Genomic DNA, 57,671 nt, shown 5'->3' on the forward strand with positions numbered 1-57,671 from the left:
GAGCCGGTCGAGGACGTGCGCGAGCTGCCGCCCATCGGGATCTACAGCATTCCGGAGATCAGCTTCGTCGGGAAGTCGGAGGAAGGGACGAGGACATCAGGACGTTCGTACGTCCTTCGCGACCACGCCGTGCTGCAGCACGAGCACGACGTTGTCCGGCTCGGCGAACAGGGCGGGGTTCTCCAGGGGGTTCTCCGCGAACGCGACGATGTCCGCCTGCTTCCCGACCTCAAGGGTGCCGATCTCGCCGTCCAGCCCGAGGAGGCCGGCGTTGACGCGCGTGGCCGCGATCAGGGCCTCCATGGGTGACTCGACCGCTGCCCGCAGGGTCAGCTCCGCACCCCGGCGGCTCTGGTCGGGCCCGATGAGGTCCGACCCGAGTCCGACGCGGACGCCGGCGGCCTTGGCGGCGCGCAATCCGTCGATCATCGCGTCGCGCACCCGCGCCGCCCGCTCGGCGAAATGACGGGGCAGGCCGAGCCCGTCGACGTTCGAGATCACCGCCTCGACGGCGGCGAGTGTGGGCACGAGGGAGACGTGGCGGTCGGCCATGAGCGCGGCCGTCTCGTCGTCGATGCCGGTGCCGTGTTCCACGCAGCGCACGCCGGCCCGGACGGCGTTGCGGATGCCTTCGACGTTGTGGGCGTGGACGGTCACGTAGGTGCCCCGGGCCGCGGCCTCGGCGACGGCCACGGCGATCTCCTCGACGCTGAACTGGGTGTCGGTCAGCTTGTCGTGATGGGAGATGACGCCACCGGTGACGCACAGCTTGAGGAACTCGGCACCGCCCCGGAAGGATTCGCGCACGTTCTTTCGCATCTCATCGGGCCCGTCCGAAAGCGTGGCCAATGTCCGCAGGCCGGGAACCACCCGGCCGCGCCACATCTCGGAGGGCTCCCACTCGGAGGCGTATTGGCCGTGTCCTCCGGTCTGGCAATGGATGGGGCCGCACTGCACGATCCGGGGCCCGGCGACCTTGCCAGACGCGACGACGCGGGCGAGGCCGGCGTCGATGCCCCCGCAGTCTCGCACCGTGGTGAAACCCGTGCGCAGGGTCTGGGCGCAATTGGCGAACATGTCGGCGGCGATCTCCGCGACGGACATGCCGAACCCGACGCTCGCCTCGAGCCGGCTGGCCAGACCCATGTGAACGTGCGCGTCGATCAGGCCGGGCGTCACGGTGAGGCCGGTGCAGTCGACGACTTCGGCGCCGGGCGGGGCGGAGCCGCCGATCTGCGCGATTCTCCCGGATTCGATGAGGAGCCCGGCAGCTTCGGGGTCGCGCCCGGTCGCGGTGATGAGAGTGGCGCCGTGAAGCCAGAGGCTGGCGGTCATGGGCAGAGTGCTCCTTCAGCATGCGTGTCGAGGAGGTCTGGAGGGAAATCACTCGTCCGGTGTCAGGGAATCGCGGACGCGCTCACCCGGTCTCGACGGATGATGGAGACTTTTCCCGTCCGAACCATTAGTCTGGGTATGGACATACACTATGCTCGTACGCAAAGCTGCACAAGAGCGCTGCCCCGCCGGCCGAACAGGAGGACATACGCCTTGACGTCAGAACCGAAGGTGCGGAAGTCGGAGCGGTTGCCGCGCGGCGCACTCGACCGAGAGACGGTGGTCGCCGCCGCGCTCGCGATCGCGGATCGCGACGGTCTCAGCGGCGTCACGATGGCCCGCGTGGCCGACGCGCTGGGTGGCAGCCCGATGTCGCTCTACCGGCACCTGAACGACAAGCAGGAACTGCTGGACGCCGTGGTCGACCTCGCACTGTCGGAGTCCCCGCGCATCGCTCAGGACGGACGGCCCTGGCGGGTGCGTCTCGAGGAGTTCGGGCTGGAGTCCCGGCGCAACACGTTGCGGCACCCGGCCCTGGTCGAGATCCACCTGGAGAACTCCGTCCGCGGGCCGGGCGCGGCCGCCGTCGGGCTCGACATCATCGATCTGCTGCACAAGGCCGGCTTCGACGACGACTCGTCGATCCGCGGGTACATGTCGCTCCGCAACTACCTCCTCGGCGCCATGGCCTGGGAGATCTCGAGGTTCCGCGGCGGCGGCGAGGAATTCGCCCACCAGGTGGTCAACACGTTCGTGCACGAGGACACACCGGCGGACTCGCCGCTACGCCGCCTCGGCGACGTGCTCGCCGTGGACCCGGAGGCGCAGTTCATGTTCGGTTTCCGCTGCCTGCTCGACGGGTTCGAGGCCGAGCTGCGCCGCATCAAGAGACGGGCAAGACAGGAGCAGTGACAGCTCATATGACAGACGTCTATCGTCGGCCGACCTTCGTCGACATGGTCTCGCGCTCACTCCAGAACCATCCGGACCGCGTCGCGTTCATCACCCCGGCCGGTGACCTGTCCTACGAACAGCTGCGCCGGCTGATCGCACGGATCGCGTTCGCCATGCGGGACGCCGGGGTACAGCCGGGGGACGGTGTGGCCATGCTCGCCCCCAACCGGCCCGAGGCGTTCGCCACGCTGATCGCCGCGATGTCGCTGGGCGCGCGGTACACCCCGTTGCATCCGATGGGCTCCTTGGCGGACCACGTCACCGTCTGCGCCGACGCCGAGATCACGACGATCGTCGCCGACGGGTCGCAGTACGCCGAACACGGCGCGGCTCTCGCGGCCGAGCTGGCAGCGGGTCCGCAGGTGCTGCACATCGGCGGCGGATCGGCGTCCGACGTCCTGGCGGGCCCGGACACCGACCGGCCCATCCCCGCGCTGGCGCGCGAGTCCGACATCGCGTTGCTCGGATACACCGGCGGGACCACCGGCCGGCCCAAGGGCGTGATGCTCCCCCATCGTTCGCTGGTCACGCACCTCTACCTCAGCGTGGCGCACTGGCAGTTCCCCGCCGAGCTCCGGTTCCTGGGCTCGACGCCGTTGACCCATGCGCTCGCGGGCATCGTGCCGCCGGTGTTCCATCAGGGCGGAAGTGTGGTGCTCACCAAGGGCTTCGATCCCGCGGAGTTCTGCGAGATCGTCCAGAGACACCGGATCACGGCGACGTTCCTCGTGCCGAGCATGATCTACGTGCTGCTCGACCACCTCGCCGAGCACCCCGCGGATCTGTCGAGCCTGCGGACGATCCTCTACGGCGCGGCGCCGATGTCACCCGACCGGCTCGAGCAGGCTCTCGATGTGTTCGGACCCGTGTTCGTGCAGTTCTTCGGGCAGAGCGAGGCGCCGAACACCGTCACGTGCCTCAGCAAGGAGGACCATGACCTGCGGCGGCCCCAGCTGCTCGCCTCCTGCGGAAAGCCGCACCCGACGCTGGACGTCGCCGTTCTCGACGACGACGACCAGCCCTGCGGAGTCGGCGAGCGGGGAGAGGTCTGCGTCCGCGGCCCGCTGGTCATGGACGGTTACTGGAAGCAGCCCGAGCTGACCGCGGAGACGCTGCGGAACGGATGGCTGCACACCGGCGACGTCGGTTACCTGGACGAGGAGAACTTCCTCTACCTCACCGATCGCAAGAAGGACATGGTGATCACCGGCGGGTTCAACGTCTATCCGCGCGAAGTCGAGGACGCCGTGGTGACGCATCCGGAGGTCGCGGCGGCGGCGGTCATCGGAGTGCCGGACCCGAAGTGGGGCGAAGCGGTGACGGCCTTCGTCGTCAGAACCCGGGGTGCGACCGTGACGCCCGAGGAGCTCATCGCCCTCGTCCGCGAACTCAAGGGCCCTGTGCACGCCCCGAAGCGTCTGGAGTTCCTGGACGCCCTGCCGCTCACGCCCCTGGGCAAGGTCGACAAGAAGCACCTGCGAGCACGCTTCTGGGACGAGCACGACCGAGCCGTGAACTGACCGCATTCGGCAGGAGAAGAATCGATGAGCACCGCAACCGTCACACGGCCGCGCTGGGTCGATGACGAGGGGGTCGCGCTGGGCGCACTCGCCCGCGACTTCTTCCAGACCGAGATCGTCCCGCACTTGGAACGCTTTGACCGGCAGAAGTACGTGGACCGGGAGGTATGGCGCAAGGCAGGGGCGCTCGGACTGCTCTGCTGCGAGGTGCCCGAGGAGTACGGAGGAGGAGGCGGCACGTTCGCGCACGACGCCGTCGTGTTCAGCGAGCAGGCACGTTCCGGGGACACCGGGCTCGGCAACTCGGTGCACAGCGGGGTGGTCGCCCCTTACCTCGTCGCCTACGGCTCCGAGGAGCAGAAGGCGCGCTGGCTGCCTGGGATGGCGACCGGTGACATCATCGGCGCCGTCGGCATGAGCGAACCCGGTGCCGGCACCGACCTCAAGAACGTCAGGACCCGTGCCACCCGCAGTGGTGACCACTACCTGCTCAACGGGTCCAAGACGTTCATCAGCAACGGTGCGCAATGCGATCTCATCATCGTCGTCGCCAAGACGGATCCGGCGGCGGGCCGCAACGGGATCTCCTTGCTGGTCCTGGAAACGGCGGACGCGCCGGGATTCCGGCGTGGGCGGGTGCTCGACAAGCTGGGCATGCACGGCCAGGACACCTCGGAGCTGTTCTTCGACGACGTGCCGGTGCCGGCGGCGAACCTGCTGGGCGAGGAGGGCGCGGGCTTCGGGATGATGATGCGCGACCTTCCCCGGGAGCGCCTGGTCATCGCCCTCAACGCGGTGGCGGCCATGGAACGCGCGCTGGAGGAGGCCATCGCGTACACGAAGACCCGCGAAGTCTTCGGCGCGCCGCTGTTCGCCATGCAACACGTCAAGTTCGAGCTCGCGGAGCTGGCGACGGTCGTACGGACGTCCCGGGTCTTCCTGGACGACTGCGTCGAGAAGTTCATCGCCGGCACCCTCGATCCCGCGACCGCGTCGATGGCGAAGTGGTGGCTGACCCAGAACCAGTGCGATGTCACCGATCGATGTCTGCAGCTTTTCGGCGGGTACGGCTACATGCGGGAATACCTCATCTCCCGCCTGTACGCCGACGCGCGCGCCCAGAAGATCTACGGCGGAACCAACGAGGTCATGAAGGACCTCATCGCCCGATCGTTGTGAAGGAACGCGTCGTCGTGATCGTGTGCGGCGGCGACAACGACCCGGCGGCCCTGTCCTGACCCTCCCCCGGCTCCAAGACGTCCACCTGGCGAACCTGCACGCGAGGAGCTAGCACGATGACCGATCCCCATCGACTGCACGGCGACGCTGTCGTGGTCGACACGCACAACGACCTGATCCTGCTGGTGGACCACTTCGACCGGCGGGAACAACCTGACCATTTCGCCCGATTCTGGCTGCCGGAGCTACGTGCCGGGGGCGTCGACGTGCAGGTGCTGCCCATCTGCATCGAAGATCGGTTCCAGTCCGAGGGGGCTCTGCGCCGGACGCTGCTGCTGGTCGAGCGGATCCATGAACTCGCCGCCGAACACAGCGACGACGTGGCGGTGTGCCTGACCGGCGCCGACGTCGACGCCGCCACCGCGTCCGGGCGCATCGCCCTGATCATCGCCCTGGAGGGCGCCCATGCCGTCGGGCAGGACCCCGCGCTGGTGCGCACCATGGCACGGGTGGGGGTCCGGGTGATCTCCGTGGCGCACTTCGGCCGCACCTTCCTGGCCGACGGCAGCGGCCTGGACACGACCTCGCGCGGCCGCCTGACTCCGGCGGGCATCACCGCGCTGCGCGAGATGGAGGAGCTGGGCATCGTCTTCGACATCAGCCATCTCGGGATCGCCGGCGTCGAGGATGTGCTCTCCCTGGCGACGCGGCCGTTCCTGGCCACGCACTCGGCATGCCTGGGCATCGCCGACAGCCACCGCAACCTCGGCGATGCGCAGATCAAGGCGATCGCCGAGCTCGGCGGGGTCATCGGCGTCGCGGCCGCCATTCCGTTCTTCATCGACCCGGCCAGCCCGTCGGCCGATCGCGTCGTCGACCACATCGAGCGCGTCATCGACGTGGCCGGCATCGACCACGTGGGGCTGGGACCGGATTTCATCGACGACTACTACCAGAACGTGCTCGGTGGCTGGCTCGGCACCTGGGCTCCCCCGACCGACGGCCATGCGTACGTGCCGGCCGAGATCTCCCGCCCCTCAGACCTGCCGAAGATCACCGAGGTGATGGTGCGCCGCGGGTTCGAGGAGTCGGACATTCGCAAGGTGCTCGGCGAGAACGTGTTACGCGTCCTCCGTGAAGTGATGGGAAGGCCGACCAAGTGACCGTGTCAGATGACCTCCAATACCTGCTGATGAGCAGGGAGCCGCGCACGCCGACCGCCTTCGCCGCGGCCGACATCACGATCGAGACGGTGTTCGTGACGATGCGGGACGGCGTCCGGCTCGCCACCGATCTGTACCTGCCCCCGGAGCTGCCCGCCCCCGTGGTCGCGGTGCGCACGCCCTACGGTCGCGACTCCGACCGGCTGGTGTCGGTCTTCATCGCGTTCGCCCGCCGGGGCTATCTCGTGGCGGTGCAGGACCTGCGCGGCACGGGTGACAGTGATGCCGAGGACCACGACTTCTACATGTTCGAGCCCCAGGACGGCTACGACTTCGTCGAGTGGGTCAGCGCCCAGGACTGGTGCGACGGGTTCATCGGCTCCGTCGGCGGCTCGTACGTCGGTCAGGTGCAGTGGCCGATGGCGACACACCCGAAGATGACCACGATCCTTCCGGAGGTCAGCGGCATCGGGGTGGGCGTCAAGACGGCGTCGCACCACATGATGGTCAACGCCCTCGCGCGCTCGATCGGCCACGGTACGGACAAGTCGGACGTCCCGTTCTGGCAGCTCGAGTCGATGATGCTGGACGAGACCCTGTCGACGGGCTTGTTCAACGAGCCGTTCGTCAGTCCGTCGCTGGCGGAGCTGGCGGAGTCGTTCCCCGCGCTCAAGGGCCTGCCCCCGGTCGAGGCGCGGGCCTGGTTGTGGGCGCACTACTGCTCGTTGACGTGCGCGGAACGGGCCGACTTCATCCGGGGTGTCACAGGGTCACCCCACATCACCTTCCTCGACGTCGAGCAGATGGGGCCCCTCTTCGGCCAAGGCATCTCGATCGACCGGCACACGTTGCCCGCCGTCGACCCCGCGCGGCAGGTCGCCGAATTCCAGGCGATCCCGCTGTTGCGCACCGGCTGGTACGACTGGTACATCAACGACGCGCTGGCCACCTGGGAGCTCCTGCGCGAACACGCGCCCGAACCGCTGCGTTCCCAGGCCCGGATCGTCATCACCCCGTCCGCGCACAACCTCCCCGGCTACAAGGAAGGCATGGGGGAGCACCCGGAGCTGCAGCACAACCACTGGTCCAACGTCGACTTCACGCTGCGCTGGTACCAGACCGTGCGGGAGGGGTCGATCGACGACTGGCCGCGCGTCATCTACTACCTCATGGGCGCCAACGAATGGCGCGGCGCGGACGACTGGCCGCTTCCCGAGGCCGAGGACACGCCGTTCTACCTGGGCGCCGGCGGGACGCTGAGCACCGCGGCCCCGCAGGAGCGGCAGGCCGCTGACCACTACGTCTACGACCCGCTCGACCCGACCCCGACCGTGGGCGGCAGCATCGTCTCCTGGGTCTATCCGCCGGGAAGCGTGGACGTCAGCGCGGTCCAGCAGCGCGGCGACGTCCTCACCTACACGACGGAGCCGTTGGCGCACGACGTCGACGTCGTGGGCAAACTGCGCATGGTGCTCTACGCGAGCTCGACCGCGGTGGACACCGACTTCGCCGCGCGGCTGAGCGATGTCTCCCCGGACGGGCGGGCCGTCCAGTTGCAGAACGGCCTGCTGCGCACGAGGTATCGCGACCTCGACCGCGGCGCCGAACCTCTCGTGCCCGGGGAGATCTACCCCCTGGAGATCGACATGTGGGTCACCGCGAACAGGTTCAAGGCCGGCCATCGCATCCGCGTCGACGTCAGCTCCGCCGACTTCCCGCGGTTCGACCGGAACACCAACCTGGGTGGCGCGCCAGGAGATCCGATCGCGGCGACACAGACCGTCCACCGGGACGCGCCGCACCCCTCGCACGTGGTGCTGCCCATCTGCCCGGCCACCTGATCGGGAGGATCGAATGTCCTACCAGTACCTGTCCCTCCGGGAACACGGCGCGACCACCGTCGTGACGATGAACAAACCACCGGTCAACGCGGTCAACCTGAGCATGTACGAGGAGATCCGCGACCTTTTCGGGCGGTTCGACGAAGTACTGCCGGGGGTGAAGGCGGTCGTGCTCACCAGCGCCGTCAAGCACTTCTGCGCGGGGAACGAGCTGGCGGAGTTCCTCACGCTGACCGAGGCCAACGCCGCAGGACGCATGCGGCTGGTCCGGGACGCCTTCGCGTCGATCTACGACTGCCCGGTCCCGGTGGTCGGCGCGGTCCGGGGGGCCGCGCTCGGCACCGGTCTGGCGATCGCCGCGAGTTGCGACGTGGTCGTGGCCGGTGAGAGCGCTCGTTTCGGGACGCCCGAGGTGAGCGTCGGCGTGATGGGCGGAGCCGCTCACCTCGCCCGCCTGATTCCGCAACCGATCATGCGGGCGATGTACTTCACGGCCGACCCGTGGCCCGCCGCCGATCTCGTCCGGTTCGGGTCCGTGCTGCAGGTCGTCCCGGACGACGACGTGCTCGAAACGGCGCTCGGCCTGACCGGGAAGATGACGCGGCACAGCCTGGCCGCGCTGCGCCATGCCAAGGAGGCGTTGAACACCATCGAGTTCATGGACCTGAAGTCCGGCTACGAGTTCGAGCAGCGGATGACCGGGCGTCTCGCCGCCGAGCCCGACGCCAAGGAGGCCGTCGCCGCGCTCCGCGAGCACCGGGTGCCCGTCTATCGCGACCAGCTCGGCCGGCCTTGATCCCATGACCACACAGAGCTCCCGGGCCCGCGTGTCCGCCGAAGCACCGGCCGGAGTCGTCGACTCGTTGTGGGTGTACCCGGTCAAGGGCGCCGTGGGCGTGCCGGCCGGTGAGGTCGGCGTCCTGCCGGGCACCGGCGTGCCGCACGACCGTTCACTCGCGATCGCGCGCGGCGACCAGCCCGTGCCGCCCCGGACGGCGTGGCGGCCGCGATCGGCCTTCATGCAGGTGGCGCGCGATCCGGACATGACGCAGGTCACGGTGACGATGCTCGGGGCCGGCGTGGTCGAGCTCCGCCACCGCGCCCACCCGGACGGGCCGCCGGTGCGTTCGGACCAGCCTCAGGAAGACCAGGAGGCCGTCCTGCGCCAGTGGTTCGGCGACCCTGGGCTGCGCCTCGTCCACGCCGACGCGTCGGGCCTGTGGGACCTCCCGGACACCGAACTGTCCCTGCTCAATCTGGCCTCGGTGCGCGCGCTCGAACGACTCACCGGCTGCGCGCTCGACACCCGGCGGTTCCGCGCCAACGTCCACCTCGACGGCCTGCCCGCGTTCGCCGAGTTGTCCTGGGTGGGCCGGCGGATCCGGCTCGGCGACTGCGAGGTCGAGGTGATCCGCCCCATCCAGCGCTGCCGCGCGACGTCGGCGAACCCGGGCACCGGGGAGCGGGACCTCGAGCTCCCCTCCATGCTCGCCCGAGCCGTCGGCCACCCGCACCTGGGTGTCTACGCGCGCGTGGCCGAGCCCACCCGGCTTCGGGCCGGCGCTACGGTGGTCGTGGGTGACCGGCCCGACCCGACCCGGCTCCTCGACGGGCTGCGGGAACGCCATGAGGCGACGCGGACCTGGCCGCGGGAGAACGAAGTCGTCGAGACGGTCCGCGAGGACGCCCGGACGGTCAGCTTGTGGCTCCGCGACCCCTACCTGCTGCCGGTGCCGGCCGGCCAGCATGTCCGGGTGCACCTGCCCACCGCGGACGGCGGGCTGACCTGGCGTGCCTACAGCGTCTCCGGCCTGCGGGACGACCGGCTCCGGATCACGGTGCGTCTGCGCGGAGAGGTGTCGCGGCGCCTCGCGGCGCTGGCCGCCGGCGACCGCCTGCTCGTCTCGGGTCCGTACGGGGCTCCGGCGCTCTCCCGGGAGCAGCGGCCGTTGTACCTGGTCAGCGCCGGCATCGGCATCACCCCCGTGGCCGCGGTGTTGCGGCAGCTGGTGGCGACCGCCGACCGCCGCCCGGTCTCCGTGCTGCACGTCGACGCCGACAAGGAGAGTGCGGCGCTGTGGCCCGAGGTCGCCGAGCACGCCCGGCGATCCGGCGGGACGGCCACGCTCTTCGAGACCCGCCCGGCGGGCGCGGCCGCGCGACGTCCCACCCCGCGCGACCTCCTCGACGTCCTGCCCGGCGACCGCCACGCCGACGCGCAGGCGCTGGTGTGCGGCTCGACCGGCTTCGTGGACACGGTGTCCCGAGCCCTCCGGGCGGCCGGGGTCGACGCGGATCGTCTCCATGCCGACCCGTTCCTCTCCCCGGCGACCGACCCGCCCGTCCGGCGGCCCGCGCCGAGTCCGGGCCCGCACCCGGTGACCTACCTTCCCGACGGCACGACGGCGACCTGGACGAACGCCGATGGCACGCTCCTTGAGCTGGCCGAGCAGCATGGGGTACCGGTGCCCTACTCCTGCCGGTCCGGCGCCTGCGGCACCTGCGTGCTCGACGTGGTGCGGGGAGAGGTCTCGTATCTCGTCGATCCGGCACTGCCGCCGCATGCGCGGGCGGTGCTGGCCTGCTCCGCGGTGCCGGCCGGGCCGGTCACCCTACGACGGCCATCGGTTTGACCTTTGTCCTAGTCCGCGACCACGGAGCCGCCCGTGTACGGCCGGGTCAAGCGGGTCAGGACATCGTGGTAGGCGTCCATGAACGCGGTACGGACGTTGTTGCGCTCAAGGGCGGCGACGCCTCGCACGGTCGACTCCCCCGGTGTGCCCACCTCCCGGCGGACGGCGAGGGTGTCGCCGTTCCGTTTGATCAGGAGTTCGGCCGTGCCGGCCATCGTCTCCAGGAACATGGTCGTCGCGTTCCCGAGGTCGAGACCGTGGCAGACCGCGGCGTCGATCGCGGCCTCGGCCAGGACGGCGATGTAGGCGGGCATGACCCCGGCCGTCGCGGTGGCCAGGTCCATCTGGTGCTCGGGAAGCACCACCACCTTGCCGAGTCTGGACAGGAGGCCGACCGCGCACTCGCCGCCCGCGGCCACGGCGATCACGCCTCTGCGGACCTCGACCGGGGTGTTGGGCATGATCCGCACGACCGTGGCGCCGGGGTACGCGCTCCGGAGCGACGCGACGGTGGTGGGGCCCATCATCGAGATCACCGTCTTCCCCGTCGCGTCGATGCCCTCGGCGACAGCCGCCAGCTGGTCGGGACGATGGCCGAGGAAGATCGTCGCGGAGTGCCGGAAGAGGTCGGCGTTGGTGGGCATGACCCCTCCGCCCAGCTCGGCCACGAGAGCCGTCGCCCGCCCGGATCCCGCGTCCGTGGCGTAGATCGGCTCACCGAACCCACGGGCGATCGCAGCGGCCATGTTGCCTGCGCCAACGAAACCGATCATCAAGATCCTTTGTCAGACGGAACGACTGGTCACCTGAACGTAGAGCGGCTGCATCGCCTTGACTTGCGTCGTGGGTCGAGGAGACGCACCGAAGTTTCCGACGCTCGTCGTTAGAGCCGCGGCCCCGGTTCAGGAAGCATCTAAGCCATGACTGAACGAAGGCCGAAGACCCAGAAACCCGCCCCGGTCAGCGAGCGGGTCAAGATCCGGCGACGTCCCGCGCGCGGCTCGTATGACCTGGACCTTGTTCGCTCGATCTTCGACGACGCGCTGCTGTGCCACGTGGCCTTCGTGGACGACGGGGATCCGGTCGTCCTGCCGACCTTGCACGTCAGGATCGGTGACGAGCTGCTGATCCATGGTGCGCGGCAGAACCGCATGATGAACAAGGTCGCGGCAGGGATCCCCGTGTGCATCGAGGCCACGATGATCGACTCGGTCGTCCTGGGACGCAGCGTTCTCCAGAACTCGGTCAACTATCGATCCGCCGTCGTCATGGGTGAGGGACGAGCCGTCGAAGATCCGGACGAGGTGCTGCCGCGGATGCACGCGCTCATCGACAAGTGGGCTCCGGGCCGGCTCCCGTTCCTTCGTCCGCTCACCGACGCCGAGCTGCGGTCCGTGCTCCTCGTCTCGGTCCCGATCACCGAGGCGTCGGCCAAGGTGCGCACCGGCGATGCCAATGACGCCGACGCCGACCGCTCCTGGCCGGTCTGGGCAGGTCAGATCCCGCTCAGGGTCGTCGCCGGCTCCCCGGTGCCGGACGACCACGTGCCGGCGGACATGCCCGTTCCCGGCCACCTCGTGGGATGGGGCGAGAACCGGTCCGGGGTCTGAGCATGGCTCGCGGGGCCGCCGGAGGGGAGCTTGATCGTCAGCTTTGACGCCGAGCGGCACGGATAACATGCTGACCATGGCGTCCGAACTCCAGCATCTGACTGACGCTCTCGGCCACAGCCTGAAGCGCAACGTGTCCGTCGACGACCCGACGATGCACCAGATCGCGTTCTCCTCGCACGTCTACGAACCGATCGACCTGCTCCGGCAGCAGACGATCCTGCGAAAGGATTTGCCTCCCGAGGTGGCCGCGTGGCTCCGCTCCGCCGGTGCCTTCAACGCTCGAGGGCCCTTGCGTCCTCCGCTCAACGAGGGCATCGGCGGGACCGAGCAGCGCTTGTGCCTTCCTATCCGGCGCAACGGGCTGCTGGTCGGGTTCCTGTGGATCCTGGAAGGTGAGACCGAGCTCTCCGACGACGAATTCGCCACCGCACTCGGCGCGGCCGACAGTCTCGCGGTGGTCATGCAGCGCGAGCGGCTGGCCGGTGAGCTGCACCGAGCCCAGGTCAGGGAGCTGGCGACCGAGCTGATCTTCGCCGCCGAAGCAGCCGCGCGGCGTGCGGCGGCGGAGAAGTTGCTGGAGGCCGAGCTCTTCGTGCCGAACGAGCCGCTGTTCGTCCTCGTCGTCTCCCTCCACGCGGGCCGCAGAGCGATGTCGGACGAGGAGCGCAGCGCGCTGGAGGGCCGGCTCGACGGCACCGGCCGCAGGCTCAGCGAACGGCGGCACCTGGGTCTGGCCCGGCGCGACCACGGGCTCCTGGTGCTCTCCGACAAGGATCCGCTGATCAGCGGGCACGCACGGGAGCGCCTCTGCCAGGATCTGCTCGCGGACCTGGTTCGCGACCTGCCGGGCACGACCCCGTTGATCGGGGTCGGCGAGGTCGTCGACGATCTCGCCGACGCCTACCGCTCCCATCGCGATGCCGAAAGGGCGGCGCGGGTCGCCCGCCGCGTCGGCGGCCTGGGCACGATCGTGCGAGCCGGCCAGCTCGGTGTGTACGGCTTACTCGCCCGCGTCCCGGAGGAGGAGCTGAGTGCCTCAAGCGTGCCGCGGGGACTCCTCGATCTCCTGAGATCGGGCGCCAAGGGCAAACAACTGGTCGACACACTTGAGGCGTATCTCGAGAACGCGGGCGACGGGCCGGCGACCGCCGAGCAGTTGTACGTTCACCGGACCACCCTCTACTACCGGCTCCAGCGCATCGAGGAGCTGACGGGTGCCCAGCTGTCGAACGGCGAGGACCGGCTGGCCTTCCATCTCGGCCTCAAGATCGCGACCTTGCTGGGGCTGCGATCGGTGTCAGCCGACGAGGGAAGTCCCGCCCGGCGGGCGCCCTGACGGCTCGCCGCCTGATCCGGTCACGGTCACCCGGCCTGAGATCTCGATCTGGATCGGCCGGTCCGGTGAGCCGCGCAGATCATCGTCGGCGGAACTCGCCGTGAAGGCGTTGCCGAACGGGCTCACGTGTGCCAGCCGGCTGCCCGGAACCACGTCGCCGTCCTCGACCGCCAGGAGGTAGCGAGCACACGTGCCGGTCCCGCACGGTCCCCTGTTCAGGATCGCGTCGCCCCAGATCACCGCGCTCGTCGTGCGCGCGGCGTGCACCGGTGTGGTGAGCAGGAGCATGTTCGGTCGCGCCAGGCCGGGCGTGCCCGCGCGCAGGGCTCTGAGGAGAGCCGAGCCACGCTCGGTGAGAGCGTGCGCCTCCGCGGTGGAGATCTCCAGCGCCAGCTCGGCCGCGGAGACCGCGGCGAAGACGTTGCCTCCGGCCGCCACGGTACGGACCTGGAGTCGCCTGCCCTCGTAGGGGACGTCGGCGACGTCGACCCGGGAGGAGCCCGGCGGCATGCTGAGGGCGATGCCGGCCTCCCCTGAAGACCGAGCGGTGATCACGCCCGCGCCCGTCTCGAACCTCACCTCGGGCCGGGACCCGAGAAGATGCATCGCGGCGAACATGCTCGCCTCACCACAACCACCGAGCGGCCCGCCGGCGGCCACGAAGACCAGCCCGTGGTCCGCGTCCTTCTGGACCGGCCTGACCAGGACCGCGACGATCGCGCCGGCGTCCCCGGCCCGCACGTCGAAGTAGTCACGCCGGATCTCTTCCAGGGTCTCCGCCATCAGGGCGGGAACCTCGCGCATCCGCGAGGCGGCATGGGGCACGACCGTGGCGTCGTAGCAGGCGACCGGCTGGCCTTCGGCGTCTCCGAACGACAGCGGGGTCACAGCAGGCCACCGCGGTCGGCGGGCTGGTAAGCGGTCACGACGACGGCGCCGCCGAGTCCGATGTTGTGCTGGAGGGCCACGGCCGCGCCGTCCACCTGGCGGGCGCCGGCCTCGCCGCGGAGTTGCCACGTGAGCTCGGCGCACTGGGCGAGGCCGGTGGCACCGAGGGGGTGGCCCTTGGAGATGAGGCCGCCGGACGGGTTCACCACCCAGCGGCCGCCGTAGGTGGTGTCGTCGTTGTCGACCAGCAGGTGCGCCTCACCCTCGCCGGCCAGGCCGAGCGCCTCGTAGGTGAACAGCTCGTTCGGGGCGAAGCAGTCGTGCAGCTCGATCACGTCGACGTCGTCCGGGGTGAGCCCGGACTGGGCGTAGACCTTCTCCGCCGCCTTCCGGCTCATGTCCGTGCCGACCAGGTTGATCGCGCTGCCGGTGTCGAAGGTCGAGCGCATGTCGGTGACCATCGCCTGGCCGACGATCTCGATCGCGCGGTCGCCGAGGTCGTGCTCCTCGACGAACCGCGCGCTGGCGAGCACCGCGGCGCCGGAGCCGTCGGACGTCGGCGAGCACATCAGCCTGGTCAGGCCCGCGTCGGCGTAGACCATCTTGGCGTTCTTGATGTCGTCGACCGTGTAGACGTCCTGGAACTGGGCGTACGGGTTGTTCGCCGAGTGCCGGTGGTTCTTCGCGGCGATCTTCGCGAAGTGCTCCGGCGTGGAGCCGTACCTCTCGTTGTGCTCCAACCCGGCGACACCGTACATCCACGGGGCCGGCGGGGCGGCGAACGCACGCATCTCGGCCAGCGCCTGGACGTGCTTGCGCAGGGGCCACTCGCGGTCCTCGTACGCCGCGCTCAGCGAACCTGGCCGCATCTTCTCGAAGCCCAGCGCGAGCGTGCAGTCGGCCAGGCCGCCGCGGATCGCGTTCGCCGCCAGGTAGAGCGCGGTCGACCCGGTGGCGCAGTTGTTGTTCACGTTCGTGATCGGGATCCCGGTCATGCCGAGCTCGTAGACCGCGCGCTGGCCGGAGGTGGACTCACCGAACATGAACCCGACGTGGGCCTGCTCGATCTTCTCGAACGCGATCCCGGCGTCGGCCAGCGCCTTGGTGCCGGACTCCCTGGCCATCGCCGGGTAGTCCCAGCCCTCCCGGCGTCCTGGCTTCTCGAACTTCGTCATGCCGACACCGATGACGTAGACCTTGTTGGCGCTCTTCTCCTCGACCATGGTCGACAGACTCTCTTCCGCCTCCGCGCATCGGCAATCGACAGCTGATGAACGTTGCGGCCCTCGATTGCGACAACCGGTCGGGTACCCGCGCCGACATTGCCTTCGCCGCCAGTCATTGCAACAAGCCCTTGCATTCAAGCCCAGCGCCATTGCCTCGATTTGCCGCTGCAACCAGTGCAAACGTCGTTAAATCCATTGACTTGATACCGAACGCAACATAGCTTTCGCATTGCGTCAAATACGCACCACCGCGGAGCGCCGTGGCGGCCGGTTGCCGCGAAGCCTTGCGCAACCCTGAGGCGTACAGTCATAGTGTACGCACATACGTGATCGCGTACGGCGCTTGATCTGGGCCTCGCCGGATCGCGCGGTACGCGGGCACAGGTCATCGACGCTTAGGGGGCACCTTGAAGGGCGGACGCCGGCTTGCGCACGGCGCGATGGCGATCATCGCCGTCGTCGCGTCGGCGGGATGTGGCCTCACGGAGCTGGACGACCTGAATTTCCGCCTTGACGATCGGTTGTCCTTCGTCAGCCCCGAAGCCCGGTCGACGGTGCGGTCCCCGGTCGCCGTCACCTGGACGATGGACGACTTCCGGATCGCGGCGGAGGGCAGCGAGCCCCCGTCTCATGACGTCGGCTACTTCGCCATCTTCGTCAATCAGCCGCCGATCGAGCCCGGCCACACGATGGACGACGTGGCCGAGGGCGACTCGCTCTGTGAAGGGTCGCCGAGCTGCCCGGACGCGACCTACCTGACCAACCACGACGTCTACACCACGACGAGCACGTCGTTCGAGATTCCCTCGATCCCGAATCTCCCCGGGAGCAAGGAGGAGTTACAACTGCACGCCATCACGATCGTGCTGATGGACACCTCCGGACGTCGCATCGGCGAGTCGGCCTGGGACCTCGAAGTCCGTATCAAGAAGGTTGGTTTCTGACGTGTCACACCCAGCACACCCAGGGGACCAGCCCGCGAGCAATGAGGCGGCCCGCACCGAAGTCGAGCGGACGAGCGCGGCGCTGCGCGAGAAGGCGCGGGCCACGCTGGGTGTCACCGGCGACGGGAACACGGAGAGCTTCCGGGCGTTGGTCCGCAAGCACGATCTTCGCTACTACCCGGTCGTCGCCCTGGGCCTGCTGTTCGTCACAGGCGCTTTCCAGAGTTACGCGTTCACGGTCCTCACCCCGGAGATCAGCCGCACCCTGGGCATCTCGATCGCCGCCATCGTCGGAGCACGCGCGCTGTTCCAGCTCGCGATCGCGGTCGCACCGCTGCCCATGGCGTGGTTGTCCCAGTCCGGGGGGCGGCGGGCGATGCTCTGCATCGTCACCGGACTCGTGTGGAGCGTCATCACGCTGACGACCGGATTCGTCACCTCGCTGGTGGCGCTGATCCTCATCCTCTGTCTTGACGGGCTCACCACCGGGTCGGTCGGCGCCCTGCACGCGCCGATCATCGTCGACAGCTACCCGCCGGCCGCACGGGTGCGCGCCCTGACGGCGTACACCGCGATCGGCACCTTCGGCCAGGCGCTCGCACCCCTGCTGGTAGGCATTCTCGCCTCCGTCGCCGGCCTCAGCTGGCGGGGCGTCTTCCTGGCCCTGGGGGTCGCCTCGCTCCTCATGACCCTCTGCGCCATCAGGCTGCGCGACCCCGGTTACGGCAAGTGGGACACCGAGCGGCTGCGTGCCGGCGTGCGTCAGGAGCGCGGCGCGGCGACGGACGCGTTGTCCGCCGAGGACGTCGCGCTCGGGTTCTGGGAGATCTGCCGCCGCGTCCTCCTCATCCCCACCAACAGGAGGGTCTACGCCGGGTTCGCGGTGTACGGCGTGCTCACCGTGCCGCTCGGCACCTTCATCTCGGTCTTCCTCGACCAGCGGTGGAACCTCGGGCCGGGGCAACGCGGTCTGTTCTTCTCGATGTTCTTCGGGATCGGCGTCGTCGCCCTGGTCCTCTACGGAGGCCGCGGCGAGAAACAATTCCGTGCCTCGCCCGCGCGCGTGCTCAGGGCTGCCGGTCTCCTCCTGGCGGGGGCGGTCGTCTTCATCGCGCTGGGCGGGCTGATGCCGGCGCTGGTGCCGATGGTGGTCTGCTTCGGCATCGCCGGGGCCTGCATCGGGCTCCTGCATCCGATGCTCGGCGTCTCGTTGCTCTCCATCGTGCCGGCCCACATGCGACCGCATGCGCAAGCGCTCGCCGGCATCTTCGTCGCGATCGGCGGCACGGTCGGCGCCGTGCTCCTCGCCGGCGTCCAGGACCAGTTCGGGATCGGCGGCACGATGGTCGCCATCGCCATCCCCGGAGTGCTCGGCGCCTTCATCATCTCCAGCGCCGGCACGTTCATCGAGGCCGACCTCGACCGGATGATCGACGAGGTGGTCGAGGACGAGGAGATCCAGCGGATCAAGCACAGCGGCGGGCACCTGCCGATGTTGTCCTGCCGCGGCGTCGACTTCTCCTACGGCCGGCTCCAGGTCCTCTTCGACGCGAACTTCACCATCGACGACGGCGAAATGGTGGCGCTGCTCGGTGTCAACGGCGCCGGCAAGTCCACGTTGCTCAAGGTCATCTCCGGAATCGGCCTGCCCACCGCGGGCAGCGTGCGCTACCGCGGGCAGGAGATCACCTATCTCGACGCCGAACGCCGGATGCGGCTGGGCATCACGCAGATCCCCGGCGGACGCGCGGTCTTCGGGCCGATGACCGTCGTGGAGAACCTGCGCAGCTACGGATACACGATGGCCAAGGACCGTGGATCGGTCGAGCGAGGGATCCAGACGTGCTTCGAGGCGTTCCCGCGTCTGTACGAGCGCCGCAACTCCCTCGCCTCGACGTTGTCCGGTGGCGAGCAGCAGATGCTCGGGCTGTCCAAGGCGCTGATGCTCCGTCCGCGGCTGCTCCTCATCGACGAGCTCTCGCTCGGCCTGGCCCCGGTGATCGTCGGCCAGCTCCTCGGCATGGTCCGGCGGATCAACGCCGACGGCACCGCCGTGGTGCTGGTCGAGCAGTCGGTGAACATCGCACTGAATCTCGTTGACCACGCGTACTTCATGGAAAAGGGCGAAATGCGTTTCGACGGCCGCGCCGATGACCTGCTGGCCCGCGACGACCTGCTGCGTGCGGTCTTCCTGCAAGGTGCGGGAGCGGCGAAGTGACCGCGCGGCCCGATCTGGCCGAGAACGCGCCCGAGGACTCGGTGGCCGGCCGGCGTGGCCTTCTCCAGCGAGCCCGCAAGCCGTTCCTGCAGCTCCTGGCGTTCGTGGTCGCCGTCGTCCTGGCGAAGACCGTGACCGCCGTCCTCGACCGGCACGACGTCATCGCCGCGGCGACACCGTTCCCGGTGATCCTGCTCGGCACGATGGTCGGTATGACCTACGGCCTGCTGGCGGTGGGCATCGTGCTGGTCTACCGGAGCAACCGCATCATCAACTTCGCGCACGGGCAGATCGGTGCGTTCGGGGCGGCGTTCTTCGGCGTCGCCGCGGTGAAGTGGCACATCCCGTACTGGATCGCGTTCGCGATGGCACTCGCCGTGTCCGCGGCGACCGCGGCCGCCGCCGAGACCGGCGTCGTACGACGGCTGCGCAACGCACCGCGGATCGTGTCCATCGTCGCGACGCTGGGCATCGGCCAGTTCCTGGTCCTCCTGGCCGCGCTCATCAACTCCACCGCGTCCGGACCGCTGTACCCGCAACCGGCGTGGCTGCCGGCCTTCGACGTCGGTGACCTGCGCGTGACGGAGGCCTACTCCGGCATGTTGTTCCTGTCGCCGCTGGTCGTTCTCGCGATCGCGTTGTTCCTCAAGCGGTCGCGGTTCGGTCTGGCCATCCGCGCGGCGGCGGCCAATCCGGAGGCGGCGCGGATGTCCGGCATCTTCGCGAGCCGGATGTCGACACTGGCCTGGGCGATCGCCGGTTCCCTGTCGGCTTTCACCGCGATCCTCACCGCGCCGACGCAGGGCTTCGTCGGCGCGGAAAGCTTCGGTCCCGCGTTGTTGCTGCGCGCTCTGACCGCCGCCGTCATCGGCCGGATGCAGAGCCTGCCGATCGCCCTGGCCAGCGGTGTCGGTCTGGGCATCCTCGAGCAGCTGCTGCTGTGGAACTACCCGCAGTCGGGTCTCGTCGAGGTGGCCATGTTCCTCATCATCCTCGTGGCGCTGCTGGTGCAGCGCCGGCGGGAGGGCCGCGACGAGGAGAAGGGCAGCTGGGCCGCGGTGCAGGGCCTGCGTGCGGTCCCGGAGAAGCTGCGGCGCCTGTGGGCGGTTCGCGCCATGGGCCCGGCCTTCACGATCACCGCCATCGCGGCGCTCGCGATCCTGCCGCTCTTCATCTCCAACAGCCTGTCGGTGACCCTCACCGGCATCATCGCCTTCTCGATCGTCGGTCTGTCGATCGGTGTCCTGACCGGTCTCGGCGGGCAGCTGACGCTCGGCCAGTTCGCCGTCGCCGCGATCGGCGCGGTCATCTCGTTCAAGGTGTCGAGCGGCTCCGGCAACTTCCCGCTCGCGCTGCTCCTCGCCGGCCTCGGCGCGGGGCTCGTCTCGGTCGTGATCGGCCTGCCCGCGCTCCGCATCCGCGGCCTCATGCTCACCGTCACCACGCTCGGTTTCGCGCTCGCCGCGCCGGCGTGGCTGCTCACGCAGCCGTGGATGCTCGGCGACGGCCAGGATCCCGGGAAACCCGCCGGCTGGCCGTTCGACGGCCCGCTCGACACCGGTCGTGACTACTACTACTTCGCGCTGGCGCTGTTCGTCGTGATGCTGGGCCTGGCGTGGAACATCCGGCGCAGCGGTTTCAGCCGCCTGCTCGTCGCCATCCGCGACAACGAGGAGAACGCGCGCGCGTTCGCCGTACGGGCGAGCGTCGTCAAGCTCCAGGGCTATCTGGTCGGCGGGTTCATCGCCGGCATCGGTGGCGCGACGTACGCGCACTCCCTGTCCAACATCAGTGCCGGGTCGTTCCCGACGTCCGCCAGCATCGACGTCGTCGTCATGACGGTGCTCGGTGGCGTGTCCGCGCTGATCGGGCCGGTGCTGGGCGCGATCTGGGTGCTCGGCCTGCCGCTGCTCGACATCGGCAACATCGGGCTGGCCGCGACGAAGTTCGGCGCGCTGCTCCTCATCCTGTGGAAGGTCGGCGGCCTGATCCAGGTCGTCGCACCGATCCGCGACCGGATCGTGAAGTTCGCCGCCCGCCGGCACGGCATCGATCCCGAGCCGTTGTACGCCGGCGACGACCCGGCTGACGCGACAGCCCAGGGTGTGCGGTTCAGCGCTCTGCGCGTCAGCGAGCCTGGTGCGGTGGCTTCGGAGCGCCCGGCTCCCCCGGCGGGGACGACGCTGCTCGAGGCACGCGATCTCCGCAAGTCCTTCGGCGGCGTGCACGCCGTCCGCGGGGTGTCGTTCGAGGTGCGCGCCGGCGAGACGGTCGGCCTGATCGGTCCGAACGGTGCCGGCAAGACGACGACCTTCGAGCTGCTCGGCGGCTTCACCAAACCGGATACGGGGCAGGTGTTCTTCAACGGCGAGGACATCAGCAAGGCCGGTCCTGAGGGACGCGCGCGGCGCGGCCTGATCCGGTCGTTCCAGGATGCCGCGCTGTTCCCGACGATGACCGCGAAAGAGACCGTCATGCTCGCGCTCGAGCGGGTGCAGCCGACCGGCTTCCTGACCTCGACGCTGGGAGTGATGCTCGGCGAGCGGAAGAAGGAGCGCCAGGCACGTGCCCTCATCTCCGCGATGGGTCTCGACCGCTATCGGGACAAGCCCATCCAGGAGCTCTCGACCGGCACCCGCCGCATCACCGAGATCGCCTGCCTCGTGGCGCTGCAGCCGATGTGCCTGCTGCTCGACGAGCCGTCCAGCGGGGTCGCCCAGCGCGAGACCGAGGCGCTCGGGCTCCTGCTGGCCGAGCTCAAGCGCGAGCTCGACCTGACCCTCGTGGTCATCGAGCACGACATCCCGCTCATCATGGGGATCTCTGATCGCATCATCGCGATGGCCGACGGCGGTCTCATCGCCGAAGGGCCGCCGGACGTCGTACGGACCCACCCGCAAGTCGTCGACGCCTACCTGGGCGGGAGCATCACGGCGATCGAGCGCTCCGGCGCCGGTGCCGTATGATCCTCGGAAGTAGCACTGAGGATGTCTGAAGGTTGACCTGATAGGCGGACAGTGCATCGCGTCGAGCTTCGAATGCTGGGCCCCGTCCTGGTGCGGGCGGACGATCATGACATCGGCATCGGCAGCCCCCGGGCCAGGGCGGTGCTGGCGGCGCTGGCCATCCGGGCCAACCACATCGTCACGGTCGACCAGCTGATCGAAGACGTGTGGGGCGAGTCGGCCCCGCCCACCGCGCGCAACACGTTGCAGGTCTACGTCTCCGCGCTGCGCCGTGGCCTGGCGGACGTGGCCGGCGAGGTGCGCATCACCCGCCGGTCCCCCGGTTACCTCCTGACCATCGACCCGGCGCTCATCGACTGGGAACGCTTCGAGGCCCTGGCCGCACAGGGCCGTCACGCGATGCGCGACAAGCGCCACGACGTCGCGGCCGACCTCTTCCGTCAGGCGCTGGCGCTCTGGCGCGGACCGGCCCTGGCCGACCTGCCCGACTCGCCGCTCAGGCAGGGCGTGGGCGTGCGCATGGAGGAGGCCCGGCTGGCCGCGTTGTCCGAGCGCGTCGACGCCGACCTCGCCCTGGGCCGTCATGGCACCATCGTGGCCCAGTTACGGGAGCTCGTCCGCGACCACCCTTTCGACGAGCGGTTCGCCGCCCAGCTGATGACCAGCCTCTATCGGATCCGCCGCCGATCGGAAGCGCTGGAGGTCTACCGGGGAACCCGCCAGAAACTGATCAAGGAAATGGGCCTGGAGCCCGGCCCCCATCTGCGCGAGCTGCACGCGTCGATACTCGCCGACGACGCGAGCCTGGCCGATCAGGCCCCGGCGCACGTCGAGCTGTCCGCCGGGCTGCGCAGCCGCTTCGTCGGCCGGCGCGCGGACCTGAGCGGACTGGCCGAGCTGCTGGGCAGCGCCCCGCTGGCCACCCTCGTGGGTGCGCCAGGAGTCGGCAAGACGCGGCTGGCCGCCCAGCTGGCCCTGGAATCCGCCCAGGTCTATCCGGACGGCCGCTGGCTGGTCGAGCTCGAAGCGGTGACCGACCCCGAACTGCTGGCCCAGGCGGTGGTGAGCGCGCTGGGCTTGACGGTGACCCACCGGCGCACCTCCCTCCGGCAGCTCCATGACTGGCTGGACGGCAAACGGGCGCTGCTGATCCTGGACAACTGCGAGCACCTGAGCGCGGCCTGCGGCCAGTTCGCCCGCCGGCTGCTCGATGGCCGGCCCTTGTTGCGGATCCTGGCCGCCAGCCGCCAGCCGCTCGGCGTCTCGGGTGAGACCGTCTACCGGCTCGATCCGCTGCCCTGCCCCGAGCCCGGCTCGACGGGGGTGGCGGAGATCTCCCGCGCCGAGGCGGTCGAGCTGCTGCTGGCCCGGGCCAGGGCCGTACAGCCGGAGTTCCACCTGTCGGAGAGCAACGCGGAAGCCGTCGCCCGGGTGTGCCGCGGCGTCGACGGGCTGCCGCTGGCCGTCGAACTGGCCGCCTCCCGCCTCAGCGTGCTGACCGTCCGCGAACTGGCCACCCGGCTCAGCGACCAGTTGAGCTTGCTGGCCGCCCGGCCAGGGACGGCCGCGCAGCGCCACCGTTCCTTACGCGCGGCCCTCGATCTGAGCTGCGAGCTTCTCTCCGATGAGGAATCGCGCCTGTTCCGCGCGCTTTCCGTCTTCGCCGGCGGCTTCACGCTTGAGGCAGCCGAATCGTGGATGCCCGAGGCGGCCGAAGCGCCCCTTGACATGATTCACAACCTGGCTGACCGGTCGCTCATCGCCGTGGATCTGACCGGCGAGCTGACGCGTTTCCGCCTGCTGGAACCCGTACGGCAATATGCCGCGCTCTTGCTGACGACCAGCGGCGAAGTGGCGGAGGTGCGGTCCAGGCACGCGGTCTACTTCCTCGGCCTGGCCCGCAGGGCGGCCGGCGAGCGCCGCGGTGAGATGCGCCAGCATTGGCAGCGGCGGCTCGACATCGAGCGGGAGAACCTCTACGCGGCCTTGGACTGGGCGATCACCGGGGCGCCGCGCTCCGCCCTGGAGCTGGCCGCCGAGCTGTGGTGGTGGTGGATGAACGCCCCCAGAGAGGGCTTGCTCTGGTATCGCCGGGTCTTGGCCGCCACCGGCGATGAGCCCGACTCCGCCCGGCTGCCCACGCTGCTGTCCGCCGCGGTGATCGCGTCCTATACCTCCCACGAGGAAGCCATGCGCCTGGCGCGGCAGGCGCGGGCCGGCGCCCGGGATCCTCTTGGCGCGGTGCGCGCCCTCCAGCAGATCTCCGACATCGCGCACGAACAGGGCGACATCGCGACCGCTGTGGACACCGCCGACCAGGCGCTCGCCCTGGCCGAGCACCTGGGCAACCCCTATGCGGTGGGACGCTGCCTGCTGAGCGTGGCCTACAACCAGATGGCCGGCGGTGAGGTGGTCCAGGCCAAGGACACGGCTGACGCCGCGGCCGCGGTCTTCCGCCAGGCCGGTGACGAAGGCGGGGCGGCCGAAGCGCGGCTGATCACCGCCGAGGTGCTGGTCGTGCAGGGCGACCTGGACCTGGCCGGCGACCTGCTGGAGGACGCCGCGGCCGGCTTCCGGCGCGCGGACAGCAGGGAGTATCTGGCCAGGGCGGCAGCGCTGCTGGCGTGGGTACGCCACCGGCAGGTCCGCCAGACGGAGGCCGACCACCTGCTCAAGGAGAGCTTCGCGATTCACGCCCAGATCGGCCAGCACTGGGCGATCTCCCACGACCTGGACATCGCGGCCGCCATCCAGGCCGGGCTGGGGCATTTCGACCTCGCTACCGGGCTGCTCGGTGCGGCGAGTGCCGTGCGTGCAGATTTCGCGGCAAAGCCGACAGTCTGGAACGCCCTGGTGCGTGACCCCATCGAGCGGCTCTGCCGGCAGGCGCTGGGGCCGGACCGGTTCGCCGCGATCCTCCAGCGCGGCACCCGGCTCGATGTGGAAGCCGCGCTGGCTCTGGCCACCCCGTGAATCAGGGGCACTCACCCCAGTGATTGGGGTTGGGGCAATCCATTCGGTTGACCGGATCCTTGTGGAGGCCGCTCCCCCCACCGCCGGACGTGAACGGTCCCGTCACCACCGGGGACGTCGGCTCCGCCGAGGCGGTGGCCACGCCCGCGGTCAGCAGGATTCCGCTCGTGATCATGATGATGGTGATGAGCCGGCGTGCCGCATCGGTGATCATTTCGGCTCCCTTCGCGTTGTCCTCACCGTAGGCAGCGGCGCTGAAAGAACCCTGAAGCCGCGAAGGGAGCCGGCCCGCCGGGCCGGCTCCCGCCGCGTTCCCGATCACCTAGCAATAGTCGAGGATGGGGGGTAGTCCCGCGGTGCAGAGGGATCCACCGAGGTCTTCGAACGTCTCCCACACGGATTGCCCGTCCCCGGCCAACCGCATCCCGGACTGGACCCAGATGGATCCGGTGATGTAGATCTCGAGCTTGTCCATGGGGTCGAGGTGGATGCCGTAGTTCCCGAGGACGCCGGTGACCACGTCGTCCGCCGTGCAACCGAGGCCGATGGCGGTGCCCGGGCCGGGGATCGAGCCGGCCACTCCGCAACCGATGTCCTCCGCGGCATCATCCCAGCCGTAGTGGGTGGCCTCCTTCAGGTCGTCGTATTCCTTCTGGATGGCGTCTCTCTCGTCGCGCAGGCGGTCGCCTCTCCCTTCGAGCTGGTCGTTCATGTTGCGATACCGCAGGATGACGTCGTTCCTGTCGTCGAGCCGGCGCTGCAGCTTGCCGATGTACCGGGCCTGATTCTCAGCCACACCCTTCCAGGCCATGGCACGGCCGTGCCAGAAGATCGCCTTGGCTCGCCAGCGCATGGCCTGGCCGTACCAGTAATGCGCACGGCCCTTCCAGTAGGCGACTTGCGCCTGGAGTTCGGCCACCCGGGCGGAGAGCCGGCGGATGATCGTCTGCTGCTGGCGGATGATCCCTTGCAGGGCGGAGATGTGGGTGAGCAGATCGTTGATCGTCCTCGCCTGGTCCTGGATGATCCCTTGGAGGGTGTCGAGGTGGCCGAGCAGCTGGGTCACATACCCGGTGAGCTGCTGGTTCTGGTAGCGCAGAGCGGCGTTCTGCTGTTCGAGGCCATAGCTGTAGCTCGGGGTGAGCCCGCCGGCGTCCGAGAAGTTGATCGGATCACCCGCGCTGTAGCCGTACGGATTGAGGCTCTTGGTCCTGGCCATGTCGTAGAGCGGGTCGGCGGAGACGAAGACCCCGGCCGTGGTGTCGTAGTACCGGGCGTTGAGGTAGGACAGCTTGGTGGTGGAGTCCTCGATCTGGCCGAGGAAGCCCCGGTCGGTCGCGGTGTCGCCGGTCCGCGCCCGCACCTTGCCGTAGGGGTCGTAGGCCCTGGTGGCGGTGGGTGTCCCGCCGTCAAGGACGGCCAGCTCCACCGATCCGGCGACGTCACTCGTGACGAGGTCGACCCCGTCGGGGCCGCGGGTGGCGACCAGCCCGCCGTCCAGGGCGTAGGACCGTACCGCGGTCACGGTGGCGCCGTCGGTGCCGGCGGAGACCTCGTGGCCGGGCAGGTACAGGGTGGCGCCCGTGCTTGTGCGACGCAGCAACCGCTGGCCGGACGGATCGTAGACGAAGCTCGTGGCGCCGCCGGGTCCGTCGACCGAGGTCAGGAAGCCCTGGACGTCCCACGAGAAGGTCTCGGTCCGGCCGCCGACCGAGCGGGAGCTGAGGTTGCCCTTGCCGTCCCACTGGTAGGCGTCGCCCCCCACCGCCGTGGGCGCGTGCGGCCGCGGGCCGCCGGGAGCCGGGTAGGTGTAGCCGGTGCTCACTCCTTGCTCGACGCGCTCGGTCAGCCGGCCCGCGGCGCTGTAGCGATAGCTGTGCGAGTAGGGCTGGTCACCGGTGCCACGCGCACCCGCGGCGCACGTCGCCGACCTCGTCACGGTGTAGGCCTCGATGAGCCGGCCCCGGCGGTCGTGGTCGTAGCACTCGCGCGACTGCGCCCCGTTGAGGGTGCCGGCGCGCTCGACGACCTTGCCCTCGGCGTCGTAGGTCAGATCGTGCCGGGCGGCTTGCTGGTAGGCGCCGCCTTTCTCGATCAGCACCTCGGTGGAGGCGAGACGCTGATCGCGGGCGTCGTAGGCCCAGTTCTTCAGCATCCAGCCGTACAGGACCTGCTTGCTGCCCAGCGCCGCCGCACTACGACGACCGCGATCGTCGTAGTTGACCTGGGCCACGTAGGTCTGCAGTCCCTTCAGGCTCGTGGCCAGACCCAGGCTGTTGTAGGCCGTGGTGACCGTCTCCCGGGGCAGCCGGCCCACCGCGGGGTGTGTCACCGAGGTGACCCGATCCGCCCGGTCGTAGGTCTGGGTGGTCTCGTAGGCACCGGACAGGCCGGGGAGGCCGGAGGGCACCGTCACGCGGTTGCCCAGGGCCCGCGACCGCTTGTCGTAGCCGGTCACCTCGGTCGTCCACGAACCCTCCGCACTGTGGCTGACGCTGGCGTGGGGCAGCCCCTTGCCCAGCGTGGCGCCGTCATAGGTCCACGACGCCAGCAGTTGCGTGCCCGAACGGCGCTCCTTGCCGCGGCCCAGCACGTCGTAGGTGGTCTCGATGGTCTTTCCGGCGCCGTCGGCCACGCGGGTCAGGTTGCCGGCCAGGTCGTAGCCGAACGTGGCGTCGCCCCGGTCGGGATCCACCTGCGCGGTGCGCCAGCCGGCTCGGTTGTGTTCGTAGCGGATCTGGTTGCCCTCGGGATCGGTGACGATCCTCAACCGGTCGGCCAGGTCATAGGCGTACCTGGCCGTCACCCAACCCTGCCCGTCGTGCTCGGCCACCTCGACCGTGCGGCCGAGGCCGTCCACCCGCTGACGCGCCCGGCGGCCTTCGGGACCGGTCACCTCGACGGTGTCGATTCCGTAGACGTTGCGGGTGGAGTACGCGGGAACACCCGCACGCAGCCACTGCATCTCCGTCTCGCGGCCCAGGTCGTCATACAGGTGGCGGGTGGCGTTCTTCCAGCCGATGCCACTGAGATATCTGCCGGGCGCGCCGGGCGCCGCTTCCTCCACGGTCTCGTCACGGACCGTGCCGCGGGTGTCGTAGGTGGTCTCCGCCACCAGCGTCCTGCCGGAGGCGGGCGACTGCGCCTGAACCTGGCGCTGCCGCCAGAGCCCGTCGTGGATCACCCAGGAGTCCTCATAGACCGCGTCCGTTCCCGAGTCGAGGTTCCCCGCGACCCGCTGGCGGGAGCGGACGGCCCGGTTGGGGATGTCGTAGGAGAACTGCCAGGAGCGTGACGCGTCGTCGCACGGTGACGTGGTGCACTGCTCCGTCGGCCGGCGGACGCCCGTCGTGCGGCCGAAGGCGTCGTAGAAGTAGCTCGTCTTGTTGTTGTTGGCGTCGTAGGTCGCACTGGGAACGCCGAACTCCGGATGCAGATCGGTGATCGTCTGGTGTCCCAGCGCGTTGGTCACCGTGGTCCTGATCGGAATCTGGCTGACCGGCGCACCCGCGCTGACCACGTAAGCCGTGGCCGTGACGGCACCGTTCGGTTCGACGACCCTCGTGGGGCGGCCCATGTCGTCGTACTCGGTGGCGGTCTCACTCCAGGTGCTCGCGTCGACCATGGTCCGCTCAAGGGTCGGGTTGCCCCGCGTCGGCGGCGCACCAGTCGTGGCCGCGCCGTCATAACGGGTCTCCGAGGCCGTGAGCACCTCGGCGGAGTCGCACCTTCGCGCGAGCATGCGGTTCGACGCCGGATAGGCGAACATCCACCTGTCGCGGTTGACGGCATAGGTGGTGACCGAGCACCGCTCGTCGCCGTCGATGTGGCGCCAGCCCTCCTCCAGGGTGGCGGACGGCTGAGGCGGCGACATGGGGACCACACCCGGCGCGTCCTCCGTGTAGGTCATCCGGCTGCGCCGCTCGTCGAACGTGCCCGGCCCGGTGGCCACTCTCTCCGTGACCTCGCTGACCCCGGCCCACTCGGCGTCGTAGAGGTAGGTGGCGGGGGCGTCGAAGGTGACCCGTTTCTCGTAGCCGTAGATCGTCGACTGGACGATCTGGTCCGGCTCGCCCCCGACGCCGCCGAGGTCGGCTTCCTCCAGCGTCCGGCCGGCGAGGATGCGGTGATCCTGGAAGGTCCGGCCGTCGGAGGCACGCACGGGGACGTCCCGCAGGCCGTGCACGGGGCCGAAGTTGCCGCTGCCGTCATCGACCGCGAGCGCGTCCCCGTCCCAGCCCCTGAATCCCGTGACGCGGGTCTTCGAGTCGCCGCGGGTGATGAGGACACTGCCGTAGCCGCGCCATTGCGACCAGCCCCAAAGTTGCCGGTTGCGGGCGAAGGAACCATGGTCGAACGCCCAGGCCGGGTCGCCCTCGTAGGCGTACGTGGTGGTCATCTTCGGCCCGCCGTCGCCGGGATCCTCCTCGACCTTCTTCACCAGCCACTTGTGGAAGGTTCCGGTGCGTTCCAGACCGCCGTCGTACACCTCCTGCGGGAAACAGTCGTAGGTGTGGTGGTCCCAGTGCGGTCCGGGCTGCGGCGCCGGCGGCTGGGTGTTCGGGCACTTGCGGTTGAACCCATAACTGACCGTGGTCCTGCCACCGAAAGGTGTGGTGATCCCTACGAGACGGTTATGGCGCATCGCCGTGGGAATGGACGCGGCATTGTCGGCACGATTGTCATGGGGGTGATATTGGAATGCCGTGTCGGGGTAGGCCATCAGGCCGGCGAACGCGATGCCGGCGTGCTGGATGCCCGCCAGTTCGAGCTTCTTGGCCTCGCCTGAGCCGCCCGACGGGATGCGGTGCAGGAAGTTGTACTGGACCACCGGTTTCCATCCGGCGCCCACCTTCACCTCGGCCCGCGCGTGACCGTAGCGCACCGCGCTGAAGAACGCCGGTGAATACGTGGTGCACGTGTCAGAGGCACTGCAGATCAGATCGGTGGGCACATCGAAGAATCCGGTGTGGTCCTTGGTCGGTTCCGGGCAGTTGGTCGTCAGGAAGACGCAGCGGTAGTACGTCCCGAAGGTGACACGCGCTGAGTAGGAATCCGCGTCCCAGCCGCGGCCGCCATAGATGATCTCCTTGAGCCAGGCGCCACGGTCGTACTTGGAATTGGCTGAATTGCCATAGCCGTTGATCGGCTTGTAGAAGTTGGACTCGGGCTCGTACAGGTACGACTGGATGGTGCCGTCCGGATCGATCACCCGGTCCAAGTACCAGCGCCAGCCCTGCCGGCACGACCCGACGGTGTTGCCCGCTCCCCGGCACGGCTCACCGGGATCGTCGGCCATGACCGGCACGCCCAGCACCGAGTGGGTGTGGCGACCGGGCATGTGGCCGTAACCGAAGTAATAGATCGTGCCGTCGGTCGCCGTGACCTTCCAGTGCTCGCCCCCGTGCACAGCCGTGCCCGGAGCGGCGGTTCCGTTCCACAGCCGCTCGATCTTCCAGCCCGGATCGCCCTCCAGCCGATACTCGGTCTCCGAACCGTTGACCGGCAACAACCGCCCGGACACCCCGTTGAGCGAGAGCGCGGCGTTGGCGCCCTTCCAGCACAGGTCTCCCGTCCGCAGACGCAGGTTCTGCGAGGCGAAGCACGGCTCGAAGCTCCGCTCGACGAAACCACCGGGCAGGTCGCCCCACCCGAGTCCCACCGGACTGGCCTGCGGGTTGGTCGCGACCGTCAGACCGTCCACGGCCGCCGACGAATAACTCAAGCTCAGCGTCGGAGCGGAGCCGGCACCGGGCGCGGGCAGTTCCAGCGGGTAGGAGTAGGTGAAGCTGCCCGCTCCAGGCGAGGCGTTCCACGACCCGTTCACCCCCATGCTGCTGGCCGCGAAGGTGCCCGGGTCACCACCGGGGGAAGCCATGACGGCGAATGCCGCCGAGCCGCTGTCGCCGCTCCCACCCGTAAGACCGTTCTTCTCGGCCAAGCCCAGACTGGCCGCGTCCACGTCGACCTCGGCGGCCAGGGCCGCCAGATCCGCTCCTTTGACGACGAGCTTCTTGGCCGAGAGGTCGTTCGTCGCGGGCAGCCGCAGGCCGGCCGGGTTGCAGCCGGCGGGCACCGGGGTGGCCAGCGCGCAGTCGGGCAGCGCGACGACCTGCAGGCGGGCGCCATAGTCGGCGCCGAAAGCGCCGGCGAACGTGGAGTAGTCCACCGACAGCTCGGCCGGCGACACGTTCCGCCGCGTTGCGGCGCCGATCCGGGAGATCCGGAACACGAAGCCGGAAACCCCCGCCCGCTGAGCCGCGGCCCGATCGAGCACCTCGATGCGCGGCTGCCCGCCGGGCAGACTCTCCGCTCCGGCCGTGATGGCGACCGGCTGGGCGGCTGCCGGCGGTTTCGTGCCAGGCGGCACCTCCCATGCCTGCGCCTGGGGGAACGTCACGGCCGCAGGGGCCGAGGGGGTGCTCCGTCCGAGCGGTGCCGAGGTCGATCCCTTCCACGCCACCGGATCAGGCATCTTCTGGGGGTCGGCCAGCCCGTCGGCCCACGGCGGATGGTCCTGCGCCGCCGAGGCCGCCCTGCTCGCCCCGGCGTCGGTGACGACGATGCCACCGAGCCCGACCAGCCCGGCCAGGATCGCCGATAAAAGACGATGTGTTGCGCCATGTTGTCTTCGCCCTGTCATGTGCTCCGTCTCCTGCCACGCGGTGACTTTGCCCGCACGCTGGCACGGAGTCCTTCAGCTCTGGTGAAGACATCCTGAAGATCATGGATACGTCATGTTCATGGGCCTTCAGCGAGGCGCGGACGGCGACATCCCGCGGGTGTGGTGCGCGGGCTTCGAGCACAACACCGTTACGGATTCGGTCTGATCCGTAATGGGCTATTGACGTCGGAGATCCACATTCTTAAGTTTTCGGTCATGACCTTAATTAAACGTCTGTCCGCCGCAACGGTGGTGGTGACGACCCTGCTGGCCGTGGCCGTGGCCGGGCCCGCCAGCGCGCAGTCCGCCCCCGCACCGGAGGACCTGGGCGTGCCTCTGGAGGACGTCCTGCTGATCGGTGGCACCGTGGCCCCCGGCCCCGGCGGCAAGACCGTCCTGTGGGGCGTCTCCTCCGGCAGCCCCGCCCACCTGAACGCCGTCGATCCCGCCACCGGCGCCGAGGCGGCCCGGCTCGACCTGCCCGGCGCGGACGGCTCGTGGGCGGTCGCCGCGACGCCCGACGGCAGTGTCTACACGGGCACGTACGGCGAGGGCCACCTGTTCCGCTGGACGGACCAGGGCGGCGTGCAGGACCTCGGCCGGCCGATCGCGTCGGAGACCTTCCTCTGGTCGATCGGGGCCGGCGACGGCGCGACCGTCTACGGCGGCACGTACCCGGGCGGCCGCCTGTTCGGCTACGACCCGGCGACCGGCGTGCGCGACTACGGCCGGCTGTCGCCGGCGCACTCGTACGTCCGCAGCGTCTCGTACGCGAACGGCAAGATCTACGCGGGCACCGAAGCGCCCGCCGCGGTGTTCGAGATCGATGCCGCCAGCGGCGCGATCAAGCAGCTCCCCACGCCTGACGGCCTGGACCCGGCCGGCAAGTGGGCCTATGACGTGAACGTCGCGGCCGGCTACCTGTACGTCCGCTACGGCGGCGCCTCCCCCGGCCCCATGCACGTCTGGGACATCGCCGCCGGCCAGTGGATCGACAAGATCGATCCCGCCCACGGCCTGGACGTCTCGCCCCCGGACGAGGAGGGGCGGGTCTACCTGATCAAGGGCGGCGAACTGGTCCGCTACGACCCCAAGACCAAGGTCACCACGCCCACCGGCGTGCCGTTCTCCGGCCGCGTCGCCAACACGCGCGGCATCGGCTGGGCGGAGCTCGGCCTGCCCGACTATCCGGGCAAGAGCATCGTCGGCCTGCTCTGGCGCGGCATGATGTTCCGCTACAACCCGCAGACCGGCGCCAAGTCGTTCGTCCAGACGGGCGTCAGAGGCGAGCCGATCGACGTGACCGCGCTCGCGGAGGGCCCCGACGGCCGCATGTACGCCGGCGGCTTCCTCAACGGCGGCTTCGCCGCGCTGAACGCGAAGACGGGACAGCGCGAGGAGTTCCACACGTTCTCCCAGAGCGAGGACATGGTCGCCCACGACGGCAAGCTCTACATCGGCGCCTATCCCGAGGCCCGGGTCTACGCCTACGACCCGAAGCTGCCGTGGAACAGCACCGAGTACTCGCCGAGCCCCGAGCCCGGCCCCGCGGCCAACCCGGCGCGGCTGTTCGACTTCGCGGCCGACAAGCAGATCAGGCCCAGGGCCATCGTCTCGGCGGGGCGCTACGTCGCCACCGGCACCATGCCCGACCTCGGCAACCTCGGCGGCGTGCTGGCCGTGTGGGACCCGCAGACGGGCGCGCTGAAGCACGCCGAGCGCAACGTGATCAAGGACCAGAGCATCGTCTCGCTCGCCTACCGCAACGGCATCCTCTACGGCGGCACCTCCATCTACAGCGGCCAGTCGGCCACCCCGCCGACGCAGCCCGAGGCCAAGCTGTTCGCCTGGTCGGTGAAGGAGAACCGGCTGCTGTGGGAGATGGTCCCCGCCCCCGGCAAGCCCGCCATCCCCGAGCTCACGTTCGACGCGCTGGGCAGGTTGTGGGGAATCGCCGGCGGCGAAGTGTTCGCGGTCAGCACCGCCGCCAAGAAGGTGACCAAGCGGGTCACCCTGTCGGACAGCACGAGCGCCGGCGGCCGGCTCGTCTTCAACCGCCGCGACCTCATGCTGTACGGCGCGCACGCGGGACAGTACGTCTTCAAGCTGAACCCGCTGACCGGGCGGCACACCGTGCTGAGGGAGGGACCCGTGAACCAGCTTGCGGTTCACGGGTCGGGAGACGTCTACTTCGCGGAGGGCTCGCGCCTGTTCAGGCTCGCGCGTTAGCAGATCCGGTAGGTGGAGAAGTTCTCGAAGCGGCCCAGGTGAAGGTGGCCGTCGGAGCCCAGCACGAGATTGGAGATGGGCCTGGCGATGAGGGTGAAGGACATGGTGGCCGGATCAATCCGGTACGCCCTGCCCTGCACCTTCCCCCACAAAAATCCCTCATGGAAGACGATGTTCGCGTCCAGCAGCACCTGGCCCACCGTTGACCAGGGGTAGGTGCCGTGCTTGGTGGTTCTGAGGGTCTGGCCGGTGGCCGGGTCCAGCTCGAACAGCGCATCCGGGGTCAGACCCCAGAGCCGCCCGGACTCGCGGACTCATGAACATTCTGCGTTTCACCATCTGTTAGACATCCTACGTTGGACGTAGGATGTCCCTAACTTTCTCCTGTCAGGAAGGGTTAGGACATGCACGATGGTTACCCCACGGATGGCCGCACCGGGCGCTCCTGGCGCCGCCGGGTGGGCGCCGTAACGGTGCTCGCCGGCTTACTCCTCAGCACGTTCACCGCGCCGGCGACCGCGGAGACCGGCACGACGGGCGACACCGCACCGTTCGCGGACGAGCAGGTGCTCTACAAGCAGGGCGACTTCGGCTACGGCTGCTTCCGGATCCCCGCCGTGGTGCGGGCCACGAACGGCATGCTCCTGGCGTTCGCCGAGGGGCGGGTCAAGGACTGCGGCGACGACGAGGACATCGACCTCGTGGTGCGCCGTTCCGCCGACAGCGGGCGGACCTGGGGACCACTGCAGGTGATCTCGGAGGGCGCCGGCACGACCCACGGCAACCCGGTGCCGATCGTCGACGAGCGCACCGGGCGGATCGTGCTGGTGAGCACCCACAACGGCGCGGAGCCGTGCCCGAACGGCTGTGACCGCGACCCCTGGGTGCAGTTCAGCGACGACCACGGGGCGACCTGGTCGGCCGCCAGGGAGATGACCGAGGGCAAGCGTCCGGAGTGGAACTTCTGGTACGCCACCGGCCCCATGCACGGCATCCAGCTCAAACGCGGCACGCACGCCGGCCGGCTGGTCGTCGGGGCGAGTTTCGAGAGCTGGGACCGGGTCGGTGAGCACGTCTACGGCACGCACCTGCTCTACAGCGACGACAGCGGGGCGACCTGGAACATCGGCGCCGAGACGGTCCGCGACGACGGCGCGGTCATCGCCCAGGAAGTCACCGTCATCGAGCTCACCGACGGGCGGATCTACGCCTCGGCCCGCGAGCGCGGCACCGACGAGGGCAGCCGGGCGTACGCGACCAGCAGCGACAGCGGTGAGACGTGGGACGCGCCGTTCCGCACGATGCCGGCGCTGGCGACGACCGACATCCAGGCGTCGCTGCTGCGGTTCGGCGACGAGCGCATCCTGTTCTCCGCGCCGATGCATCCGAACGCCCGGGAGGCGATGGGGATCCGGTCGTCCTACGACGAGGGGCGCCGCTTCGAGACCTGGGACGAGGGCAAGGTCTTCCACTGGGGGCCGTCGGCGTACTCGGACATGGTGCGTCTGGACGGCGACGAGGCGGCCTTGATGTACGAGGCCGGCACCATCACGCCGTACGAGCAGATCCGGTTCACCCGGTTCAACGAGGCGTACCTGGAGACGCCGAACGGCACCCCGCCCGGCATCCCCGGTCCCCCGGCGCCCGGCCCGACGACGCCGGACAAGTCACCGCACCGCAACGAGGCATATGTCCGCGGTGGTGCGCAGACCACCGACGGGCGGTTCGGCGGCGGGCTGGCCCTGGACCGGGTGGACGACCGGGTGGAGGTGGCGTTCAACGACTCCATCGACCTCGGCGCGAAGGACTTCACGCTGACCTCCTGGATCCGGTACTCGGAGCAGACCGGCACGCACTCGATCCTCTGGTTCAACCGGATGAACCGGGGCACCAACCCGCCGGGGCTGTGGCTGCGGGCCGAACCGGCCGCCAACCGCATCCGAGCGGTCCTCTCCGTCGACCGGTTCAACGTGACCGTGCAGTCGCCGAGCGCGTACAACGACGGGCAGTGGCACTTCGTGGCGCTCCAGCGGGTCCGCGGTGAGCTCCGGCTGCTGGTGGACGGCGTACAGGTCTCGTCGGCGGCGGCGCCGGCCGGTTCGGTGAGCCTCGGCAAGGAGTTCGGGGTCGAGGGCGTCCACATCGGACAGCGGCTGGACGGTGCGGACCGCTTCCGCGGGACGCTGGACGAGGTACGCGTCTACCGGCGCGCCCTCACCGGCACCGAGCTGGACCTGATCCGGGAGCGGAACCTCCCGATCGGCGGTCAGCTGGGGCTGCGGCTGCCGTTCGATCACGTCGGCTGAGAGAACGCGAACCGCCTGGCGGTGGCGCTCGCGGGGGTCCCGCGGGCGCCATTGCCGTGCTCTGACGGTATCCGGCCGCACCGCCGAGCACCCCCGTTGTCAATATCTCCCCTCGGCCCTGGTCGCGACATGGGACGTCCTATGTCTCGACCCAGCGGGAACGAGTGACGTCGCTCCGGTGGCCCATCTGTGTCGTCGGCGTAAAATCTCTTGGCCCGCCTGGCCTTCCGGGATGGAGAGGTGGGATGTTTGGACATAAGGTCTTCGACGAGCCTGGGGGCAGCATGCGCATGCGTGACGGCACGTCGCTTCAGGAGCGCATCGTCGCCCTGATCCACGAGCGCGGGCTGGCCCCCGGCTCACCGATGCCGACCGAAGTGCAGTTGATGGATCTGCTCGGGGCGAGCCGCAACAGCGTCCGCGAGGCCGTACGCGCCCTGCGGGCGTTGGGCATCGTCGAGATCCGGCACGGTCATGGGACGTTCGTCGGGCACGCGTCGCTCGACATGCTGACCCCGTCGCTCGCCTTCCGGGTGCGTTCGGGACCGGGCGGCGGGATCCGCGCGCTGCAGGATCTGGTCGAGATCCGCGAACTGCTCGAGACCGGGCTGATCGGCCAGGTGGCCCAGAGCACCAGCGCCCCCCGGCTCGCCGCGTTGGACGCCCTGGTCAACGCCATGGATCGGGACCATGAAGCCGATCGGGCGTTCCACGCGCTGCTGTACGAGTTGTGCGGCAACGAGCTGGTGCTGCAGCTGATCGGCCTGTTCTGGGACGTCTACCACGAGGTCGAGCCGACGCTCGGCCCGCCGGAGGAGCGGAGCGCGGAGATCGTCGTCAACCACCGCCGGATCGTGACGGCGCTTCGCGCTCGGGACGCCGAGGCCGCCCGGGAGGCGATGCGGCTGCACTTCCGCGACGTCCGGGCCCGCATCGCGCGGGCGGAGGCCCGGCCGGAACCGCAGCCGACCTGACCCGGCCCGCGAACCGGATCGGCGACCCGGTCGGCCCGCGGGGCAGGAGCGCGCTCGCGAACCGGTTCAGGCGGTGGTCACGAACGCGTTGACGCCGGTGAGCTCCGCCGACAGTCTCCACAAGCGCGCGGTCTGTTCGGGGTCGACCGCCACGCCGTCGCCGAAGGGTCCGGCGATGTCGCAGTCCTCGCAGTAGACGCCGCCCAGGCCGGCCAGCTGCGGCGAGGTCGCGGCCCACGCCTGCGTCGCCGCGCCCTGCGCGGGCGTCTTGAAGGCGTCGTTCACCTGATTGCCGGCCGCGTCGATCCAGCCGGCGTCGATCATCTCCTCCTTGGCGAGGTGGCGTTGCAGCGGGGTGAGGATGTACCCCGGATGCACCGAGAACGCCCGGACTCCGGCGTCCCGGCCGAGCGCGTCGAGCTCCGCGGCGAACAGCACGTTCGCCGTCTTCGCCTGGGTGTACGCCTGCCATTTGTCGTAGGCGTGCCGCTGGAAGTGCACGTCGTCCCAGCGCACTCCTGAGACCAGGTCGAAGCCGGAGGCCACGACGACGACGCGGGCCGCCCCGCCACGGGCGATCGCCGGCCAGAGCAGGTTGACGAGCGCGTAGTGGCCAAGGTGGTTGGTCGCGAACTGCGCCTCCCACCCGGGGCCGACCCGTGTCTCGGGACAGGCCATGATCCCGGCGTTGTTGATCAGGATGTCGATCTTCCGGCCCGACGCCAGGAACCGATCGGCGAATCCGTGGACGCTGCCGAGGTCGCCCAGGTCCACCTCGTCGACCTCGACGCCGTCGATGCCCTCGACCGCCTCCTGAGCGGCCGTCCTCCGCCGGGCCGGGACGATGACGTGGGCTCCGGCGCGGGCGAGCGCGCGGCTGGTCTCCAGCCCGAGACCCGAGTAGCCCCCGGTGACGATGGCGAGCTTGCCGGAGAGGTCGATCCCGCTCAGGACGTCGTTCGCGGTACTCCGGGTGCCGAATCCCGATCCGAGCCGGCGTTGAGGCGTTGTCATGGATCCGAAAGGTAGATGCTAGACCGCTGTCTAGGTCAATAGCGTCCGTCGTCCTGGAGCTGCGACACCGCCGCAAGCCTGCCGATGACAGATGGTCAACCATTTGCCATGCGCTATGATCTCGACCATGACTGGGCCAGGCTCGATGTCAGAACCCCTTAGCGCGATCCCCGAGTCTCGCCGCGACTGGCTGCTGCGCTGGTTGCGGCAGGCGATCTCGTCGGGCGAGCTCAAGGCTGGGGACCGGCTGGTGGAGCGGGACATTTCAGCGCGGTCGGGCGTGAGCCGCGGGCCGGTGCGCGAGGCTATCATGATCCTCGAACAAGAGGGCCTGGTCATCTCCCATCCCTACCGTGGCGCCCAGGTGGCTCCGGTCTCGCAGGAGGAGATACGCGAGATCCTGGTGCCGATCAGGCTCGTCATCGAGCGGTTCGCGTTCAGGCACGCGGCGGAGAACGCCACCCCCGAGCTGGTCGACCGGCTCGGCGCCCTGGTCAGTGACATGGAGGAGACCACCTCCCCGGACCGGCTCGTCGACCTCGACCTCGCCTTCCACGAAGCGGTCATCGCGGCCTCCAGCCACCGGCAGACGCTGTCCATCTGGCGGACCATCCAGCCGCGGGTCCGCGCCTACTTCGTCCGGGACGCGCCGGAGCATCCCGACCCCGCCGAAATACCCCGTCAACACCGGGCACTGCTCGAAGCCATCCGCACGGCCGATCCAGAGGCCACCGAACGGGCGATCGCCGAACACGTGGAGACCTACATCGGCCGGTAAGGCGGCCTGACGGGACCGCCACACGACCTTCCGACCTGCGGCAACGTAGCCTTGCCGACTTTTTTCCGGATCCGCATCGGCGGACCGCCAGCCGGGCTCGCGCCGTGGCCGCGCGCGCCGCGCCCGTCATGGCGCCCTCGTGCCTGATCCGGGGCCGACGCCCGACCCCCGCCTTCCGCGGTCCGCCGTCCGACCCGTCCGACCCGTCCGACGCCCGCCGTCCGACGCCCGACACCCGCCGTCCGACGGCCCGCCCTTCGTCGGCCCGCCCTTCGTCGGCGTACGGCCGCCTGCACCAGCGCCGACGCTCGATGCGCACCTCAAGACGCCTCTGGCAGATGGTTGACCATCTGCCATTTCAGCGGTTAGTGTTCCACATCACCTCATGGGCTCACCTGCAGATGAGAGGCGGGAGGAGCTTTCGCCCCCCGCACCGCCGCGACATCCGGCGGCTCAGGTGACTCAGGTGGCTCCAACTACATCGACTGTCCGTCGGCTCGCCCAGAGCCGTCGGAGACCTTCGGGAACGAATCAGGAACACATGAAAATCCGTGACATTCGTGCGGCCGGCCTGCGGGGTGCCACCCCGGCGGGCGGGTGGCAGGAGGAACTCACCAGCGATGACGTCGTTCACACCCTGGTAGCGGTGCACACCGACGAAGGGCCGATCGGCATCGGCAGCGTGTTCACGAGCGAGGCGCTGGTCCGCGGCGCCATCGAGGTGCTGCGCCCGCTGCTGGTGGGCGAGGAGGCGACGGAGCCGGAGCGGGTGTCGGAGCGCCTGCATCGGGCCACGTTCTGGCTAGGCCGCGGCGGGACGGTGACACACACGATCAGTGGGATCGACATCGCCCTGTGGGATGTGCTCGGTCAGGTCACCGGCCAGCCCGTCGGCCGCCTGCTCGGCGGCCGCTACCGTGAGCGGGTCCGCCCGTACGCGTCCCTGCTCATGGACCGTCCAGAAGTCCTGGCGGAACGCCTGGAACTCCTGGCCGCTCAGGGCTGGACGGCCTTCAAGATCGGTTGGGGGCCCTTCGGGCGGGTCAGCGAGGACCTGGACGAGCGCATCGTGGCCACCGCCCGGGAGGTCGTGGGCCCCGACGCCCTGCTCATGGTGGACGCGGGCGGCAGCGACAGCGCCTGGACGAACGGCTACAAGTGGGCCCTCCGCACCGCCCGCATGCTGGACCGTTACGGTGTCACCTGGTTCGAGGAACCGCTCAACCCCGATGCCCTCGAGGACTACGCGCACCTGCGCCGCGAGGCCAAGGTGGCGATCTCGGGAGGGGAGGTGCTGACCAGGCGGCAGAGCTTCCATGCGTGGCTGGAGGCTGGGGCCTTCGACATCGTCCAGCCGGACGTGACGAAGGTCGGCGGCCTGAGCGAACAGCGCCGCATCGGGTGGGCGGCTCAGGACCACGGTGTGCGGCTGATCCCGCACGGCTGGAACACGGCCGTCGGGCTCGCCGCCGATCTGCAGCTCGCCTCGGCGCTGCCCGGCACCGACCTCGTCGAGTACGTCACCGGATCGCCCTACGTCGACGCCATCACCACCAGTCCGTGGCAGCTCGACTCCGACGGGATGCTCGCCATCCCGGACACTCCTGGCCTCGGCATCCGCCTCGACCCCGAGGCTCTGGCCCGCTACGCCGACGTCACCGCTCTGCTCCGGCCGTGACCCAGCCGGAAGTGGAACAACAGATCATGAACGCCCGCGCCGGCTCCGTGGTGGCGCTCGCCGCGGACGTACACAAGCTTTCGGCGCCGCCCCACGCGACTCGCCGCCGAAGCCCGCGCGACAGCGCACCACCCGCAGTGATCCCGTCCAGCAGAGAGAGGAAAGCTCATGTCCGATGAGCAGACCACCGCGCTCACCTTAATGCCCGCTACCGGCAGATCGTCCCGCCGGGTGATTCTCATCTCGATCGCGGGGGCCGTCGGCGGCTTCCTCTTCGGCTTCGACACCGCCATCGTCAACGGGGCCGTCGACCCCATCAAGGAGAATTTCCACCTCGACTCGGTCAGTCTCGGCGTCGTCGTGGCCATCACCCTGTTCGGCGCCGCGATCGGGTCGCTGGTCGCGGGATGGATGGCCGACCGTTTCGGACGGACCAAGGTCATGGGGGTGGCCGCCCTCATCTTCATCGCCTCCGCGATCGGGTGCGGAGTGTCGGCAGGCTTCTGGGACCTGGCGGCCTGGCGCCTGCTGACGGGGATCGCCGTCGGGTACGCGACGGTCCTCGGCCCGCTCTACATCTCCGAGATCGCCCCTGCCTCCATCCGCGGCCGGCTCTCCTCGCTCCAGCAGATGGCCATCGTCCTGGGGATCTTCACCGCCCTCCTCTCCGACTCCGTCATCGCCGCCGTGCTCGGCGGCGCGGACGCCGAGACGTTCCTCGGACTTCCGGCGTGGCGGTGGATGTTCATCGCCGGGGTGGTCCCTGCGCTCCTTTACGGAGCCCTCTCGCTCAGAATCCCCGAGTCGCCGCGCTACCTGGCCGCCCGTGGCCGCCGGGGCGAAGCCGCCCGGGTGCTGGCCGACCTGCACGCGATCCCCCGTGAGCAGGCCGAGCGGGACGTCGACCGCATGGAAGCCACCGTTTCCCAGGGACACCGCCCCCGCTTCCGTGACCTGCGCTCCCGCCGGACCGGCCTCCTCCCCATCGTCTGGATCGGTGCCGGCATCGCCGCCCTTCAGGCCCTCGTCGGCATCGACGTGATCTTCTATTACTCGAACTCCCTGTGGAAGTCGGTCGGATTCGACGAATCCGCCTCGTTCGGGCTCTCCGTCCTGAGCTCGGTGATCAACGTGATCGCGACGATCGTCGCGATCGTGCTCATCGACCGGGTCGGCCGCCGCCGTCTGCTGCTCGTCGGCTCCGCCGGCATGGCGGTCAGCCTCGTCCTGGTGAGTGTCGGGTTCGCCCAGTCCGTCATGGTCGACGGGGAACTGTCACTCCCCGGGGCATGGGGCCCGCTGACCCTCATCGGGGCGAACGCGTTCGTCGTCTTCTTCGCCGTCTCCTGGGGCCCAGTGGTATGGGTGCTGCTGGGAGAGATGTTCCCCAACTCCATCCGCGGGGTCGCGCTCGCGCTGGCAGCCTCGATCAACTGGATCGCCGGTGTGGGGCTCAACCTCACGTTCCCGAGCATGCGCGAGATCTCGCTGCCGGGCAGCTACGCCCTGTACGCGGTGATGGCGGTGCTCTCCTGGTTCCTGGTCTACTTCGGCATACCCGAAACGGCGAACCGCGAGCTGGAGGACATGAGCGGCGCGCCGACCCACCAGGACGATCACGCACCATCCGTGTGAAGGTACAAGACCATGCAGAACGACATCACGTTGGTCACCGGTGCCGGATCCGGCATCGGGCGGGCCGTCGCGCTCCAGCAAGCGGCGGCCGGACGCCCGCTCGCCCTGGTGGACAGGAACGAGGCCGCCCTGAGAGAAGTCGCCGCGGAGGCGACGGAACGCGGAGCTCCGCACGCGCTGGCCATCACCGCTGACATCTCCTCCGAAGCCGCCATCACCAGCGCCTTCGAGCGGTGCCGGGAGTCTCTCGGCACCCCCACCAGGATCGTCGCCAACGCCGGCATCGAAATCTCACGGAAGGCGCACGAGACCACGCTCGCGGAATGGAAGCAGGTGATCGATGTCAACCTCACGGGCACCTTCCTCACCTGCCGCCACGCCATCCGGCTGCTGCTGAACGAGGACCTTGCCGGGACCATCGTCTGCGTCTCGTCGCCCTCCGCGTCCGTGGGTTTCGCCGGAGGATGCAACAGTGCGTACGGAAGCTCGAAGGGCGGGATCTCGGCCCTGGTCAGAGCCCTCGCCATCGACTACGCGCCATCCGGCATCCGGGTCAACGGCGTCGTCCCCGGTGCCACCGCGACACCTCTGCTCGACATCGTCGCGCATGGACATGACGTCACCGACCGCGCACGGACCCAGATTCCCCTGGGCCGGCTCGCGCGGCCCGAGGAGATCGCCGAGGCGGTGGACTGGCTGCTCGGCCCCAAATCCAGTTATGTCACCGGCAGCCACCTGTACGTCGACGGTGGCCTCACGGCCAGGGGCGCCAACGACTTCTGACCGTGCCCTGCGGCCAGGCGTCCGTCACCGCGCATCCTTCCCGGCATAGAGACCAGAAACCGAAAGAAGGCCCATGCCCCCGCGACCGACCGGTATCGGATCCACCACGTGGGTCGTCGCCGACGGCTACATACCACCCCGCAGCTCCGGACCTGAGCCGGAGATGACCAGTCACGACAGCATCTGCATGCTGAACCCGGGAGACACCGAGGCACGCGTCGAGGTGCACGTCTACTTCACCGATCGCGAGCCGGCCGGCCCCTTCCTCCTCGCCATCGCCCCTCGGCGTGCCTTTCACCAACGCATCAACGATCTGGAAAACCCGGAGCGGATCCCCATCGGCACCGATTATTGCCTGGTCGTCACCAGCGACGTGCCCATCGTCGTCCAGCACACGCGCCTGGACTCCAGACAGGAAGCCAACGCGCTGATGAGCACCATCGCCTTCCCTGCGTGACGACGTCAGCGGCCGAAATCCGTGCACTGCCCAGATCACGCCGCCCCCCGTGGTCCGGTCTGTACTCCAGACCGGACCATGCGGCCATTGCCGGGCGGGTCATCGCGGTTCGCGCCGACGCCGGGCGAGGTCGCGGACGGACAGGGTCGCGTGCGCGAACGCTCGCTGCGCCGGGTCGGTGGCGCGTGGCACCCTCGCCTGCTGACGCCGGAAGTGGAGTCCGGGTGACGGTTCCTATCAAACAGCACCTGTGCGGATTTGTGCGTCGATTTCCTTTGTTCGACTATCGTCGGCGAATAAGCATGAATCAACGACCGCAATGAGTAAGGTCCCGATAAAGACAGCAGCGAGGCTGCTTAGTCAGCTTGCCCAGGGGATATGACCAGGTCCGCGACCTGCATCGGAGGGCCGGAAATGCGGCTTTTCCGATGTGTTTCTCCTGCACTCCCGGAACGGTCGGGCAGGTCGTCATCTCCTTTCTACGGGGGCGAATCATGCAGAAATCGCAACTGCTGTCCTGGCCGGTGTCCGGTCTCACTCTCATGTGCGCGGGAGCGCTGATCGCGAACACGGCGATTCCGGCCGATGCCCATACCGTGGCACCCCACCCTGCGCGGGGCCACCAGCACGGCGTACCGGCGAAAGCGGCCAAGGGCACCGGGGGCCACGACGACAAATCAGCTCCGGCACCCGGGTGGGGCGTCATCGGCCGCAACACGCTGGGCGGGCCGAACGCGGTCCTTCGTGACGGCCCTTACGGGCGTACGAGTGTCACTTTCCCGGCCACCCAGCCGCCTCCCTATGGCGACGGCAGCCTGGGCCTCATCGTCGGCAGCGGCGCTGACAGCATCTCTTTCGGAAACGAGCGCACCTTCGCCGGGGTCCGGCTCTCCTCCATCAACACGCTGAGGTATTGGATCTTCGCGGGACACACCTCCCTCGACGGGATCACCCTGCCGAACATCACCATTGAAGCCGATCCGAACCTGGGAGGCGCCACCTTCACGAGCCTGGTCTACCTTCCCGACCGCTCCGCCAGCCCGTCCGCTCCGGAGATGCCCTTCCCCGGCGTCTGGCAGCGCTACGACGCCCACACGGCCGGAAGCAGCTGGTTCGCGACGGGCGCCACCGGGCCGGAGATCGACTGCACCCAGGCCGTGCCTTGCTCGTTCGCCACTCTCAAGTCCAGGCTGCCCAACGCGGTGATCAGCTTCAGCCTGGGGATCGGCAAGGGCAGGGACACCCGCTTCGTCGGCGCCGTCGACGGGCTCCAGGTCAATCAGACGATCTACGACTTCGAATTCACGGGCGTCCGTTCGAGGCGGGCGCGCTGAGGGCTGAGCGGCAACGCCCGCTTGAAGCACCCGGACCGGGCTGTCAAGGCGTCCGGCGCGCATTCTGAAGCCATACGCGCGTGGCCGCGGCGGAAACACTCCGCCGCGGCCACGTGGCATTCGCGCCCCATCCTGAAACGAGGAGTAGCACTTCCAGCGCGCCGAAAGTTTCATGCCTGGGGCGGTAGGGGCACCCCGTTGCCCGCACCGCCCTTCGTTGTCGCCGATTAGGAGTGATGCCAGCTTGTATCGGGTCTGACCAGGTCGAGGTTCCGGCTTTCAGCGCTGCGACATAGTGGCCGATCCACGGCGGCGCAAGGCAGTTCATTGACGCGACACCTGAAATACACCTATCGTTCCCGGCGGTTCCTCGAAAGTTTTTCTCAATACTCGAAAGTTTCGGCGGCTCAGGAGGAACGAACGTGAAGTCACAGCTCGTCCTGTTCACGATCGACATCTGCGCAGTGGCGTTGCTCGTCTTCGGGCTCTACTTCCCCCGGCACCGCCGCCGCGACCTGGCCATCTCCTACCTGGGGGTCAACGTCGGCGTCCTCGCGGTGGCGAGCGCGCTGAGCGCCAGCAACGTCGGGGCCGGGCTGGGACTGGGGCTGGCGCTGTTCGGCGTGCTGTCCATCATCCGCCTGCGCTCGACGGAACTCGACCAGCACGAGGTCGCGTACTACTTCTCCGCCCTGGCCCTGGGGATCCTCGGCGCGCTGAGCACCACCTCGGCGTGGCTCAGCGGCGGTCTCATGGTGCTCATCCTCGCGGTGATGTTCGTCGGCGACCATCGGCGGTTGTTCCCGCACTACCGGCACCAGATCCTGGTGCTCGACTCGGCCATCACCGATCATGTCGCGCTCGTCGCGCACCTCGAACAACTGCTCAACGCCCGGGTGCACGTCGTCACCGTCCAGCGGCTCGACCTGGTCAACGAGACCACGGTGGTCGACGTCCGGTACGCGCTGACCGGGCGCCGCGTGCCCGCCGAACCCACCGCGTCCGCCCATTCCGGACCACACCGATGACCGCGATGCCCCCGGCCCTGGCGCGGCTGGCGCCCGTCGGGCTGGACGAGCTGATCGACCGCGCCGCGTTGCAGACCAGGGTGGACCGCAAGTACCTCGTCCCGATCGAGGCGTTGCCCCGCCTGCTGGAGCAGCTCACACCGTACGCCCGGGCGCTCGTCATCGACGGCGAACGCACCTTCCGCTACAGGTCGGTGTACTTCGACACCCCGCAGCTGGCCAGCTTCCACTGTGCGGCGTATCGCCGGCGCCGGCGCTTCAAGGTACGCACCCGCACGTACCTCGACTCCGCCGAATGCTGGCTGGAGGTCAAGATCAGCGGCGCACGGGGGAACATCACCAAGCACCGGCTGCCCTACCAGCCACGGGACTGCGCGACCGTGCACCCGGGGCGCGACTTCGTCGATGAGGCACTCGCCCGCGAGTCGATCGGTCCCGCCGCCGGGAGCTCCCTCGACCCGACGCTGATCACCGAGTACCACCGCGCCACCCTGCTGCTGCCGGACACCGCGAGCCGGGTCACCATCGACACCGGACTCGCCTGGCAGGGCGCCGGCTCCGCACTGCGCCTGCCCGGACTCGCCGTGGTCGAGACCAAGACCACCTCGGCCGCCACGCCGGTCGACCGCCTGTTGTGGCAAGGAGGGATGAGACCCGCCCGCATCTCCAAGTACGCCACAGGTCTGGCCGCCCTCCGCCTGGATCTGCCCGACGTGCCGTGGCGGCGGACGCTGCGCCGCCACTTCCGTGGCACCACCTCGCCGGCGGGCCCGGCGCCGGACATCTCTCACCAACCCGACCAGGAGGCATCGTGCGTCTGACCCTCCGCAGCACCGGCGCCGCAGCGAACCACCGCGCCACCAAGATCGCGCTCACCGCCGCGGTTCTCGCCGGACTGCTCATCCCGTACCCGTTGTCGGCCGGCGCCGCACCGAGCTCCGGCACCCGGACGGCCGGCGACGTCGCGAGCACCGAGGTCACCGGCGCCGCGGCCGCCGCTGCTGCTGCGGCGGCGGCGGCGGCGGCGGACGACCTGAGCGGCGACATCACCTTCTCGGTGCCCAGCGGCACCTTCCAGGGGCAGCAGGCGGTGTCCCTGAGCACCGCGATCAGCGGAGCCCAGATCCGCTACACCACCGACGGACGGCCGCCCACCGCACAGTCGGCTCTCTACCAGAACGCACCGCTGCAATTCACCCGCACCACCCAGCTGCGGGCACAAGCCTTCGTCGGCCAGACGGCCTCCGGGACGCCCGGCACGGCCATGTACGCCGCCCGCAACACCGCCACGGCCCACGACCTGCCGGTCATCATGATCGACTCCTACGGCGCCGGCAAGCCCAACCGGGACTACATCGACGCCACCACCATGATCTTCCAGCCGGCCACCGGTGGGACGACGTCGCTGGCCACGGCTCCGGCGGTCGCCACCCGCGCCGGATTCCACCTGCGAGGGCAGTCGTCGGCCACCTTCGAGAAGGCGCCCTACCGCCTTGAGTTCCGGGACAACGACAACGGCGACGCCGACTACCCGGTGCTCGGCATGCCCGCCGACTCCGACTGGGTGCTGCGCGGGCCCTTCACCGACAAGTCGCTGATCCGGGAAGCCTTCCTCTACGACCTCGGCAGGGAGATGGGGCTGAAGGCGCCCCGGTACGCCTTCGCGGAGTTCTACCTCAACACCGACACCGGTCCGGTGAGCGCCGACGACTACATGGGCGTCTACATGATCGTCGAGACGATCAAGAACAGCAAGGACCGTCTCGACCTCAAGCAGCTGGACGAGGATGACACGACCCTGCCGAAGATCCAGGGCGGCTACATCTGGAAGTTCGAGTGGATGGCCGCCGAGGAGCCGACGTTGTCGTGCACCGGAACGTCGGCCACCTGCTGGAACTACCTCGAAGTGGCCGACCCGTCACCGCTGCGGCCCGAACAACGGGACTGGCTGCGCAACCACATCCAGGCCTTCCACAACGTCCTGCGGGCGCCGAACTTCGCCGATCCGGTCACCGGCTACCGGGCCTACATCGACGTCGAGTCCTTCGTCGACCATATGATCATCAACGAGCTGAGCCGGGGAATGGACGCGTACGTCCGCAGCGCCCACTTCTACAAGGACCGGGACACCAAGATCTTCGCCGGCCCGTTGTGGGACTTCGACCTCACGTTCGGTGTGGGCGGGTACTTCCAGAACGACCAGGTCGCGGGCTGGCAGTATCAGCAGACCCGGCAGCCGCTGGCCAACGACTGGTACAACCAGCTCCTGCGGGATCCGGCCTTCGTCGACCAGGTCAAGGCGCGCTGGCAGGCGCTGCGCCGCGGCCTGCTCGCCAACTCCGCCGTGCAGAGCAGGATCGACGCTCTCACCAGACCGCTGACCAACGCCGCGCAGCGCAACTTCCAACGCTGGCCGAACCTCTCGACGCAACAAATAGGCTTCTTCATCACCCCGACCGCGCCCACCTGGCAGGGTCAGGTGCAGTACATGCGCGACTGGATGCAGCGCCGTTCGGCCTGGCTGGACTCGACGGCGGGATGGGGTGGCCCGACCACCGGTCCGTCGCCCGGCCCCAGCATCACCCCGACCCAGTCGCCGACGCCGTCCGGCGCCTGCTCGGCGACCGTGCGGGTGGTCAGCTCCTGGTCCGGCGGCTTCCAGGGCGAGGTCACGGTACGCGCGGGCACCTCGCCGATCAACGGCTGGACCGTGAACTGGACCTGGCCGGGAGGGCAGTCCGTGACCCAGGTGTGGGGAGGCGTGCGCTCGGGCTCCGGTCCGGCCATGACGGTGCGCAACGAGGCGTGGAACGGCTCGGTCGCGGCCGGCGCGAACACGACCTTCGGCTTCACCGCCGGAGGGACCTCGGTCACACCGGCCGCCACCTGCACCAGCCCGTGACCCCGGTGAGCCCTGTCTGACGGTGGCCGCCGCCGGCTGCCCGCAGCGGCGCCGGCGGCGCTGCGGGGGCCGGGCAGGCGGTGCTCCCGCCACGTCGGCTCGTCAACCGTTCCCAACGAAACTTAACCACGGTCACACCCGAGGAGCAGCCGTACTCTGGCGGACCACGAGCTCGGTCGCCAGCTCCGCCCGTCTCTGCTGCGGCGGCTCCCCCTCGGCCAGGCTGATCAGCATGGTCGCGGCCGTGGCGCCCATCTCGCGCAGAGGCTGGTGGATGGTGGTGAGCGGCGGTTGCGCCCAGCGCCAGACCGGCATGTCGTCGAAGCCGACCACACTCAGGTCGTCGGGGATGCGCAGCCGCAGCTCGTGAGCCGCATGGTAGACACCGATGGCCATCCCGTCGTTGGCGGCGAAGATCGCCGTGGGCGGCTCGGAGAGTTTCATCAGTTGATGCGTGTGAACCGCCCCGTCCTCGATCTCGAACTCCCCTTGGCGGATGAGAGCGGGGTCGATCGGCACACCCGCGGCCTCCAGAGCGGCGCGGTAGCCGTCCAGCCGGGCCCGGCTGGAGAGCGCGAATACCGGTCCGGTGATCATCGCGATGCGCCGGTGGCCCAGTTCGAGCAGGTGACGGGTGGCTTCCAGGCCACCGCTCCAGTTCGTGGCGGCCACGGACGGCACGCCGGGCCCTGGATTACCCGCAGGATCCAGCACCACCAGGGGTATCTCCTGGGTCGCCAGCCGCGCGAGCTGATCTTCCGCCGGCCCCGAGAACACGGTGATCACACCGGCGGGACGGCGGGCCAGCAGGTCTCCGATCCATTGAGGCCCGGGGGTGTGCCGGCCACCGAGCTCGGAGACCACCACGCTCAAGCCGTGGGTCCATGCGACCTGCTGCACTCCCTTGACGATCTCTATCGGATAGTCGCCGGCCAGCGCATGGAAGACGACCTCGATGAGGTTCGCCGGTTTGAAGCGGCGGCGCTGCCGGCGATAACCGTGTTGCTCGATGAGCCGCTCGACGAGTGCGCGCGTCGTCAGGCCGACCTCCGGACGACCGTTGATGACCTTGGAGACCGTGGCGGTGGACACTCCTGCCAGTTCGGCCAGCTGGGTCAGGGTCAGGGGTACCGAGAGTGCCGACTCGCCCATGGGGGGTTCTCCGGTCGAGGTCATATCGGGAGTGTAACCAGGTGCATTTCGGTCTCCGGCCGAAGCCGTTTCTGCGAGTTCCTCCATGCCGAAGCCGCAGCCGGTGAGCCGGATGGAGTCACGTCGCAGGAAACTTTCGGCGTCCTCCAGCCCGCATCATAGGCACGGCCATAACACGGGGACCGCAAGTTAACGTGACCTGACCTCGATTTGCCTGGTGCCGACTGGTGAGTTCGTGAAACTTTCACCCGCGACGTGATCTGCTCTCGGGCGAATGCCCAGGCGGGGCGACGTTCCGACGGCGATGCCCAGGTCGGCAAGAGCCACCCCTCGTTGACGCGAGATCGGACCGTCGGATGTACTCCGCGACAACGTACTCACCGAAATCAGGGCAGGCAGCTTCGCCGAACTGAATGTTAACGCTAACAACCGCCGTGGCCACACCGACGGCAGCGGCCCGAACGACAACCTCTGGAGGTTCCTGTGCGGCGCGTGCTCGCGGTTCTCTCATCTCTGCTTCTCGTGGGCGTGTTCCTCACGGCCCAGGCGTCGGCCGCGTCGATCGACACCAGCGCGTGGTACGTCCTGGTCAACCGCAACAGCGGCAAGGCCCTGGACGTCTACAACCTCTCGACCGCCGACGGCGGCCGCATCACCCAGTGGACCCGCAACAACGGCAACCAGCAACAATGGCAGTTCGTCGACTCCGGCGGCGGCTACTACCGGATCAAATCCCGCCACTCCGGCAAGGTCCTGGACGTCTACAACGCCTCCACCGCCAACGGCGGCTCCATCGTGCAATGGGCCGACGGCAACGGCGCCAACCAGCAATGGCGACCGGCCGACTCCGCCGACGGCTACGTGAGATTCATCAACCGCAACAGCGGCAAGGCCCTGGAGGTTCAGAACGCGTCCACCGCCGACAACGCCAACATCGTCCAGTACGACGACTGGGGCGGCGCCAACCAGCAATGGCAACTCGTCCAGGTCGGCAGCGGCCCGAATCCGAGCGGCAGTTACACCAACCCGGTCGTCTGGCAGGACTTCGCCGACGGCGACATCATCCGGGTCGGTGACGCCTACTATTACTCGGCCTCGACGATGCACTACTCGCCGGGCGCGCCGATCCTGCGCTCCTACAACCTGGTCGACTGGGAGTATGCCGGCCATTCGGTGCCGAGGCTCGACTTCAACGCGGGCGCCTACGACCTCAACGGCGGCCGGGCGTACGTGAAGGGCATCTGGGCCTCGGCCCTGAACTACCGGCCGAGCAACAGCAGCTACTACTGGATCGGCTGCGTCGAGTTCAACCGGACCTACGTCTACACCGCCTCCGCCGTGGACGGCACCTGGACCAAACGCTCACAGATCAACAACTGCTACTACGACGCCGGCCTGCTGGTCGACTCCAACGACACCATGTACGTCGCCTACGGCAACGGCACCATCAGCGTGGCGCAACTCTCGGCCGACGGACTCAGCCAGGTGCGCGCCCAACAGGTGTTCCAGACTCCGAGCAGCGTCGGCACCCTGGAGGGCGCCCGCTTCTACAAGCGGAACGGCTACTACTACATCTGGCTGACCCGCCCCGCCAACGGCCAGTACGTGCTCCGCGCCACGTCGCCGTGGGGTCCGTACGAGATGCGCCAGGTCCTGCTCAACATGCCGGGCCCCATCTCCGGCGGCGGTGTCCCCCACCAGGGCGGGCTCGTCCAGACCCAGAACGGCGCCTGGTACTACATGTCGTTCGTCGACGCCTACCCTGGCGGCCGCGTCCCGGCGCTCGCGCCGATCACCTGGACCAACGACTGGCCGGCCGTGCAGACCGTGAACGGCGGATGGGGCGTCGACTACCCGCGACCGGACATCCAGACCAGCCGGACCGTGGCGTCCATGATCGGCCCTGACACCTTCGGCTCGGGCACTCTCGGCCACCGCTGGGAATGGAACCACAATCCCGACACCAGCCACTTCGCAACCGGCAGCGGCCTGCGCCTGCAGACCGCGACCGTCACAGGCGACCTCTACAACGCCCGCAACACGCTGACCCACCGCATCCAGGGCCCGTCGTCCACGGCGACGATCGAGCTCGACTACTCGCAGATGGCCGACGGCGACCGAAGCGGGCTGGCGATGCTGCGTGACCAGTCGGCCTGGATCGGCGTCAAACGCGACAACGGCGTCAACCGGGTCGTGACGACCAACGGCCTGACCATGAACAGCTCGTGGCAGACCACCGGCACCGGCACCGAGGCGGCGAGCGCGAACATCTCGGGCGGCCGGCTCTGGTTGCGGGTCAATGCCGACATCCGGCCCGGTTCCGGCAGGCAGGCCCGCTTCTCCTACAGCACCGACGGCAACACCTTCGTGAGCCTCGGCCCGGCCTTCACCTTGAACAACGCCTGGCAGTTCTTCATGGGCTACCGCTTCGGGATCTTCAACTACGCCACCCAGGCCCTTGGCGGCGCGGTGACCGTGCGCCGCTTCGACCTCACCACCCCCTGACCGGCCGCCCACCGGGGCAGCCGGCAGTGGCAACTAGTCCGAGTCGGATGAATCGGAGCACATCATGAAAATCAGATTTCTAGCCGTCCTCGCGACGGTGGCCGCCTTACTGGTGAGCCTGTTCGTCGCCAACCAGTCCGCCAGCGCGGCCACCGTCGACACCAACGCCTGGTACGTCCTGGTCAACCGCAACAGCGGCAAGGCCCTGGACGTCTACAACCTCTCGACCGCCGACGGCGGCCGCATCACCCAGTGGACCCGCAACAACGGCAACCAGCAACAATGGCAGTTCGTCGACTCCGGCGGCGGCTACTACCGGATCAAGTCCCGCCACTCCGGCAAGGTGCTCGACGTCTACAACTTCTCGACCGCCAACGGCGGCGCGATCGTGCAATGGGCCGACGGCAACGGCACCAACCAGCAGTGGCGGCTGGCCGACAGCTCGGGCGGCTACGTGCGGTTCGTCTCGCGCCACAGCAGCAAGGCCCTGGAGGTCCAGGGCGCCGCCACCGCCGACGGCGCGAACATCGTCCAGTACGACGACTGGGGCGGTAACAACCAGCAGTGGCAGCTCGTCCAGGTCGGCGGCGGCAACCCGAGCCCGACGCCCACGCCCACCGGCACGTGCGACCTTCCGTCGGCGTACCGCTGGACGTCGACGGGCTCGCTGGCGACCCCGAAGTCGGGATGGGTCTCGCTCAAGGACTTCACCACCGTCGAGTACAACGGCAGACATCTCGTCTACGGGACGACGCACGACAATGGAACGACCTGGGGCTCGATGAACTTCGGCCTCTTCACCAACTGGTCCGACATGGCCTCGGCCAGCCAGAACACGATGTCCGCCGCCACCGTCGCGCCCACGCTCTTCTACTTCGCCCCGAAGAACGTCTGGGTGCTGGCCTACCAGTGGGGCGGGACCGCCTTCTCCTACAGGACGTCGAGCGACCCCACCAACGCGAATGGCTGGTCATCCCAGCAGGTGCTCTTCTCCGGAAGCATCTCCGGCTCCGGAACGGGACCCATCGACCAGGCGCTCATCGGTGACAACACGAACATGTACCTGTTCTTCGCCGGGGACAACGGCAAGATCTACCGGGCCAGTATGCCCATCGGGAATTTCCCGGGCAGTTTCGGCACGACGTCGACGGTGGTCATGAGCGACTCGACGAACAACCTGTTCGAGGCCGTTCAGGTCTACAAGCTCCAGAACCAGAACCGCTACCTGATGATCGTCGAGGCGATCGGCTCGCAGGGCCGCTACTTCCGCTCGTTCACGGCCACCAGTCTGAACGGTTCGTGGACCCCGCAGGCCGCGACAGAGGGCAACCCCTTCGCCGGCAAGGCCAACAGCGGCGCCACCTGGACCAACGACATCAGCCACGGCGAGCTGGTCCGCAGCAACCCCGATCAGACCATGACCGTTGATCCCTGCACCCTGCAGCTGCTCTACCAGGGACGCAACCCCAGCTCCGGCGGCGACTACGGCCTCCTGCCCTACCGGCCGGGCCTGCTGACGCTGCAGCGCTGATGGCGTGACCGCGGCTCGGATGTTCCCGGCACGCTCGCGTCCGGGAACATCCGACGCTCGATCTCATGGGAAAAGATTTCTGAGGGCGAGCTCGGCGACCTGGCACAGCTCGTCACGGGTGCGCCCGCCGGCCGCCTGGACCGCGATCCCGTCCGTGACGGTGATGACGAGCCGGGCCAGCGTGCCGGCCTCGTAGCCATCCGGCAGGTCGGGGGCGTCCTCCAGGCGCCGGCGCAGCGCGGCCTCGCCGGCCATGCGGCAGGCCAGGACCGCGTCGCGGGCTGAGACGGCGTCGGGGCCGCAGGCGTGCACGCCGTTCACCATCAGGCAGCCGACGGGGGCGTCCTGCCTGGTGGTCAGCTCGATGGCGCCGTTGACCAGGCGTTCGATCACCTCGCGGAGGGTGGGCGCGGTCAGCGCGGCGGCGGAGAAGGCTCCCGGGCCGCTGACGTAGCGCGCCAGCACCTTGCGGAAGAGCTCCTCCTTGTTGCCGAAGGCCGCGTACATGCTGGGCCGGTTGATGCCCATCGCCGCGGTGAGGTCGGCCAGCGAGGCCCCTTCGTAACCCTGCCGCCAGAACACCTCCAGAGCCCGGTCGAGCACGGCGTCGACGTCGAAGGCGCGCGGACGGCCGCCTGGCATGCGTACCCCCTCCAAGTTTTTTACCTATCGGTACGATACCCCTTGCTTCTCGCCGCCGCACGACTTAGTTTCATACCGTTCGATACACAACTGGAGGGACGACGTGATCAGAGTCGGAATCGTCGGCGCGAGCGGCTGGGCGAACGAGGCTCACCTGCCCGCGCTGGCCGCGCTGGACGAGTACCGGGTGACCGCGGTGGCGACGACCAGGCAGGAGAGCGCGGACCGGGTGGCCGCCGCGTACGGGGTGCCGCTCGCGTTCGCCGACGACGGCGCCCTGACCGCGCATGACGACGTGGACCTCGTCGTCGTGTCGGTGCGGGCACAGAAGCACACGAAGGTGATCAGGGCGGCGCTGGAGGCGGGTAAGCATGTGCTGTCCGAGTGGCCGCTGACCGTGGACCCGGAGGAAGCCGCCGAACTGGCCGAGGCCGCCGAGGCCGCCGGGGTGGTGCACGCGGTGTGCCTGCAGGGGTATCACTCGCCGGGCACCCGGTTCGTGGCGGACCTGCTGGCCGGCGGGCGGATCGGGCGGCTGGAGTCGGCCGTCGTGGTGGCCTCGGGCGGGCCGCTCGGCGGTGCCGCCATCCTGCCCCAGCACGCGTGGACCACCGATCCCGCCGGCGGCACGACGCTCCTGACGATCATGGCGGGGCACTTCCTGCCCACGCTGGAGCGGATGGCGGGCGAGCTGACCGAGGTGACGGCGCGGCTGCCGCACCTGTACGACCGGGTGGAGGTGGCGGGGACCGGGGAGACGGTCGACGGCGGCGTACCGAATCAGGTCCTGCTCCACGGGACGCTGGGCGGCGGCGCCACCGCGTCCGTCACGATCCACGGCGCCTCGGGCGCGCCCGACTCGTTCTACATCAAGTTCGCCGGCTCGGCGGGCACGCTGACCGTCACGCCCGGCCGGGGCGGAAACTACCTGCACTGGGCCGAGTGGGACATCCGGCTCGATGGGGATCGAATCGAGGTGCCGGCGGCGTACCGGACCGTGCCCCTCGACCCCGCCGACGGCCCCGTCGCCAACGTCGCGGCCGTCTACCGGGAACTGAGCGCGGCCATCGCTGCGGGCCGCGCCGCGCGCCCCGACTTCCACGCCGCCGCCCGGTACCACCGGCTGCTGGCGTCCATCGAACGCGCCGCGCGCAGCGGCGGCAAGGAGGAGATCACGTGAAGATCTTGCTCATGGCGTGATCACCTCCCATGAGGTGGACAGCGACGATGGCGGGTGTGGTGGGGCTGGCGGCCCTACCGGCTCCCGCCCAGGCCACGGCGGCCGTCGATGTGGTCGCGGCGGTGCAGCGGCTGCAGGCCCAGGGGCACTCGGTGAAGGTCGTGCAGCACACCGCGGGTGGTGACCGCCGGGCGGCCGACCTCGCCAAGGTCGGCTCGGCGGCCCACAAGCTACGCGGCGTCGGCGGCGTGTTGTACGGCGCGGGACCGGCCTACGGCGGGAAGTCGTGGGTGCGGCTCGGCGGGCGGCTGGACGCCAAGTACAGCCGCATCACCCTGCACTGGAGGATCTCGACCGACCTGTCCGGCAGGCCCGTCATCGTGCAGGCGATCTGACGGCCGGGACGAACGGCGCCATCCGCGAGGTGAGCCCCCGCGGATGGCGCCACCTTCCTACTTCCGTTCGACCTTCCAGGCCTTGGTGATGGTCTGGTCGATCGTGTTGCCGGCGGAGTCGGTGGCCTGCACCCGCAGGGTCACGAACTCGCCGTTGCGTGGCGCCCTGGCCTCGTACCCGGCCGTCTTGCCGCCGCTGACCTTGCGGCTGCCCAGGTCGGTCCACGTGACCCCGTCGTCACCGCTGACCCAGGCGCGCACGCTGAACTTGCCCGATCCGCTGTATCCGGGCTGGTGACCGGGGAGCAGCTTGATCGAGTACTCCGACCCGGCGCGGACCGTGTTGTCCGGGGTCAGCGCCACGTCGTAGTGCACGTCGACCATGGGCAGGACCTCCTTGCCGTCCGCCCCCTGATTGTCGAATCGCACGGCGAACTCCCAGGCCGTCCGGCTGGCCGTGGACAGCGGCCGGACCGCCTGCTTCGTGTCGAGCTCTATCCGGTACCGGCCGGGTGTCGTCGGCGACTGCAGGGTGCAACTGCTGAGGTACGCCGCTTCGCAGAGCACGTTGCCGTCCTTCAGGAACCGGAGGTTCGTCTCCGGCCACTCAGGCACGTAGTGGTACCCGCTGCCGATCCGGAGCGGAAGCAGGTCGAACGAGAGATAGCCGTACCCCCATTGCGGGAACGACGACGCCGTCAGGCTCGGCACCTTGCCGGGCCCGGGCGCCATCGGCGCGGCGAAGTAGTCCTCGGTGACGCGGGCACCGGCCGCATACTCGGTCGAGCTCTCCTCGCGGACCAGGTTCGTCTGGCTGACGAACTGCCGGCGCAGGCCCGGCGAGACGTACTCGGTGCGGGTCAACGGAGCGGCGACCTTGGTGACCGCGGCGATCATTCGGTTGGGAGTGATGCCATCGATGGTGTACAGCGTGCCAGGGGTGTCCGCGTGGTATCGGGCCGTGATGGTGGCCAGATCCTTCGGCCCCGTCTCGAAGACGGTGTCCGTCGGCATCTTGTCCTCGACGGTGAAGGACAGGTCGTAGAGGAAGAGAGAGACCGGGGTCCCGCCGGTGGTCACGGTGGTACGGCCCTTGGCGACGGTCGCGCCCAGGCGCTCGCCCTCGTCGTGGGTGAGGACCGCCACCGGCACCGTGGTCGGCTTCTCCACGGCGCGGCGGGCCGGCCCGTCCTCGGTCACGGCGACCAGCACCCCGGCCGCGCCTGCCGCCGCGGCGTCGGCCGCCGGCTGGTCGACCAGCGTGATCGGACCGAATTCGCTGATGACGACGGTCGCGTCGATCAGCGCCAGCTTGCCCCGGACGCCGGCCGCGGCCAGCTCGGCCGGGCTGCCCTTGCCGGCGTCCACCACCTGGTACGACCCGGGTGACCGGAACGTGGCCGTGCATCGCAGGACGGCGGCGCAGAAGGGCTCCAGCGGATACGCGGGGTGCAGCTCGGGCGCCCGCGGGCCGGTGACCTTCATGGTCAGGGCGGGAGCGACCAGCTCCGTGCCGAATCCCATCGTGAAGCTGCCGGTGGTGGCCTTGGTCGTGCCGGGCAGCACGTAGACGTCGGCCGAGCCGGTGGCGCCGTAGAAACTCTGCCCGATCCGGCCGAATTCGTGGCCGGTCGTTCCGACGCGCCGGAGCCAGTTCACGGCCATCAGGTCGACCGGCTCAGCGGGCTGGCGCGT

The 57,671-nt window shown here is 69.3% G+C and carries 40 protein-coding genes (1 of these 40 running past the window's edge); 29 read left to right on the forward strand and 11 right to left on the reverse strand.

Features of this window, described 5'->3' with window-relative positions; all coding sequences use genetic code 11:
• Window positions 1–96 precede the first annotated feature (96 nt).
• Complete coding sequence (locus ACWD0F_RS34725; RefSeq protein ID WP_449883368.1) at window positions 97–1,335, reverse strand: amidohydrolase family protein; 1,239 nt, start codon at window positions 1,333–1,335, stop codon at window positions 97–99.
• A 213-nt stretch (window positions 1,336–1,548) separates the two neighbouring features.
• Here ACWD0F_RS34725 and ACWD0F_RS34730 point away from each other — a divergent pair, with 213 nt between their 5' ends.
• The 7 genes from ACWD0F_RS34730 (at window position 1,549) to ACWD0F_RS34760 (ending at window position 10,625) form a co-directional block, all read left to right on the forward strand.
• Entirely contained in the window at window positions 1,549–2,247 is a 699-nt protein-coding gene (locus tag ACWD0F_RS34730; protein ID WP_449883371.1) for a TetR/AcrR family transcriptional regulator, read from the forward strand.
• An 8-nt stretch (window positions 2,248–2,255) separates the two neighbouring features.
• Window positions 2,256–3,809, forward strand: coding sequence for an AMP-binding protein (locus ACWD0F_RS34735; RefSeq protein WP_449883374.1), 1,554 nt, complete (start codon window positions 2,256–2,258; stop codon window positions 3,807–3,809).
• A 24-nt stretch (window positions 3,810–3,833) separates the two neighbouring features.
• A complete protein-coding gene (locus ACWD0F_RS34740; RefSeq protein WP_449883377.1) occupies window positions 3,834–4,988 on the forward strand; it encodes an acyl-CoA dehydrogenase family protein in 1,155 nt (384 codons plus the stop codon).
• Between the two features lie 116 nt (window positions 4,989–5,104).
• Window positions 5,105–6,151, forward strand: coding sequence for a dipeptidase (locus ACWD0F_RS34745; protein ID WP_449883379.1), 1,047 nt, complete (start codon window positions 5,105–5,107; stop codon window positions 6,149–6,151).
• Window positions 6,148–7,992 (forward strand): CocE/NonD family hydrolase, encoded by a 1,845-nt coding sequence (locus ACWD0F_RS34750; RefSeq protein ID WP_449883382.1) that lies wholly within the window; start codon window positions 6,148–6,150, stop codon window positions 7,990–7,992. Before ACWD0F_RS34745 ends, ACWD0F_RS34750 begins: the two co-directional genes overlap by 4 nt.
• 13 nt (window positions 7,993–8,005) lie before the next feature.
• Window positions 8,006–8,788: an enoyl-CoA hydratase-related protein gene (locus ACWD0F_RS34755; RefSeq protein WP_449883385.1), complete on the forward strand. Its 783-nt coding sequence runs from the start codon at window positions 8,006–8,008 to the stop codon at window positions 8,786–8,788.
• 4 nt (window positions 8,789–8,792) lie between these two features.
• Window positions 8,793–10,625 carry an MOSC domain-containing protein gene (locus tag ACWD0F_RS34760; protein ID WP_449883387.1) on the forward strand — a complete coding sequence of 611 codons (1,833 nt, stop codon included), beginning with the start codon at window positions 8,793–8,795 and terminating at the stop codon, window positions 10,623–10,625.
• 8 nt (window positions 10,626–10,633) lie between these two features.
• Here ACWD0F_RS34760 and ACWD0F_RS34765 read toward each other — a convergent pair whose 3' ends face one another.
• A complete protein-coding gene (locus tag ACWD0F_RS34765) occupies window positions 10,634–11,398 on the reverse strand; it encodes a pyrroline-5-carboxylate reductase family protein (RefSeq protein WP_449883390.1) in 765 nt (254 codons plus the stop codon).
• 147 nt (window positions 11,399–11,545) lie between these two features.
• Here ACWD0F_RS34765 and ACWD0F_RS34770 point away from each other — a divergent pair, with 147 nt between their 5' ends.
• Window positions 11,546–12,235, forward strand: coding sequence for a pyridoxamine 5'-phosphate oxidase family protein (locus ACWD0F_RS34770; RefSeq protein ID WP_449883393.1), 690 nt, complete (start codon window positions 11,546–11,548; stop codon window positions 12,233–12,235).
• A 76-nt stretch (window positions 12,236–12,311) separates the two neighbouring features.
• A complete protein-coding gene (locus ACWD0F_RS34775; protein ID WP_449883396.1) occupies window positions 12,312–13,574 on the forward strand; it encodes a PucR family transcriptional regulator in 1,263 nt (420 codons plus the stop codon).
• Here ACWD0F_RS34775 and ACWD0F_RS34780 read toward each other — a convergent pair.
• Both ACWD0F_RS34780 and ACWD0F_RS34785 read right to left on the reverse strand, forming a co-directional pair.
• On the reverse strand, window positions 13,536–14,462 hold the full coding sequence (locus ACWD0F_RS34780; RefSeq protein ID WP_449883399.1) for a proline racemase family protein: 927 nt from the start codon (window positions 14,460–14,462) through the stop codon (window positions 13,536–13,538). The two genes, ACWD0F_RS34775 and ACWD0F_RS34780, sit on opposite strands and share 39 nt — an antisense overlap.
• Window positions 14,459–15,685, reverse strand: coding sequence for a lipid-transfer protein (locus ACWD0F_RS34785; RefSeq protein ID WP_449883402.1), 1,227 nt, complete (start codon window positions 15,683–15,685; stop codon window positions 14,459–14,461). The genes ACWD0F_RS34780 and ACWD0F_RS34785 overlap by 4 nt, the downstream gene beginning before the upstream one ends.
• 410 nt (window positions 15,686–16,095) lie before the next feature.
• On the opposite strand from ACWD0F_RS34785, the gene ACWD0F_RS34790 reads away from it, so the two are divergent.
• The 4 genes from ACWD0F_RS34790 to ACWD0F_RS34805 all read left to right on the forward strand — a co-directional run bounded on the left by ACWD0F_RS34790 (window position 16,096) and on the right by ACWD0F_RS34805 (window position 24,789).
• On the forward strand, window positions 16,096–16,632 hold the full coding sequence (locus tag ACWD0F_RS34790; RefSeq protein WP_449883405.1) for a hypothetical protein: 537 nt from the start codon (window positions 16,096–16,098) through the stop codon (window positions 16,630–16,632).
• 1 nt (window position 16,633) lies between these two features.
• A complete protein-coding gene (locus ACWD0F_RS34795; protein ID WP_449883408.1) occupies window positions 16,634–18,850 on the forward strand; it encodes an MFS transporter in 2,217 nt (738 codons plus the stop codon).
• The gene (locus tag ACWD0F_RS34800) at window positions 18,847–21,816 is read left to right on the forward strand and encodes an ABC transporter permease subunit (RefSeq protein WP_449883411.1); all 2,970 of its coding nucleotides are present in this window, start codon (window positions 18,847–18,849) and stop codon (window positions 21,814–21,816) included. The genes ACWD0F_RS34795 and ACWD0F_RS34800 overlap by 4 nt, the downstream gene beginning before the upstream one ends.
• A gap of 72 nt (window positions 21,817–21,888) precedes the next feature.
• Window positions 21,889–24,789 (forward strand): BTAD domain-containing putative transcriptional regulator, encoded by a 2,901-nt coding sequence (locus ACWD0F_RS34805; protein ID WP_449883412.1) that lies wholly within the window; start codon window positions 21,889–21,891, stop codon window positions 24,787–24,789.
• 1 nt (window position 24,790) lies between these two features.
• Here ACWD0F_RS34805 and ACWD0F_RS34810 read toward each other — a convergent pair whose 3' ends face one another.
• Both ACWD0F_RS34810 and ACWD0F_RS34815 read right to left on the reverse strand, forming a co-directional pair.
• Window positions 24,791–25,003 (reverse strand): hypothetical protein, encoded by a 213-nt coding sequence (locus ACWD0F_RS34810; protein ID WP_449883414.1) that lies wholly within the window; start codon window positions 25,001–25,003, stop codon window positions 24,791–24,793.
• A gap of 108 nt (window positions 25,004–25,111) precedes the next feature.
• Window positions 25,112–31,432, reverse strand: coding sequence for an RHS repeat-associated core domain-containing protein (locus tag ACWD0F_RS34815; protein ID WP_449883416.1), 6,321 nt, complete (start codon window positions 31,430–31,432; stop codon window positions 25,112–25,114).
• Window positions 31,433–31,669: 237 nt separating this feature from the next.
• On the opposite strand from ACWD0F_RS34815, the gene ACWD0F_RS34820 reads away from it, so the two are divergent.
• On the forward strand, window positions 31,670–33,682 hold the full coding sequence (locus ACWD0F_RS34820; protein WP_449883418.1) for a hypothetical protein: 2,013 nt from the start codon (window positions 31,670–31,672) through the stop codon (window positions 33,680–33,682).
• Here the strand turns inward: ACWD0F_RS34820 and ACWD0F_RS34825 are convergent.
• Entirely contained in the window at window positions 33,679–33,873 is a 195-nt protein-coding gene (locus ACWD0F_RS34825) for a hypothetical protein (protein WP_449883421.1), read from the reverse strand. The two genes, ACWD0F_RS34820 and ACWD0F_RS34825, sit on opposite strands and share 4 nt — an antisense overlap.
• A 213-nt stretch (window positions 33,874–34,086) precedes the next feature.
• Here ACWD0F_RS34825 and ACWD0F_RS34830 point away from each other — a divergent pair, with 213 nt between their 5' ends.
• Window positions 34,087–35,988, forward strand: coding sequence for an exo-alpha-sialidase (locus tag ACWD0F_RS34830; protein WP_449883423.1), 1,902 nt, complete (start codon window positions 34,087–34,089; stop codon window positions 35,986–35,988).
• Window positions 35,989–36,233: 245 nt separating this feature from the next.
• A complete protein-coding gene (locus tag ACWD0F_RS34835; protein WP_449883426.1) occupies window positions 36,234–36,962 on the forward strand; it encodes a FadR/GntR family transcriptional regulator in 729 nt (242 codons plus the stop codon).
• 66 nt (window positions 36,963–37,028) lie between these two features.
• Here ACWD0F_RS34835 and ACWD0F_RS34840 read toward each other — a convergent pair whose 3' ends face one another.
• Window positions 37,029–37,976 (reverse strand): SDR family NAD(P)-dependent oxidoreductase, encoded by a 948-nt coding sequence (locus ACWD0F_RS34840; protein WP_449883429.1) that lies wholly within the window; start codon window positions 37,974–37,976, stop codon window positions 37,029–37,031.
• Window positions 37,977–38,121: 145 nt separating this feature from the next.
• On the opposite strand from ACWD0F_RS34840, the gene ACWD0F_RS34845 reads away from it, so the two are divergent.
• The 9 genes from ACWD0F_RS34845 (at window position 38,122) to ACWD0F_RS34885 (ending at window position 48,571) form a co-directional block, all read left to right on the forward strand.
• A complete protein-coding gene (locus ACWD0F_RS34845; protein WP_449883431.1) occupies window positions 38,122–38,754 on the forward strand; it encodes a GntR family transcriptional regulator in 633 nt (210 codons plus the stop codon).
• A gap of 541 nt (window positions 38,755–39,295) precedes the next feature.
• Window positions 39,296–40,432 (forward strand): mandelate racemase/muconate lactonizing enzyme family protein, encoded by a 1,137-nt coding sequence (locus ACWD0F_RS34850; protein ID WP_449883434.1) that lies wholly within the window; start codon window positions 39,296–39,298, stop codon window positions 40,430–40,432.
• A 168-nt stretch (window positions 40,433–40,600) separates the two neighbouring features.
• Window positions 40,601–42,067 (forward strand): sugar porter family MFS transporter, encoded by a 1,467-nt coding sequence (locus ACWD0F_RS34855; protein ID WP_449883437.1) that lies wholly within the window; start codon window positions 40,601–40,603, stop codon window positions 42,065–42,067.
• Between the two features lie 12 nt (window positions 42,068–42,079).
• Window positions 42,080–42,850: an SDR family NAD(P)-dependent oxidoreductase gene (locus tag ACWD0F_RS34860; RefSeq protein WP_449883439.1), complete on the forward strand. Its 771-nt coding sequence runs from the start codon at window positions 42,080–42,082 to the stop codon at window positions 42,848–42,850.
• A 73-nt stretch (window positions 42,851–42,923) separates the two neighbouring features.
• Window positions 42,924–43,307: a sensory rhodopsin transducer gene (locus ACWD0F_RS34865; RefSeq protein ID WP_449883443.1), complete on the forward strand. Its 384-nt coding sequence runs from the start codon at window positions 42,924–42,926 to the stop codon at window positions 43,305–43,307.
• A 494-nt stretch (window positions 43,308–43,801) separates the two neighbouring features.
• Window positions 43,802–44,641, forward strand: a complete 840-nt coding sequence (locus ACWD0F_RS34870) for a hypothetical protein (RefSeq protein WP_449883445.1) — start codon at window positions 43,802–43,804, stop codon at window positions 44,639–44,641.
• A gap of 422 nt (window positions 44,642–45,063) precedes the next feature.
• Window positions 45,064–45,669, forward strand: a complete 606-nt coding sequence (locus ACWD0F_RS34875) for a DUF4956 domain-containing protein (protein ID WP_449883447.1) — start codon at window positions 45,064–45,066, stop codon at window positions 45,667–45,669.
• Window positions 45,666–46,490: a polyphosphate polymerase domain-containing protein gene (locus tag ACWD0F_RS34880; protein ID WP_449883449.1), complete on the forward strand. Its 825-nt coding sequence runs from the start codon at window positions 45,666–45,668 to the stop codon at window positions 46,488–46,490. Before ACWD0F_RS34875 ends, ACWD0F_RS34880 begins: the two co-directional genes overlap by 4 nt.
• Complete coding sequence (locus ACWD0F_RS34885) at window positions 46,481–48,571, forward strand: CotH kinase family protein (protein WP_449883451.1); 2,091 nt, start codon at window positions 46,481–46,483, stop codon at window positions 48,569–48,571. Before ACWD0F_RS34880 ends, ACWD0F_RS34885 begins: the two co-directional genes overlap by 10 nt.
• Before the next feature lie 132 nt (window positions 48,572–48,703).
• Here ACWD0F_RS34885 and ACWD0F_RS34890 read toward each other — a convergent pair whose 3' ends face one another.
• Window positions 48,704–49,747, reverse strand: coding sequence for a LacI family DNA-binding transcriptional regulator (locus tag ACWD0F_RS34890; protein ID WP_449883454.1), 1,044 nt, complete (start codon window positions 49,745–49,747; stop codon window positions 48,704–48,706).
• A gap of 498 nt (window positions 49,748–50,245) precedes the next feature.
• Between ACWD0F_RS34890 and ACWD0F_RS34895 the strand changes: the two genes are divergently transcribed.
• Together ACWD0F_RS34895 and ACWD0F_RS34900 are read left to right on the forward strand one after the other, a co-directional pair.
• Window positions 50,246–52,228, forward strand: a complete 1,983-nt coding sequence (locus ACWD0F_RS34895; protein ID WP_449883457.1) for an RICIN domain-containing protein — start codon at window positions 50,246–50,248, stop codon at window positions 52,226–52,228.
• Between the two features lie 64 nt (window positions 52,229–52,292).
• The gene (locus ACWD0F_RS34900; protein ID WP_449883460.1) at window positions 52,293–53,759 is read left to right on the forward strand and encodes a non-reducing end alpha-L-arabinofuranosidase family hydrolase; all 1,467 of its coding nucleotides are present in this window, start codon (window positions 52,293–52,295) and stop codon (window positions 53,757–53,759) included.
• A gap of 63 nt (window positions 53,760–53,822) precedes the next feature.
• On the opposite strand, the gene ACWD0F_RS34905 is transcribed toward ACWD0F_RS34900, so the two are convergent.
• Entirely contained in the window at window positions 53,823–54,401 is a 579-nt protein-coding gene (locus ACWD0F_RS34905; RefSeq protein ID WP_449883463.1) for a TetR/AcrR family transcriptional regulator, read from the reverse strand.
• 103 nt (window positions 54,402–54,504) lie between these two features.
• Here ACWD0F_RS34905 and ACWD0F_RS34910 point away from each other — a divergent pair, with 103 nt between their 5' ends.
• Window positions 54,505–55,581, forward strand: coding sequence for a Gfo/Idh/MocA family protein (locus ACWD0F_RS34910; protein WP_449883465.1), 1,077 nt, complete (start codon window positions 54,505–54,507; stop codon window positions 55,579–55,581).
• A gap of 29 nt (window positions 55,582–55,610) precedes the next feature.
• Window positions 55,611–55,976: a hypothetical protein gene (locus ACWD0F_RS34915; RefSeq protein WP_449883467.1), complete on the forward strand. Its 366-nt coding sequence runs from the start codon at window positions 55,611–55,613 to the stop codon at window positions 55,974–55,976.
• A 57-nt stretch (window positions 55,977–56,033) separates the two neighbouring features.
• Here ACWD0F_RS34915 and ACWD0F_RS34920 read toward each other — a convergent pair whose 3' ends face one another.
• Window positions 56,034–57,671 carry the final stretch of a S8 family peptidase gene (locus ACWD0F_RS34920; protein ID WP_449883671.1) on the reverse strand. It continues 2,133 nt past the right edge of the window, so 1,638 of the gene's 3,771 nt are visible here — the last part of the coding sequence; its start codon lies off the right edge, out of view — the gene reads right to left on this strand; it ends in the stop codon at window positions 56,034–56,036.

The sequence above is a fragment of the Nonomuraea sp. NPDC002799 genome (genome assembly GCF_053592075.1).

Coding starts and splice junctions, on each gene's coding strand:
- ACWD0F_RS34725 (WP_449883368.1), bottom strand. CDS start 1,335: ATGACCGCCAGCCTCTGGCTTCACGGCGCCACTCTCATCACCGCGACC.
- ACWD0F_RS34735 (WP_449883374.1), top strand. CDS start 2,256: ATGACAGACGTCTATCGTCGGCCGACCTTCGTCGACATGGTCTCGCGC.
- ACWD0F_RS34740 (WP_449883377.1), top strand. CDS start 3,834: ATGAGCACCGCAACCGTCACACGGCCGCGCTGGGTCGATGACGAGGGG.
- ACWD0F_RS34745 (WP_449883379.1), top strand. CDS start 5,105: ATGACCGATCCCCATCGACTGCACGGCGACGCTGTCGTGGTCGACACG.
- ACWD0F_RS34755 (WP_449883385.1), top strand. CDS start 8,006: ATGTCCTACCAGTACCTGTCCCTCCGGGAACACGGCGCGACCACCGTC.
- ACWD0F_RS34760 (WP_449883387.1), top strand. CDS start 8,793: ATGACCACACAGAGCTCCCGGGCCCGCGTGTCCGCCGAAGCACCGGCC.
- ACWD0F_RS34765 (WP_449883390.1), bottom strand. CDS start 11,398: ATGATCGGTTTCGTTGGCGCAGGCAACATGGCCGCTGCGATCGCCCGT.
- ACWD0F_RS34770 (WP_449883393.1), top strand. CDS start 11,546: ATGACTGAACGAAGGCCGAAGACCCAGAAACCCGCCCCGGTCAGCGAG.
- ACWD0F_RS34775 (WP_449883396.1), top strand. CDS start 12,312: ATGGCGTCCGAACTCCAGCATCTGACTGACGCTCTCGGCCACAGCCTG.
- ACWD0F_RS34785 (WP_449883402.1), bottom strand. CDS start 15,685: ATGGTCGAGGAGAAGAGCGCCAACAAGGTCTACGTCATCGGTGTCGGC.
- ACWD0F_RS34805 (WP_449883412.1), top strand. CDS start 21,889: ATGCTGGGCCCCGTCCTGGTGCGGGCGGACGATCATGACATCGGCATC.
- ACWD0F_RS34810 (WP_449883414.1), bottom strand. CDS start 25,003: ATGATCACCGATGCGGCACGCCGGCTCATCACCATCATCATGATCACG.
- ACWD0F_RS34815 (WP_449883416.1), bottom strand. CDS start 31,432: ATGACAGGGCGAAGACAACATGGCGCAACACATCGTCTTTTATCGGCG.
- ACWD0F_RS34820 (WP_449883418.1), top strand. CDS start 31,670: ATGACCTTAATTAAACGTCTGTCCGCCGCAACGGTGGTGGTGACGACC.
- ACWD0F_RS34830 (WP_449883423.1), top strand. CDS start 34,087: ATGCACGATGGTTACCCCACGGATGGCCGCACCGGGCGCTCCTGGCGC.
- ACWD0F_RS34835 (WP_449883426.1), top strand. CDS start 36,234: ATGTTTGGACATAAGGTCTTCGACGAGCCTGGGGGCAGCATGCGCATG.
- ACWD0F_RS34840 (WP_449883429.1), bottom strand. CDS start 37,976: ATGACAACGCCTCAACGCCGGCTCGGATCGGGATTCGGCACCCGGAGT.
- ACWD0F_RS34845 (WP_449883431.1), top strand. CDS start 38,122: ATGTCAGAACCCCTTAGCGCGATCCCCGAGTCTCGCCGCGACTGGCTG.
- ACWD0F_RS34850 (WP_449883434.1), top strand. CDS start 39,296: ATGAAAATCCGTGACATTCGTGCGGCCGGCCTGCGGGGTGCCACCCCG.
- ACWD0F_RS34855 (WP_449883437.1), top strand. CDS start 40,601: ATGTCCGATGAGCAGACCACCGCGCTCACCTTAATGCCCGCTACCGGC.
- ACWD0F_RS34860 (WP_449883439.1), top strand. CDS start 42,080: ATGCAGAACGACATCACGTTGGTCACCGGTGCCGGATCCGGCATCGGG.
- ACWD0F_RS34865 (WP_449883443.1), top strand. CDS start 42,924: ATGCCCCCGCGACCGACCGGTATCGGATCCACCACGTGGGTCGTCGCC.
- ACWD0F_RS34870 (WP_449883445.1), top strand. CDS start 43,802: ATGCAGAAATCGCAACTGCTGTCCTGGCCGGTGTCCGGTCTCACTCTC.
- ACWD0F_RS34880 (WP_449883449.1), top strand. CDS start 45,666: ATGACCGCGATGCCCCCGGCCCTGGCGCGGCTGGCGCCCGTCGGGCTG.
- ACWD0F_RS34890 (WP_449883454.1), bottom strand. CDS start 49,747: ATGACCTCGACCGGAGAACCCCCCATGGGCGAGTCGGCACTCTCGGTA.
- ACWD0F_RS34900 (WP_449883460.1), top strand. CDS start 52,293: ATGAAAATCAGATTTCTAGCCGTCCTCGCGACGGTGGCCGCCTTACTG.
- ACWD0F_RS34905 (WP_449883463.1), bottom strand. CDS start 54,401: ATGCCAGGCGGCCGTCCGCGCGCCTTCGACGTCGACGCCGTGCTCGAC.
- ACWD0F_RS34915 (WP_449883467.1), top strand. CDS start 55,611: ATGAGGTGGACAGCGACGATGGCGGGTGTGGTGGGGCTGGCGGCCCTA.